This is a genomic window from Candidatus Dormiibacterota bacterium, from assembly GCA_036495095.1.
Taxonomy (GTDB): Bacteria; Chloroflexota; Dormibacteria; order Aeolococcales; family Aeolococcaceae; genus CF-96.
The window spans coordinates 1-41,676 of the sequence record DASXNK010000185.1 but is presented as its reverse complement, the minus strand read 5'-3'; the positions used below and the strand labels follow the sequence as shown (position 1 = coordinate 41,676).

Genomic DNA, 41,676 nt, shown 5'->3' with positions numbered 1-41,676 from the left:
GGAGCTCAACCGCGGGGTCGCGGTGGCGATGGCCGTCGGTCCCGCGGCCGGCCTCGAGATCGTCGACGGGCTGGCCGCCGAGCCGTCCCTCCGGGCGTACCACCTGCTGCCCGCGGTGCGCGGTGACCTGCTCGCCCGGCTCGGCCGGGACGCCGAGGCGGGGGCCGAGTTCGAGCGCGCGGCGTCGCTGACCCAGAACGCCCGAGAGCGGGAGCTGCTCCTGGATCGCGCCACTCGCGCCAAGTCACGCATCGAGCCGAGTCCGTCACACTGATCGTCCGGGCGCCGCCTTCCGGGGTGCCCGCGGCCAGGCGTGGCGAGCGTCCGAGGGGCGAACCGCGGCCGCAGGACCCCTCGACCAGGAGACACGGAATCCCATGACGATCTCGCTCGACGGGAAGGTGGCGGTGGTGACCGGCAGCGGCCGGGGGATCGGCCGGGCCTACGCCAGGGCACTCGCCGACGCCGGCGCGGCGGTGGTGGTGAACGATGTCGACGCCGACGTCGCCCAGGAGGCGGTGACCTCGATCACCGACGCCGGCGGCCGCGCCGTCGCCGAGGTGGTTCCGGTGGGCACCGCCGAGGCCGCCGACCAGCTCGTCGGGCGCGCCGTCGAGGCCTTCGGGCGGCTCGACATCATGTGCACCAACGCCGGGATCCTCCGCGACCGGGTGCTCTGGAAGATGACCGACGACGACTTCGACTCGGTCATCTCCACCCACCTCCGCGGCACCTTCACCTGCGTCCGCGCCGCGGTGAACCGGATGAGGGAGCAGGGCGAGGGCGGCCGCATCCTCGTGGTCTCCTCGATCGCCGGCCAGCGCGGCAACTTCGGCCAGACCAACTACGCCGCCGCCAAGGCGGGCATCGCCGCGTTCGCGCGCACCTGGGCGATGGAGCTGGCCCGGCTGAACATCACCGCGAACGCGATCGTCCCCAACGCGCTCACCCGGATGGTGGCGAGCATCCCCGGCATGGGCGGGATCGTCGAGGCCGCCGAGAACGGCCAGCCGATCCCCGACACCATCCGCAAGGGCTGGGGGATGGGGCTGCCCGAGGACGTCGCCCCACTGGCGGTGTTCCTCGCCAGCGACCAGGCCGCCGGCATCACCGGCCAGTGCATCGGCATGGGCGGCGACAAGCTGGCCCTCTGGTCGCACCCCAAGGAGATCAGCGTCGCCTATTCCGAGGGCCGCTGGACCCCGGAGGCGATCGCCGAGGCCTGGCAGACCGCGGTCGGACTCCAGCCCGAGACCTACGGGATCAGCTTCCTCCAGAAGCAGTAGTCTCGGTCAGCGGGAGGACTCGATCCAGGTGCTGATCGGCGGCCACGTCTCCACCCGCGGCGGGATCGACCGGGCCGTCGACGTTGCCCTGGGCATCGGCGCGGAGGTCATCCAGACCCACCCGTCACAGCCCCAGACCTGGCGCTCGCTGGTCATCGACGAGGCGACGGCGGAGGCCTTCCGCGAGAAGGCCGCCGCCGCCCGCCTCCGCGGCCACTGGTTCCACGCCGTCTACCTCATCAACCTCGCCACCTCCGACGAGGTGCTGCTCCAGCGCTCGGTCGGCTCGCTGGTCCGCTACATGGACCTGGCGGAACGGCTGGGGGCCGACGGGGTGGTCTTCCACCCCGGCTCCCACAAGGGCGCCGGGTTCGAGCGGATGCTGCCCACCCTCGGCGCGGCGCTCCGCGAGGTGCTGGACCGCAGCTCCTCCCCGGCCCGGCTGCTGGTCGAGAACAGCGCCGGCCAGGGCGGCTGCGTCGGCTGCCGCTTCGAGGAGGTGGGCGCCATCCTCGATGTCGCCGGCGACGACCCGCGGCTCGGCGTCTGCCTCGACACCTGCCACGCGTTCGCCCACGGCTACGACCTCGCCCGCCCGGCCGGCGTCGAGGCCGCGCTCGCCGGGTTCGAGGCCGCGGTCGGCTTCGACCGGCTCGCGCTGGTGCACGCCAACGACTCCCGGGTCGAGCTCGGCGGCATGCGTGACCGCCACGCCAACATCGGCGAGGGCTTCATCGGCACCGCCGGCTTCGGGCTGATGATCAACGACCCCCGGCTGGCCTCGGTGCCGTGGGTGCTCGAGGTGCCCGGCGACGGCCACGGCCCCGACCTCGCCAACGTGAACCGGCTCCGCGAGCTGGCCGGGATGGCGCGGGCGGTGGCCCGGGTGCCGGTGGCCCCGTAGGGGTCTAGCCCCGGTCGCCGGCCCGGGCGCGCAGCTGCTGCTCGGCCTCGCGGAGCTCCGGGGTGAGCTCGGGGCCGAAGTCGTCGGCCTCGAAGAACCCGCGGATCTCGAGCTGGAGCTCCCCGTCGCCGTCGCTCGCGGGCCAGCGCCGAGCCCACTCGATCGCCTCCTCCAGCGACTTCACCTGGAGGATGCAGTAGCCGGCGATCAGCTCCTTGGTCTCGGTGAAGGGGCCGTCGGTCACCGTCGGCGTGCCGTTCGAGAAGGAGACGCGCGCGCCCTTGGAGCTGGGCTGCAGCCCGTCGCCGTCGAGGAGAACGCCGGCGTTGCCGAGCTCCTCCATGTACGCCTGCATCGAGGCGAGGACCTCGGTGCTCGGCATGACGCCGGCCTCGGTCCTGCTGTCGGCCCTGCGAATGATCATGAACCGCATCGTGGTGGTCTCCGTGCTGCCGGTTGGACGCCCGGTGGACCGGGCCCTACCTGGACATCGATCGGGCGACGGCATTTTTCGACATCCCCGGTCAGGCCGCCTGGAAGCGTGACCCGACCGCCAGCACCAGCACCAGGTAGCCCGCCCACGGCAGCGCGCTCAGCATCAGCAGCGAGCCCCGGGTGCGACCGTCGTGGAGCAGTCCGAGGGTGTAGAGGCCGGCGAGCAGGGTGAGGATGCCGTTGACCAGCCCGAGCGGACCGGGGGTCCAGTCGGTGAAGGCGAGGCCGAGGGCGCCGGGGAGGCAGGCCTGGAACGCGGTCGCGCCGAGCACGTTCCCGGCGGCGAGACCGTCGTCGCCGCTGCGCACCCAGAGGACGCTGTTGAACATCTCCGGCAGCTCGGTGGCGACCGGCACCACCACCACCGCGAGCAGCAGCGGCGAGATGTGGAAGGCGTGGCCGGTCTGCTCGACGGCGCGGACGAAGAGCTCGGCGCCCGCGATCAGCATCGCCACCGCGATGCCCAGCTGGACGGCGATCGCCGGCCCCGAGGGGCACTCCGACCGCCGCCTGATGTGGAGCGCCTCGGGCTGCTCGGTGGCGGGGTCGCTGCCGGAGAGGGTGGCGCGGACGTGCCGCGCGTAGAGGAGCACCAGCCCCACCGCGAGCGCGATCCGCACCCCGTGGGGCAGGGCGATGGCGATCAGCAGCACCCCGAAGCCGGCGAGGAAGGTGCCGAGGTCGCGGCGCAGCTGGCCCATGTCGGGATGGAGGTGGGGGTCGCGCCGCCGCGCCGCCACCGCCGCGCCGGTGATCGCCACCCCGAGGGTGAGGAGCAGGAAGGGGGCGCCGACGATCGCCCCCACCGCGACCGCGTCGGCGTCGGCGCCGCCGCGGATGATCGCGACCAGGGGGACGGTGGTCTCGGGCAGCGCCGTCCCCAGGGCGGCGAGCAGGCTGCCGGTGGCGCCGGCGGCGAGCCCGAGGCGGAACCCCGCCCACTCCACCGCGTTGGTGAAGAGCTCGGCGGCGACCACGATCAGGAGGAGGCCGCCGACGAACAGGGCGACCGTGGTCACCGGTGGGCGCTCACGAGGTGAATCGGAAGCCCTCGAGCCGGACCCAGGGCACCAGCACCGCGCTGCCGTCCTCGCCGAGCTCGAGCCGGCGCTCGTCGCTGATCCCGAGCACCCGGCTCAGCGCCTCGACGATCGACTGGGTGAAGCGCAGGTCGCGCACCGCCGCGCCGAGCCGGCCGTCCTCGATCAGGAAGGTGCCCTCGCGGGTCATCCCGGTGATCACCGTGCGCAGCGGGTGGACCACCCGCACGTACCAGAACCGGGTGACGTAGAGGCCGCGGCGCACCCCGGCGACGAGCTCGGGCACCCTCGCCGTGCCCGGGTCCATGACCAGGTGGGTGGCCCAGGGCCCGATCGTGTTCGGCTGGGGCAGGGCGTGTCCGGTGGAGGCGACCCCGTCGTGGAGCGCGGTCGGGGTGTCGTAGACCACGTCGCGGCAGACCCCCTGCTCGATGCAGGTCACCCGGCGGGTGCTCACCCCCTCGTGGTCGAAGGGAAAGGGCCGCGCCAGCGGGTCGGCGGCGTCGTCGCGGATGCCGACGCCGGGGCTCATCAGCCGCTCGCCGGCGCGCATGAAGCTGCGGCGCTCCTGGACGGCGAGGGCGCTGAAGCCGATGTGGGAGAGGTGGGCGACCAGCTCCCGGACGGCGTACGGGGCCAGCACCACCTCGTACTCTCCGGGGTCGGCCGGCCGTGCGCCCTGGTTGCGCTCGGCGGTCTCGATGACCTCGTCCGCGGCCGCGGCGGGATCGAGGTCGCCGGCGTCGACGGCGTGGCGGTCGGCGTACCCCGCCCCCTCGTCGCCCCGGACCACCGCGCTGAGGCCGGCGGCGGTGACCCGCCCGTGGCGGCGGACGCCGCGGCTGTTGACCACGGCGCGCTGGGTCGCCCGGGTGCTGTAGGCGCCGAAGGCCTCGAGCCCCCGCGCCGCCGCCGCGGCGATCACCGTCGCCACCCCCTCGGCACGCTGCTCCGGGGTGGCGCCGGCGGTGGCGTCGCTCCAGCCGCAGGGGCCGTCACCGCCGTCGGGCTCGGCCAGGGGCGCGAGGTCGTCCTGGGCGGGGGCCAGCCGCCGCGCCTCCTCGGCGTTGCGCACCAGCCGCTCGATCGCGTCGGCGCCCCCGCCGCGCAGCTCGGCCACCCCGACCCGGCCGGCCGCGACCAGACGGAGGCGGAGGCTGAGGCCGGTCTCGGCGACGTTCTGGTGGACGGTGTTGCGGGCGAAGCGGGTCAGCGCCAGGTCGTCCTCGGTGACCAGCACCTCGGCCTCGCCGTCGGGCACGGCGGCGAGCACCGCGTCGGCGAGCGCCAGGCACTCGTCGGCGGAGTGGCGCAGCATCAGGCGGGACCGACCCGCACGTCGCGGAAGCGGCAGGGGGCGGCGCCGTGGCCGACGTGCATCACCTGGATCGGCTCGCCCTTGCCGCAGTTCACCACCCCCCACATCCGCCACTCGTCGGGGCCGGCGACGGCGTCGCAGGAGCGCCAGAACTCGGGGGTCGTGCCCGAGTAGAGGGGGTTGCGCACCAGCCGCACCCGGCGGCCGTCGCGGATCTCCCAGCCGTTCTGGCAGCCGAACTGGAAGTTGAGGCGGCGGTCGTCGATGCTCCAGGACCGGTTGGTCTCCAGGTACACGCCGTGCTCGGTGGTGGCGATCATCTCCTCGAGTGACGACCCGCCCGGCTCGAGGTTGATGTTCGTCATCCGGATCAGCGGCAGCCGCGACCAGCCGTCGGCGCGCATCGTGCCGCTGCTCTCCCGGTCGAAGAGCGCGGCGGTCTCGCGGGAGGACATGTAGCCGGTGAAGAGCCCGCGGTCGACGAGCACGGTGCGCTCGGCGGGCACCCCCTCGTCGTCCCAGCCGAAGGTGCCGAGGCCGCGCGGGGAGGTGGCGTCGGCGACGATGGTCACCGCCTCCGAGCCGTAGCGGAAGCTGCCGAGCAGCTCGGGCATGAGGAAGGAGGTGCCGGCGAAGGCCGCCTCGTCGCCGAGCACCCGGTCGAGCTCGGTGGGGTGGCCGCAGGACTCGTGCACCTGCAGGGCGGCCTGGGTGCCGTCGAGGATGAGGGTCATCCGCCCCGCCGGGCAGGGGTCGGCGGTGAGCAGCGCCGCCGCCTCGCCGGCGATCCGCTCGGCGTGGTCGGGGAGGGCCATCTCCTCGATCGCCTCCCAGCCGGCGCAGAGCTGGTGGCGGCCGAAGCTGTTGGGGTGGCTGCGGGTCTGCACCTCGTCGTCGCTGGTCGCGGTGGCGTCCATGCCCCCGCCGGACTCGACGATGGTCTGCTCCAGCCGGGCCCCCTCGCTGCTGGCGAAGAGCCGGTGCTCGCGGACGAACTCGAGCGAGCTGTCGCGCACCGTCACCCGCGGCACCCGGGCCATCGCCGCGTCGGCGGCCAGGAGCACCTCGATCTTGCGCTCGAGCGAGACCGCGAAGGGGTCGACGGCCACCGCGGTGCGGTACTCGCCGGTCGCCGGGGGGAGCGGAGCCAGCCGCACCGGGGCGCTGCGCAGCCGGGCGCCCGCGCGGGCGATGCGGACCGCCCGGCGCACCGCGTCCTCGGCGCCGCGGGCATCGACGCGGTCGAGGCCGGCGAAGCCCCAGGCGCCGCCGACGATGACCCGCACCCCCACGCCCTCGTCGTCGTGGAGGGCGACCCGCGCCACCCGGCCGTTCTTGACCTCGACGGTCTGGACGGTGCGCACCACCACCCGGCAATCGGCGTACGAGGCGCCGGCGACCGCCGCCTCGTCGAGGGCCCGCTCGGCGACATCGTCCATCTTCTTCCTCTGGGCGCTGAGGCGCCCACCGGTCTGGGGGACGGGATGCTACACGCGGCGTCCTCGGCTCAGGCGGTCACCGCCCCCCGCTCGGCGAGCACCCGCTGCTCGACCACGTGCGGGTCGGCGGGACGGCCGAGCAGGTAGCCCTGGGCGCCGTCGCAGCGGAGCCGGCGGAGCACGGCGAGCTGCTCCTCGGTCTCCACCCCCTCGGCGACCACCTCCAGGCCGAGCCCGTGGCCCATGGCGACGATCGCCGCGACCAGCGGGGCGCGGTCCTGGGTGTCGACGATCTCCTGGACGAACGACTTGTCGATCTTCAGCTTGTCGCCGGGGAACTGGCGCAGGCTGGCGAGCATCGAGTAGCCGGTGCCGAAGTCGTCGATGGCGATGCGCACCCCCATCGCCCGCAGCCGGTCGAGGGTCTGGCGGGCGGAGCGCTCCTGCTGCACCGCCACCCGCTCGGTGATCTCGAGCTCCAGGTCGGCGGGCCGGAGGTCGTGGCGGGCGAGCACCTCGGCGACCCGGTCGACCAGCTCGGCGTCCTCGAACTCGGTGCCGCTGAGGTTGACGGCGACCTGGAGCCCGCCGGCGCCGGCCTCGCGCCACGCCCGGGTCTGGGCGCAGGCGGTCTCCAGCACCCAGGCGTCGAGGGCCCCGATCATCCCCGCCTCCTCGGCGAGGGGGATGAAGCGGTCCGGGGGCACCATCCCGAGCACCGGGTGGCGCCAGCGCACCAGCGCCTCGACGCCCACGGTCTCGCCGCTGCGCAGGTCGATCTGCGGCTGATAGACGAGGTGGAGGTCGCCGGCGGTGACCGCGCGGCGGAGGTCGTGCTCGAGCGCGACCCGGTCGAGCGCCGCCTCGCGCATCCGCGGGCTGAAGACGACGTGGCGGCCGCGCCCCTGCGCCTTGGCCGCGTACATGGCGAGGTCGGCGTCGCGGAGCATCTCGTCCGCGCTCAGCCGGCTGGCGTCGCTGATGGCGACGCCGATGCTCACCCCGAGGAAGATCTCCCGCTGCTCGACGATGAACGGCTGGCGCAGCGCGTCGACCAGCCGCTCGGCGACCGGGGCGACGTGGTCGGGCCCGCCGGCGTCCTCGAGGAGGATGGCGAACTCGTCGCCGCCCAGCCGGGCGGCGCTGTCCGAGGCGCGCAGGCAGTCGGTGAGCCGCTTCGCCACGGCGACGAGGAGGTGGTCGCCGGCGGCGTGGCCGAGGCTGTCGTTGACGGTCTTGAAGTTGTCGAGGTCGAGGAGGAGGAGCGCGAAGGGCCGCTGGGTACGGCGCTGGCGGGCGAGGGCGTGGTCGATCCGGTCCTGGAGCAGCAGGCGGTTGGGGAGGCGGGTGAGCGGGTCGTGGAGCGCCTGGTCGCGGAGCTGCTCCTCCAGCCGGACCCGCTCGGTGATGTCCTGGGCGAGCACCAGCACCGCGTCGCGGCCCTCGAAGTCGGTGGCGTGGGCGCTCACCTCCACCTCGATGACCTCGCCGCCGCGCAGCCGGTGGCGCTGCTGCAGCCGGCGGACGTCGCGCTCGGTCGAGGGGTCCCAGTGGCGCACGATCCCACGGGTGTCGGTGATGTCCTCGAGCCGGCTGGTGAGGAACTCGTCGCTGGAGTAGCCGTACTGGGCGACCGCGGCGTCGTTGACGGCGATGAACCCGAGCGAGACCGCGTCGACCACCCACATCGGGTGCGGGTTGGAGGCGAAGAGCACCCGGAAGCTGCGCTCGCTGACCCGCAGCGCCTCGTCGGCGGCGGCGCGCTCGCGCTCGTGGGCGGCGGAGCGGCTGGCGAGGATCATCAGGTTGAGCTGCAGGGCGGCCACCGGCGCAAGGGCGAAGGTGAAGCCCCACGGCCCGAAGTGGTCGCGGAGCACCACGAAGGCGACCGCCGCGTAGCCGTACATCAGGTGATACGGGCAGGCGGAGAGCGCGGCGCGCAGGTGCACCCGGAGCGGCTTGCCGGTGGCGAGGGTCAGCACCCCGGCGATGAGCCCGTAGTTGATGGCGTAGTGGGCCGCCCCGGCGCCGATGCCGGCGAGGCCGTCCCGCACCGCCACCGGGCCCCCGATCGGGAGCAGGGCGTGGTAGGTGGCCCACGCCGTCACCCCGCAGAGCAGGCTGTTGGCGAGGTTGAAGATGCTCCGGAACCAGCCGCTGCGGAAGCGCACCGCCACCGCCACCGTCTCCGCCAGCGAGGCCGCCACCACCCCGAAGGGGCCGGTGGTGATGGCCAGGCCGAGGTGGAGGAAGGAGGTGGCGCTGACGCTCATCCGCAGCGAGCCGATCCGGGTGCTCACCAGCGACATGCCGAGGATGGCGGCGCTCACCAGGGCGACCCCGATCAGGTCGGTGGGTCTGGTCATCAGCCGGGCGGTGACGAGCAGCGCCACCACCCCGACGGCCGACACGTAGGCGACCAGGGGCCGGCTGAAGGTCACCCGGGTCGGCGGCGGCTGCGGCCCCATCACCCGCATCAGGGCGCCGACCAGCCACGGGGCACGGTGAGCCCAGGTCGCATCATCCCTCTGACGCTGCACGCCGGGATCGTATGGGGCATCGCGCGCCGCGCCCGTGCGGGTGCCTCCTTGTCACCCCACGGGAGCAGCCAGGACCGCCCCGCCACCGGGCCGTTACAGGGCCGGCTGGGGGGCGCCGGTGCGCTCCGGTCCGGTGATCGTGGCGGCGACCGTCACCAGGCCGAGGCAGCAGGCCGCGTAGAGGGCGCGGTCCCACCCCAGGAGGGGCACCAGGACGGTGGCGAGCAGGGCGCCCAGGATCATCCCCGTGTACTGCGCCGCCACCAGCGCGGCCCCGGCGCGGCCGAGCACCTCCGGGTCGGCGCGCAGCTGGAGCTCGGTCGAGCCCCAGACCTGGTACATCGAGGCCACCCCCGAGCTGGCGGCGAGGGCGAGCCCCGCGGTCCACAGCCCCTGGCAGAGGGTGAAGACGGCGAGCAGCACGATCTCTGCGAGGGCGCCGGCGACCAGGGTGCTCCTCATCACCCGGATCGCGCCGCGGCGCATCACCAGGGCGCTGGTGAGCACCGAGCCGGCGCCGACCGCGGCGTAGAGGGCCCCCACCCGGTCGGCGCCGCCGAGCCGCTCGGCGGCGGCGAGCACCAGCACCGCCGAGGCGGTGGTGACCGCCAGCGCGCCGCCGAGGTAGGCGCCGGCGAGGGCGCGGAGGTGGCCGTCGCCCCAGACCACCCGTGCCCCGGCGAGCGCCCCGCGCAGCGCGCCGCCGGCCGCCCGGCCTCCCGCGGGCAGCGAGGCGAGGAGCAGTGCGGCGACCGCGAAGCTGGCGACGTCGACGTAGATCAGCACCTCCGGCCGCCCGAAGAGCGCGAGCAGCGGCACCGAGAGCGCCGGCGCCACCATCGTCGACGACGACATCGCCGTGCTCAGCAGGGCGTTGGCGCGGGTCAGCTCGTGCTCGACGACCAGCCGGGGCAGCAGGGCGAGCAGGGCGGGGCGGGCGACCGCCCCGAGCAGCTGCGAGACCGCCACCGCCAGGTAGATCGGCCAGACCATGTGCCGGCCCGCCGACACGATGATCGAGGCCATGAGCAGGCCCTGGAGGGCGGCCACCGCGGCGGCCACCCGCTGGGGCGGGAGCCGGTCGGCGAGCTCGCCACCCATCACCGCCCCGGCCAGCCGGGGCACCACCCGGGCGAGCATGTAGAGCGCCGGAGCCGCGCTCGACCCGGTGAGGTCGAGCAGCAGGACGACGATGGCCACGGTGCTGAACCAGTCGCCGTAGAGGGACAGCGTCGCCGCGGTGATGTAGCGGGGAAAGGGACGCGTGGCCGGGTCCTCCTCCGCTGCCGCCCGGATCAGCCGGCCTGGGGGGTGGCCTCCGGAAGCGGGCGATCGAGCAGCTCGATCGGTGCCTCCTCGGGACGGCGCGTGACCGGGAGCACCAGCGCCCCCGCCGCGACCCCAGCGACCGCCCGGGCCAGGCGGGTCGCCACCGCGGCGGCTCCGGCGGCGTCGACGTCGGGGAGGAGGACGACCAGGCTGCCGTCGGGGGCGCGTCCCACCGTGTCGGTGGAGCGGAGCGCACCCCGCACCGCGGCGCCGATCTCGGCGCCGGGTGCCCACACCCGTACCATCGAGAGCGGACGCGGTGCGCCGGCGGCGAGGTCGGCCTCGGCCTCCGCCTCCGCCCACAGCCGCGTCGCCCGGGCGTCGAGGTTGCGCGCCGCCAGCTGCTCGGTGGGGACCCCGCGCCGTCGGAGCCGTCGCTCGCGATCCTCGTCGCGGCAGACGCGCAGCACCAGCGAGGTGAGCGCCTCCAGCCGGAAGGGCTTGATGATCACCCCGCGCAGCCCCAGCCGCGAGCCCTCCTCCACCTGGTCGGCGTCGGGGACGACGGTGGTGCACCAGACCACCACCGGCCTGCGCTTGCGGTGCAGCTCGTGGAGCACGCGCATGGTCGCGAGGGCGTCGATGCCGGGGCTGCGCGGCTCCACCACCATCAGGTCGGGGCAGTTGTCGATGGAGCGCTGCACCGCCGCGGCGGGAGCGCCGAAGCACTCGACGGTGAAGCCGGCGATGCGCAGGAGGGTGGTGGAGATCAGCTGCATGCTCGCCGAGGCGTCGACCACGAAGGCGGTGCGGGGGCCGATCGCCTGGTCGGGCCGGATCCGCCCGGTGCCCTCGGGGACGACCTCGACGGGAACGGGCACGGCGTCCGCCGCGGCCGCGGCCGGAATCGGGTCCTCGTGCGCCAATGCCTCTCCTCGGGTGCGCGGTGCTCTGAACGGGCGTTCGCGCAGTATCCGCTGTCGAGGGTGACTTGCCAAGGCCCGCTGTGGCCGCTGTCCCCGGCGTGCGCCGCACGCCGGGGACGCCAGCAATCGTTAAGGCCGGCTCCATCAGGCCGCTGCGCCGAGCGGCCGGGCGGGAACATCATCGCGACAGCACCGCCATCCGGCGGTCATCGCTGTGCATCGAGAATCAAGGCGGGTCAGGATTCAGACCCAGCTTCCGTGGATCTCGTGGCCGGTCCAAGTCGCCATCAGAATCACCTCCTTCTCTCAGTCTCCGGAGAGCGCTGTCACGCTCGCCGGGGTGTTCCCCGTCCGCCGGGGAGAGGGTTCACGGGTGCTCTGAAACAACGACGCCGGCCCGGCAATACTTGCGGGTCGCGTGACTCTCAGGTCGCCTCGCGGTCCGAGCTCTCCACCGGGTCCGCCCAGCGGGCGTGACGGCGGCGCGCGAAGTCGAGGCGCACCCGCCCGGTGACGATGCCGCGGAGGGCGCCGCGGGTCGAGGGCAGCAGCAGGGCGATCACCAGGTGGCCGACCACCAGCGGGTACATCGCCTTCATCAGCAGCAGGTGCCAGGTGTCCGCGGACTCGCTGAGGCTGGTGGGCAGGTGGCCACCGCCGAACATCAGCGTCCCGGTGAGGGTCAGCCCGACGGTGGCGGCGGCGGTGAGCACGGTGTTGAGCTTCTGCCCCGCGTTGAAGCGACCCTGCGGCGGCAGCGGGCGGCGGCGCAGTCGCGCCGGCAGCCACACCCGCAGCAGCCAGCGGGCGTCGTCGCGGTCGAACCACTCGACGTCGCGCCACAGCCGTCGCAGCGTGCCCGGGCTGCCGGCGGCGACCAGCAGGAAGAGCCCGCAGAGCGCGACCGCGGCGTCGAGGTGGATGCTGCGCATCAGCTCGCGGCGGTCGAGCACCGGGTTGTCGCCGGGACCGAGGTAGAGCCCGAGGCCGCTGAGCAGCAGGATCAGGAAGAGGAGCGCATAGGTCCAGTGCAGGGTGCGCTCCGCTCTGGTGAACCGTTCCACCAGCCGCGGGCGCGGCTCATCCACGCGCAGGCGGCGGGGTGTAGACGTAGGCGTTGTCGTCCCAGCCGCGCTGCTCCCAGAACCCGAGGTCGTGCACCGGCTTCACCTCGATGCGGCGCAGCCACTTCACGTTCTTGTAGCCGTACATGTCGGGATAGATCAGCCGCAGCGGGGCGCCCTGCTCGCGGATCAGCGGGCGCCCGTTCAGCTCCCAGGCGAGCAGCGCGTGGTCGCTGCGCGCCTGCCCGATGGTGAGGCTGTCGGTGTAGACGCCGTCGCCGGCGTAGAAGGTGATGTGCCGGGCGCCGCCGTTGGGGCGGTTGGCGTCGACGAGGTCGCGCACCCGCACCCCGCGCCAGATGCAGTCGCGCACCCGCCAGCCGGTGACACAGCGGAAGGTGGATCGGATCGCGACGTTGGGAAAGGATCTGAGGTCGGCGAGCCGCAGGGTCATCGACCCGTCGAGCCCGGCCCCGTCGACGGTCAGCCGCCAGGAGCGCTCGGTGAAGCTGGGGATGTCGCCCACCGAGTAGTAGCGGAAGCGCTCCGGCGGGACGATGTTGGGGTGGATCCCCTCCAGCGGCTCGCGGTCGTCGGGGGTCATCGACCCCACCGGCACCGCGGTGGCGACATTGCCCGGGGTGGCGTCGTCACCCGCGTAGGCGAAACGGGTGAGGGCGAGCCCGGCGGTGCCGGCGCCGAGCAGCGCGAGGAAGAGCCGGCGGCCCACCGGCCGCCCGCGGAGCACGTCCTCGGGACCGGGGCTCATGCACTGGTTATACGCCCGGAGGTGTGACCGCGGGATGACGGCGCCCGGTCGCTGCGCCCACACTGGTCGCCGACGCCGCTGGGGACGAGGAGACGCGCCATGGTGCAGGGGCTCACCCGCCGTGAGGTGCTGGCCGCGGGGCTCGTGGGAGGTGCCGCCCTCGGGGCCGCCTCACTGCTCGCCCACCCGCTGATCGAGCGGGCGCTCGCAGCCGCGCCCGCCTGCGGCCGCCTGACCGACATCGAGCACATCGTCATCCTGGTCCAGGAGAACCGCTCCTTCGATCACTGCCTGGGCACGCTGCGCGGGGTGCGTGGGTTCGCCGACCCGGCGGTGCCGGCGCTCGGCGACGGCAGCGGGCTGTCGATCCTCGCCCAGCCCGGCTACCCGGGCGGGGTGCACGGCGGCCATCTGTATCCATTCCGGCTGGACAGCTTCCACAACGGCGAGTGCACCAACGACATCAACCACGGCTGGGGGCCGCAGCACGGCTACTGGAACGGCGGCCGGCTCGACGGCTTCGTGCGCGGGCACATCGCCGTCGACGGCGCCGCCGACGGGCCGCTGACGATGGGCTACTACACCCGCGCCGACCTGCCCCTCCACCACGCGCTCGCCGACGCCTTCACCGTGTGCGACCGCTATCACTGCTCGGTTCTCGGACCCACCGACCCCAACCGCCTCTACACGGTGGCGGCGTCGCTCGACCCGGCAGGCGCCCATGGCGGGCCCGTCCTCAGCACCAGCTCGACCCGGGTCGAGCGCTTCGGCACCCTCACCCACACCACCATGCCCGAGCAGCTGCAGGCGCGGGGCATCGGCTGGAAGGTGTACGCGAGCCCCGACGGCAACTTCGGCGACAACGTGCTGCCGTACTTCCGGAACATCCTCACCAACCCGGTGCTCGCGGCGCGGGCGCTGGTGCCCAGCTTCCCCGGCACCTTCGAGCTCGACTGCGCCGCGGGCACGCTCCCGCAGGTGTCCTGGGTGCTGGCGCCGCTGCTGCAGAGCGAGCATCCGCCGGCGCCGGTCGAGCTCGGCGAGCTCGCCATCGCGCAGGTGCTGAACGCGCTGACGGGCAACCCCGCGCTGTGGGCGAGGACGGTACTTCTGGTCACCTATGACGAGAACGGCGGTTTCTTCGACCACGTGCCACCGCCGGTGCCGCCTCCGGGCACCGCCGGGGAGGCCCTCACCGTGAGCCCGCTCCCGGCCGGCGCCGGCGGCATCGCCGGTCCCATCGGCCTCGGCTTCCGGGTGCCGATGCTGGTGGTCTCGCCCTTCAGCCGCGGCGGCTTCGTCTGCTCCGACGTCTTCGACCACACCTCCCTGCTGCGCCTCATCGAGACCCGCTTCGGCGCCGAGGTGCCCAACCTCACCGCCTGGCGGCGCGGCGCGGTCGGCGACCTCACCACCGCCCTCAACCTCGCCGCCGTCGACCGGTCGGTGCCGGCGCTGCCCCGGCCCTCCGTCCTCGACCCGCGGATCACCACCGGCAGCTGCCTCGTCAGCGCGCCCCTGAGCCTGCTCGGCGGCACCATCCCGGGTCTCGGGGGGCTGACCTCGGCGCTGGTGCAGCGGTACCCGGTGACGGTGAACAGCGCGCCCCCCGCCCAGGAGCCCGGGGTGGCCCGCAGGCCGAGCGGGCCGGTGGCCTGCGCCGCGGCCGGCCCGGGCGCATGATGCTGGGGTGCAGAGGTTCGAGCGGCTCTCCACCGAGGCCAAGCGCGCGCTGAAGCTCGCCTACGACGAGGCCGAGCGCGGCGGCGCCCGCCACCTCGGAACCGAGCACCTGCTGCTCGGGGTGCTCGGCGTCGACGCCTCCCTGGGCGCCACCGCCCTCGCCGGGCTGGGGCTCGACGCCGCCGCCGTCCGCGCCGGCGTCGAGGCGGCCCCGTCCCCGCCCCCGCCGCGCTACCAGACCATCGGGGGGGCGGTGCCCACCACCCGGCTGAAGCGGGCGATCGAGATGGCCTTCGAGGAGGCGGTGCGCACCCACCTCACCGTGGTCACCACCGGCACCATGCTGGTCGGCCTCCTGCTCGAGCCCGACGGCCTCGCCGCCCACCTCCTGCGCGACCGCGGGGTGACCGTCGGGGAGGTCCGCGACGCGCTGACCTGGCTGGCCGAGGCGGGGGCCGCCGAGACCGGCGACTGAGTCGCGTCGCCGCCGAGGCGCGCTGAGCCGCGCCCGCCGCCGGCGGGCTGGAGCTAGATGGCGACCTTGCGGGCCAGCTCCTCGACCTGGCTGGTGCCGGAGTAGTGGCAGGCGGCGAGATGGGCGGGGTCGCCCTTGGGCTCGAACACCGGCTCGACCTCGCGGCAGACCTGCTGGGCGATCGGGCAGCGGGTGTGGAAGCGGCACCCCCTGGGCGGGTCGATCGGCGAGGGCACGTCGCCGCGCAGCAGGATGCGCTCGCGCCTGCGGCGCGGGTCGGCCAGCGGGATGGCGCTGAGCAGCGCCTGGGTGTAGGGGTGCTTGGGCGACCGGTAGAGGTCGGCGGCGGGGGCGAGCTCGACCAGCTTGCCCAGGTACATGACCCCGACGCGGTCGCTGACGTGCTGCACCACCTGCAGGTTGTGGGAGATGAACAGGTAGGTGAGCCCGAGCTCCTCCTGCAGGTCCTTGAGCAGGTTCAGCACCTGGGACTGGATGGAGACGTCGAGAGCCGAGACCGGCTCGTCGGCGACCACGAACCGGGGCCGCAGCACCAGCGCGCGGGCGATGCCGATGCGCTGCCGCTGGCCGCCGCTGAACTCGTGCGGATAGCGGTTGATGTAGTACTTGCGCAGCCCCACCCGCTCGAGCATGTCGCTGACCCGCTGCTCGCGCTCGTCGCGGTCGCGGACCCCCATGTTGCGCAGGCCCTCGCCGATGATGTCGCCCACCGGGAGCCGCGGGTTCAGCGACGCGTAGGGGTCCTGGAAGATGATCTGCATCTCGCCGCGCAGCTTCTTCATGCGGTCGTAGGGCAGGGTGGTGAGCTCCTCGCCATCGAAGCGCAGCGAGCCCTCGGTGGGCTCGAGCAGGCGCAGCATCAGCCGGCCGGTGGTGGTCTTGCCGCAGCCCGATTCGCCGACCAGGCCGACGGTCTCGCCGCGCCGGATGTCGAAGCTGAGGCCGTCGACCGCCTGCACGTAGGCCACCGCCTTGCGGAGCAGCCCGCTGCGGATCGGGAACCACTTCCGCAGGTCGCGGACCTGGTAGATGACGCCGGCGCCGGCCGCGCCCGCGCCGCTGGCGGCGCCGGTCTGGTGGGGGGCGATGGTCATGCCGTCAGCCCCTCCTGGGCGGGGAGCACCTCGTCGGCGAGCGGGCTGCCGGGCTCGAGCCGCATCGGCCCCGTGGAGCGCACCTCGTCCTGCCGGCTGGTGTACAGGTAGCAGGCGACGTCGTGGGAGGGCCCGGTCGAGTCCAGCGCCGGGAAGGCGGTGTCGCAGATGTCCATCCTCTGCGGGCAGCGGGGCGCGAAGGTGCAGCCGGGGGGGAGGTTGAGCGGGTGCGGCACCGTCCCGCGGATGACGTCGAGGCGGCGTCCCAGCTTGTCGGGTGACGGGATCGAGCCCAGCAGCCCCTGGGTGTAGGGGTGCTGGGGGGCGGCGAAGAGCTCCTCGACCTGGGCCCGCTCGACGATCTTGCCGGCGTACATCACCGCCACGTTCTGGGCGACCTCGGCGATCACCCCGAGATCGTGGGTGATCATGATCACCGCCATGTTCTGGGTGCGCTTCAGCTCCTTGATGAGCTCGAGGATCTGTGCCTGGATGGTGACGTCGAGGGCGGTGGTGGGCTCGTCGGCGATCAGCAGCTTCGGTTTGCAGGCCAGCGCCATCGCGATCATCACCCGCTGGCGCATCCCCCCGGACAGCTGGTGCGGATACTCGCGCAGCCGCCGCTCGGGAGACGGGATGCCGACGGTTGTGAAGAGCTCGACCACCCGGTCGTGGGCCTCCTCGCGGCCCACCCCGAGGTGACGCTCGAGGCCCTCGGCGATCTGGTCGCCGACCCGGAACACCGGGTTCAGCGAGGTCATCGGCTCCTGGAAGATCATCGCGATGTCGTTGCCGCGGACGTCCTCCATCTCGTGCTCGGAGATCTCGAGGAGGTTGCGGCCGTTGAAGGTCACCCGGCCCGCGACCGCCCGCCCCGGGCGCGACAGCAGCCGCATCACCGTGAGCGCGGTGATGCTCTTGCCGCACCCCGACTCGCCCACCAGCCCCAGGGTCTCGCCCTGGCGCACGCTGAGGTTGATCCCGTCGACGGCGCGCACCACCCCGTCGTTGGTGAGGAAGTGGGTGCGCAGCCCCTCGATGCTGAGCAGCGGCGGCGGCTCCATCAGCGCTCCAGCGACCGAGGGTCGAAGGCGTCGCGCAGGGCGTCGCCGATGTAGTTGAAGCTGAGCACGGTGATGAGGATCATGAACCCCGGCCAGAGCGAGTAGAAGATGCCGCTGGGGTTGCTGAGCTTGTCGCGGCCCTCGTTGAGCAGGCTGCCCCAGGTGGCGGTGGGCGGGTTGATGCCCAGCCCCAGGAAGGAGAGCGCCGACTCGAGCAGGACGGCGGCGCCGATGGTCAGCGAGGCGGAGACCACGATCGGCCCCAGCGCGTTGGGGATGAGGTGGCGGCTGATGATCCGCAGCCGCGGCGTGCCCACCGCCCGCGCCGCCTCGACGAACTCCTTCTCGCGGACGCTGAGCACCACCGAGCGCACGATGCGGGCGGTGGCCGGCCAGCCGATCAGGGCGATGCCGACCACGATCGTGAGCACGCTCTGCCCCCGCCACTTGGCGAACATCACCAGGATGAGGATCGAGGGGATGCTGAGCACGGCGTTGGTGAGCGCGGTCACCGCGCTGTCGATGATGCCGCCGAAGAACCCGCTGAGCGCCCCCAGGACGGTGGCGATGGTGATCGTGAGCAGCATCGCCGTCACCCCCACCAGCAGCGAGATGCGGCCCCCGGTGAGGTTGCGGAGCAGCAGGTCGCGACCGGTGTCGTCGGTGCCGAGGATGTGGTGGATGCTGGTGAAGGGGGCGAGGTTGGTGATGGTCAGATCGACCCTCTCGGCGGGCAGGAAGAAGGGGCCGACGTAGCAGGCGAGGGCGAGCACCACCAGCACGACCGCGCCCACCAGCGCCACCCGGCGGCTGCAGAAGCGCCGCCACACCAGCCGGTAGTAGCCGATCTCCTTGGTGGTCTCGAAGTCGACGGCGGCGGCATCGGCGGCGCCTCCCGGGGTGAGGATGGTGTTGGTGGTGGTCATCCCCGGGTGCGCTCGTAGCTGATCCGCGGGTCGGCCCAGGTGTAGGCGATGTCCGCGAGCAGGTTGAAGACGATCACCATGGTGCTGAGAATCAGCAGGATGCCGAGCAGCGTGGAGTAGTCGTTGCCGTCGGCGGCGATGACGAAGAGCTGGCCCATCCCCGGCCAGCTGAAGACGAACTCGGTGATCACCGCGCCCACGAAGAGGGTGGGGATGTCGAGCCCGAGCAGGGTGATGAACGGCAGCAGCGAGTTGCGGAAGGCGTGGCGGATCACCACCCGCTGGTTGGCCAGCCCCTTGGCCCGGGCGGTGCGCACGTAGTCCTGGTTGAGGGTCTCGAGCATCGAGCTCCGGATGAAGCGCGCGTAGCCGGCGATCGACTGCACCGCGAGCACCATCACCGGCAGGCTGAGGTGCCAGACCAGGTCGAGGAAGCCGGTCTGCTCACCGGTGTGCTGGCCGCTGGCCGGGAAGATGGTGCCGAACCCGTGCTGGTAGGGCAGGTCGGCGAGCAGGTAGATGAGGATCGAGCCGAACCAGTAGTTGGGCAGCGAGATGCCCAGGAACGACAGGCTGGTCACCGCGTTGTCGAGCTTGCTGTACTGCTTGACGGCGCTGATGATGCCGACCGGCACCGCGATCAGCAGGGTGAGGATGTACGAGGTGATCATCAGCTCGGCGGTCGCCGGCATCCGCACCCTGATGGCGTCGAAGACCTGGGAGTGGAGCGGGATCGACTCCCCCAGGTCGGGCGGCTGGGGGGCGTGGGGCGGGAACCCCCACCAGGTCCAGAGCGGCTTGAGGAGGTTCTTGAGGAAGGTCCAGTACTGGACGAAGAAGGGCTGGTCGGCACCGAAGCGGTGGATGATCGCCAGCTTGGCGGCGAGCGGCTGGTTGGGCCGGTTGATCAGCGCCGCGTAGGGCTTCTCGGGAAGCAGCCACAGGAAGCCGTAGACGACGAAGGTGATGACCAGGACCGTGAGGGCGCCGAGCGCCAGGCGCTTGACGATGTACTTCCACATTGCCGGCGAGCCAACCCTCGGAGCCTGAGCACGAACGTCTGTTTCTGGTGGCCCCCGCCCCCGGCTCCCCACGCCGGGCCGGGCCGAGTATAGCAACGGCCTTCCGGAGGCCCCCATGTACTGGGTGAACGAACCGCGGTCCGGATATCTGTCGGCCCGGGGGAACCCGGGGCGCCCACGGCGGGCGCCCCGGGGCCGGAGACGCGGGGTCAGCCCTGGCAGTTCCCCGCGTCGCAGTACCAGTCGTACATGTTGAAGGTCCAGACCACGTCGTTCGGCTGGACCCCGTGGAGCCGGGTGGTCTCGCTGTTCACCACCACCTGCTGGTAGAGCGGGATCTCGGGCAGGTCCTTGGCGAGCTGCGCCTCGATCTGCTTGTAGGCCTTGGCGCGCTGGCTCAGGTCGACGGTGGCGCGGGCCTGGTCGAAGAGCTTGTCGACGGTGGGGTTGTTCTCGCCGGTGTCGTTCTGGCCGACGCCGTTGTTCGCCGTCGACGGGACCTGGTTGAACTCCGGGCAGCTGCCGCCGCAGTCGGCGTGGTAGCCCGGGTACCAGCTGTCCGGCTCGGCCGGCGAGGACATCGTGTTGGTGTACATCGCCAGCTGGAACTGGTGGGTGTAGAGCAGGCCGCCGTCGGCGAAGTTGCCGAAGAGCTTGCCCGACTTGACGTCGCTGAGGTTGGTGTAGATGCCCACCTTCTGCAGGTCGGCCTGGACGGCGATCTGGGCGTTCTGGCGGGCGGTGTTGCCGGAGGTGGTGACGAAGCTGAGATCCATGCACCGGCCCGAGGAGTCGGCGCGGCCGAGGCCGCCGTGGCAGCTCGGGTTCAGCTTGTAGCCGGCGTCCTCGAGGATCTTGATCGCGCCCGCCGGGTCGTAGCCGGTGGTCGGGTCCTCGCTCGGGGTGGTGCGGATGAACTCCGCCCCCAGGTAGATCCAGGAGTCCTGCGGCACCACGGTCTCGCCGGCGGCGATGCTCTTCACGATCAGGTCACGGTTGATCGCCTTGATCATCGCCTGGCGCACCTTGATGTCCGCGGTGAACGGGCTCTTGGTGGCCTGGTCGCCGCACAGTCCCTTGGCGTTGTCGCAGAGGTTGAAGTCGATCTTCTCCGCGCCCGACTCGGGGATGGTCTGGACTCGCAGCTTGCCGTTCTTGGCGGTGTCGTTGAGGTCCTTGAGCAGGGCGAGCCGGTAGTCCATGCCGAACTGGATCTCACCCGCCCGCGCCTGGTCGAGCTGCGCCTTGGTGTCCGAGACGATCTTCATGATGATCTTGTCGAGGTGGGGCTGGTGCTTGGTGTCCCAGTACTTCTTGTTCCGCACCAGGATGATGTCCTTGCCCGGCTCGTACTTCTGGAAGACGTACGGCCCGGTGCCGTCGATCATCTTGTCGAGGGTCTCGGTGCCGGTGTAGGCGTCGGTGTTGCCCGAGCCGAGGGTCAGGTTGACCGTCTGCGGCGTCTTCTCCAGGTCGGCGCCCGCCCCGCCGGCGCCGTTGAAGGCGTTCTGGAGGAGCTTGGACGGCAGGATGCCGTACACGCCGGTGGCCTGGCTCAGGTAGCCGCCGTAGGTGGACCGGTAGCTCACCACCGCCTGCAGCTTGTTGCTGTCGTCGCAGCCGATGGTCTCCTGCCAGCCGGTGGGGTTCTGCACGTTGGTGGGGTTCTTGGTCTGGTACTTCTGCCAGAAGAACGCGAAGGTGTCGCACACGTCCTTCGACGAGAAGGTGGTGCCGTCGTGCCAGAGCACGCCGTCGCGGAGCTTCCAGGTGACGCACATCTTCGGCGTCTGCTCCTTGCCCCCGAAGGTGACGTTCTTGCACCCGGAGGTCTTGACGTCGCCGTTGGCGGTGGTGGGCACCTCGGTGGCCAGGTCGGGCCGCCAGAAGTCGGCGAGGGTCTTGGCGTTCTGGGTCTCGTCCTTCGACCGGTACCAGAGCAGCCCCTCGACGATCGGAGCGTCGACCGCGTACGAGTAGGTCATGGAGTCGACGATGCCCGCCGCCAGGAAGGAGGTGGGCTCCTGGAGCACGCCCACGGTGAGGGTGCCGCCGTTCACCGCCCCGGTCTGGGTGGGCTCCCCGGTGGGCGTGGTGCCGCCCCCGCCGCTTCCGCAGGCGGCGAGCACCGCCAGCGCGCCCACCCCCAGGACGCCGGCGATTCTCTGTCCCATCCGTGTCCGCTTCATGGACTCCTCCTGGCATGCGCCCACACATCTCACTGGGGGCCCGTCTCTCCCCACCCGCCCGGCGCCATTCTGGAGGGGCGGCGGCAGCGGCGACATCACCCGTCAGGATGATTTTGTCGAGCGCCGGGCCCATATACTCGGCGGGCAGCGTCGGGCTCAGCTCGGAAGATGATCGACCGTCCAGTTCGTCCACACCGGCGTCGGGGTGTCGCGCCGCGCCGGTTCCGCGATCGGGTCCTGGTGGCGATGCTGACGGTCGCCCTGGTGCCCCTGGGCATCTTCGCGATGGTGGTGGCCGCCGATCTGGGCTCGGTCAGCCGGAGCACCGTGGAGGAGACCAACCGCAGCATCCTCCAGGACCAGGTCGACGCCCACCAGCGCGAGGTCGGCAACCAGGCCCAGGCGCTGCGGGTGCGGGTCGAGGAGGTGGGGGCCACGCTGCGGTCGCTCCGCGACCTCGCCGGCCAGGCGCCCGGCCCGACCGTGGCCGACGCCCCGGCGATGGGGTTCGTCGAGCACGGCGGAGTCCACTACGTGTCCGACGGCGCCAGCACCGTGCTCGCCGGCCGGCCCCTCGGCGCCGCCGGCTTCGACCCGGCGGTGGCCGCCCGCGACGCGGAGGCGACCCGGGCGCTGATCGGCAAGATGCAGGACCTGGTCCGGACCGTCCCGGGGGTGATCCAGGACGTCTGGGTCGCCGACACCGTCGACACCGTGGTGCGCACCGTGCCCGGCATCCCCGGGGTGCGCGCCGCCCTCGACCGCCGCGCCATCGCCGGCGATGCGCTGCTCGGCGTCGACGGCGGCACCCCCTTCTCGGCGATCGCCGCCGTCGGCGGCGCCCGCACCGAGCCCGCCGGCTGGGCGGGCGACCCGGCCCGCCCCGACGCCACCCGCACCACCGACCCCTCGGTGAACTGGACCGAGACCTACGCCACCGGAACCGCCTCGGAGCCGCCGCCGGGCGCCGGGGTCACCGCCTGGATGGCGGCGGGCATGGGCGGCCGGCTGCGGGTCGGCATCGACGTCAGCGCCGCCCAGCTGACCGCCGGGCTGATCGACCTCCATCCCTCCGGCGAGCCCCACGCCTACCCCCTGCTGCTGAGCAGCGGCAACCGCCTGCTCGCCGGCGGCAACCCTGCCACCCGCGAGTTCGGCGAGGTCGGCGGCGCGCTCCGGATGCCCGCCGACCCCGCGTTCCGCGGCGGGCTCGCCGCGGTCGAGGCCAGCGGCCATCCCCAGGCGCTCCCGGTGCGGGTCGGGGGCGAGGACAAGGAGCTCTTCACCGCCCCGATCGCCGGGGTGGAGTGGGTCCTGGCCACGGTGGTACCGAAGACCGACCTGCTGCCTGAGCAGGCGGGCCTGACCCGGGGCATCGAGACCGGGGTGCGCCGCATCCTCTTCCATGTGGTCCCGGTGGGGCTGCTCCTCTGCGGCCTGGCCTTCGGCCTCGCCCACCTGCTCGCCCGCCGCCTCGTCGACCCGGTGCGTGCCCTCACCGTGGCCGCCGAGCGGCTCGGCGACGGCAACACCGACGAGCCGGTGCCCCCCCAGGGGGAGGACGAGGTGGGCCAGCTGGCGATCTCGCTGGAGCGGATGCGCCGGGACATCAACGCCTCCCGGGACGCGATCATGGCGGCCGCCCGGGAGCTGGAGGGTCGGGTCACCGAGCGCACCGCCGAGCTCCGCGACCGCAACGAGGAGCTGGTCGCGCTCAACGCCCTGGCGGCCTCGCTGACCCGCTCGCTCGACCCCGTCACCATCCTCGGCGACGCCCTCGACACGATGCGCGCCCTGCTCCCGCTGAGCGCCGGCCGGGGCTGGCTCCACCAGGGCGACCGGCTCACCGCCGCGGCGGGGTGGGGATCGCCCGCGCCCGGCCTCGAGGACGAGCTCCGTGCGGTTGCCGAGGAGGCCTCCGACGCCCACCGGCTGGTGGTCCGCCCGGTGGCCGGCGGCCAGCTGGTCGGGCTTCCGCTGGAGACCGGCGACGGCCCCCTCGGCGCCCTCGCCCTGGCCACCGGCCGTCCCCGGCTCGAGACCCGGACCCGCACCCTGCTCCGCGGCGTCGGCGACCTGGTCGGTCTCGCCCTGCGCACCGCCCGGCTGAGCGCGGAGGGCCGCGAGCTCGCCGTGCTCGAGGAGCGCACCCGGCTGGCCCGCGAGATCCACGACACCCTGGCCCAGCAGCTCACCGCGATCGTGCTCCAGCTCGAGGCCGCCGAGGTCTTCCTCGACCGCGACGCCGGCCGCGCCCGGCAGGTGGTGGTGAGCGCCCGCGACCAGGCCCGGGCGGCGCTCGCCGAGGCGCGGCGGTCGGTCTGGGACCTGCGGCCGGCGCCGCTCGACCACACCGGCCTGGCGGCGGCGCTGCGCCACGAGGCACGGCGCTGGCAGGCGCGCAGCGGCATCGCCGCCCGGGTGCGCACCCACGGCCTGCCGGTGCCCCTCGCCCTCGACCCCCAGACCGAGGTGGCCCTCTTCCGGATCGCCCAGGAGGCGCTCGCCAACGTCGCCCGGCACAGCCACGCCGGCCGGGTCGACATCCGGCTGGAGCTGCGCTCCGGGGTGCTGCGGCTGGGCGTCCGCGACGACGGCGACGGCTTCGAGGCCGGGGAGCGGTCCCCGGGCCGGTTCGGCCTGGTGGGCATGGCCGAGCGCGCCCGCCTCGCGGGAGCCACCCTGGAGATCGAGAGCAGCCCCGGCTCGGGCACCCGGGTGACGGTGCGGCTGCCCCTCGCCGACGTCGCCGTGCCCGCCTCGGCATGATCCGGGTCCTGGTCGCCGACGATCACCCCGTGGTCCGCCACGGGCTCTGCACCATGCTCGAGATCGAGGACGACATCGTCGTGGTGGGCCGCGCCGCCGACGGCGAGGAGGCGGTGCGGCTGGCCCGCGAGAGCAGCCCCGACATCGTCCTGCTCGACGTCCAGATGCCCAGGGTCGACGGCATCGAGGCGCTGCGGCGGATCCGCGCCGCCAACCCCGAGGCGAGGGTGATCGTGCTCACCACCTACCGGAACGAGGACTACATCTTCCCGGCGCTCGAGGCGGGGGCTCGCGGCTACCTCCTCAAGGACGCCTCGCGCACCGAGCTGGCGGCAGCGGTGCGCGCCGTCCACCGCGGCGAGTCGCTGCTCGACCCCCAGGTCGCCGAGACCGTGAACAACGCTCCACGTCACGACGCCCTCACCCCCCGCGAGCACGAGGTGCTGCGGCTGATGGCGGACCAGAAGAGCAACGCTCAGATCGCGGAGCGGCTGTTCGTCAGCGAGAACACGGTGAAGACCCACGTGAGCAACATCCTCGCCAAGCTCGGCTGCGGCGACCGGGCAGGTGCGGTGCTCACCGCCTGGAAGCGGCATCTCATCCCGTGACTCCGCGGCGGGTCACCGGTCGACGGAGGCGTGGTCGGAATGACACCATCGGGAGTGCTGCTCCGTTCCACCCAGGGCATCGGTGCTGGGGGAGGGGCGCAAGAGGGGTGGAGTGAGCGCATGGCCACGGTGACCTCGGCGACCCCGGCGAGCCTGTCCTTCGACGAGATGCGGCGGCTCCACGGCGCCACCGTCCACCGCTTCTGCGTGGTCGCGCTCGGCCACCCGGCGGCGGCGGAGGCGGCCACAGGACAGATCCTCGCCACCGCGCAGCAGCGCCATCCGATCGACCGGCCCGCCCCGGCAGGGGTGCTCCGCTGGCTCTTCGGTGTGGCCTGCGAGGTGCTCGGCGAGCTCCCGCCGGCCCGGCGCGGCCGCCGCGCCCCGGGGGCGGTGGTCACCGGCTGGGGCCGGGAGGTCGACGAGGCGCTGGTCCGTGCCGCCGCGCTGGGGAGCCGGGAGCGCCTCGCCACCGGGCTGCGCTGCGCCGCCGGGCTCGGGTACGGAGAGATCGGCGAGATCCTCGGCCTCCGCGCCGACGCGGCCCAGTCGGCCTGCGCCCGGGGGCTGCAGCGCATCCGGCCCGCCGGCGGACGGGTCCGGTGACCGACCCGCTCGACACCGACGAGCGCTGGTTCGCCCACCTCCTCGCCTCGATCCCGGCGCCGGCGTCGCTCGACGAGCCTCCCCCGCCCGCGGTCGGGCCCGCCCCCGCCCCGCCCCGGCGGCGCGGCCGGGCCCGGCCGCTTGCCTTCGCCCTCGCCGTGGCCGTCCTGGTGGGGGTCGTCGGTGCCGGCCTCGGCGTGATCCTTCCCCGCCACCGGGGCAGCAGCCCGGCGATCGTCACCGCGGTGGTCCCGGGGATGCCGCCGGGGCGCTCCGACGCAGCGATGGCATCCGACCCGGTCCACCGGCGGGTGCTGCTGTTCGGCGGTCACGGCCCCGGGGGCCTGCTCGGCGACACCTGGAGCTGGGACGGGCACCGCTGGGCCCACGAGATCCTCCCCGGCAGCCCCGCCCCCCGGGCCTCGGCGGCGATGGCGGCCGACCCCGGAGGGGTGGTGCTCTTCGGCGGCGCCGGCCCGGTGGGGCTGCTCGGCGACACCTGGCGGTGGGACGGCCGGGCCTGGTCGCTGCAGCGGCCGCGCAGCTCGCCGCCACCGAGCGCGGCCGCGCTGATGGCCGAGGACCCGGCGGCACACCGCACCCTGCTGGTGGTGCCGGACGCCTCCCCGGCCGCGGCGGTGTCGACCTGGAGCTGGGACGGGAACGACTGGGCGCGGCGCACCACGACCGCGGCGCCGCCGTCCTGCGCCGCGGTGATGGCCGCCGACCCGGCCACCCGCCGGGTGGTGCTGGTGACCGGCCGCTCCTGCCCCGCGAGCGTCGCCGGGGCCACCTGGAGCTGGGACGGGCGCGACTGGGCCCAGCTCCACCCGGCGGCGTCGCCGCCCGCCCACGACCATCCCGCGCTCGGCGCGGCGGCCGGCCACCTGGTGCTCTTCTCCGCGGAGCCGGACCCCACCCGCAGCTGCGCCGCCCGGATCACCTGGACCTGGGACGGCTCCGCCTGGAGCCCGCGCGTGCCCCCGGTCTCGCCGCCCGCGGCCGGCCCCGCCGCCACCGACCCCACCGACGGCAGCCTGCTGCTGCTCACCCCCGGGGGCGAGACCTGGCGCTGGACCGGCTCCGCCTGGGAGCTGGGCGAGGCGGCGGCGGCACCGAGGGGCGGGCTGGCGCCCACCCCCTGGGTGGAGCGGGCCCCCTCGACGTGCCCGCCGGCGCGCACCGGGGCGGCGATGGTCACCGACGAGGCCCGCCACCAGGTGCTGCTCTTCGGCGGTTCGGCCTCGCCGCTCGGCTCGGTGCCCCCGGTGCTCGGCGACACCTGGGTGTGGGACGGCGCGGTCTGGGCGGAGCGCCATCCCGACCCCGCGCCGCCGGCGCGCAGCGGCGGGGTCGTGGCCTACGACACCGCCCATTCGGTGGTGGTGCTCTTCGGCGGGCAGGGCCTCGACGACAGGGGCGCCGCGGTGCCCTTCGACGCCACCTGGACCTGGAACGGCTCGGCCTGGAAGCGCCAGAAGACCAAGAACCCGCCCGGCCTCCGCAACGCCGCCATGGCCTGGGATCCGAACGGCCGCACCGTGATCCTGGTGACCGGGGCGTCGACCCAGTCGGCCCAGACCTGGAGTTGGGACGGCTCCGCCTGGACCCAGCTCCATCCCCACACCACGCCGCCCTTCGGGGCCCTGGTGACCGCGCCGGACCTCGGCGGCCTGCTCCTGGTCAGCCCCACCGGCGCGGACGGCCAGGCCTCGACCTGGAGCTGGGGCGGCGGCGACTGGCACCACCTCGGGGTCTCCGGCACCCCGGCGCTGAGCGGCCCGGCGATCGCCGACGAGGCGTCGGCGCACCGGGTCGTGCTCTTCGGCGGCGACTGCCCCGCCGGCCGCTGCCCCGGCGACGCCACCTGGAGCTTCGACGGCCACGCCTGGACCCAGCTCCACCCCCGCACCTCCCCACCTCCCCGCAGCGGCGCGGTGATGGCCCCTGACCCTGGCGGCGGGCTGGTGCTCTTCGGAGGCACCGACTTCGTCCAGCTGCTCGGGGACACCTGGACCCTCAGGCTGTGACTCGGGGGGAGGCGAAGCTCCCCCCGGGTAGACTTCCCGGCCGAGATGGAGACGGTACGTGTGGGCTTGCTCGGGCTGGGGATCGTCGGCTCCCAGGTCGCGGAGCGGCTGGAGTGCCAGCGTGAGCTGGTGACCGAGCGCACCGGGGGGCCGGTCGAGCTCGCCCGGGTGCTGGTGCGCGACCCCGCCAAGGAGCGCCGCTACGTGCCCTCGGGGGCGCAGCTCACCACCGATGCGGCGGAGATCCTCGAGGACCCGGGCATCGGCGTGGTCATCGAGCTGATGGGTGGCATGGAGCCGGCCCGCACCTACATCGAGCGGGCCATCGACGCCGGCAAGCCGGTGGTGACGGCGAACAAGGAGGTGATGGCCCATCACGGGCCCGAGCTCCTCGAGCTGGCCAAGCGGCGCGGCGTCGACGTCTACTACGAGGCCGCGGTGGGCGGTGGGATCCCGCTGATCAGCACCTTCAAGATCGACCTCCTCGCCAACCACATCTCGCGGATCCAGGCGGTCATCAACGGCACCACCAACTTCATCATCGACCGGATGGCACGCGACGGCGCCGCCTTCGACGACGCGCTCGCCGAGGCCCAGCGGCTGGGGTTCGCCGAGGCCGACCCCACCTACGACGTCGAGGGCTGGGATGCCGCCTTCAAGCTGACGATCATGTCCTCGATCGCGTTCCACGGCCGCATCGACCCCGCGGCGGTCTACCGGGAGGGCATCCGCGGTCTCGACCCGGTCGACTTCCGCTACGCCGCGGACATGGGCTACACCATCCGCCTGCTCGCCTATGCGGTCGACCATGGCGAGGAGGTGGAACTGCGCGTGCATCCCGCGTGCATCCCCCAGAGCCACCTGCTCGCCGCCGTCCACGACGCCTACAACGCGGTGGTGATCGAGGGTGACCTGGTGGGCACCGTGCTCCTCTACGGGCAGGGTGCGGGCGGACGCCCGACCGCGAGCGCGGTGGTGGGCGACGTCATCGACCTGGTGCTGTCGATGCGCAAGGGCATCGACAACCGGATCTCCGTCGACGTCACCCGCCCCCGCCGGGTGCGCCCCCTCGAGGAGGTGCGCACCGCCGCCTACCTGCGGCTCCACGTCGCCGACCGCTCCGGCGTGCTCGCCGAGGTGGCGACGATCCTCGGCGACCTCGGCATCAGCATCTCCGCGGTGCTGCAGAAGCAGCTGATCGTGGAGCACGCTGCCGCCGAGCTGGTGATCCTGACCCATCCGGCGCGAGAGGGGGACCTGCGCACCGCCCGGGAGCGGCTGGCCGCGCTCGAGACCGTGTACGGCATCCCCGCCTTCCTGCGTGCCCTGACCCCCGAGGAGGCGATGTGACCGAGCTGCAGGCGGCGAGCGCGACGGCGGGGAGCGAGCGCTCCCGGGGAGGCTACGGCGACGACCGCCGCCGCCAGGGGGTGATCCACCGCTACGGCGACCGGCTCCCGCTCACCGAGCACACCCCGCGGATCACCCTCAACGAGGGCAGCACTCCCTGCATCGAGTCCCACACCATCGCCTCGACCCTGGGGCTGGGCTCGCTGCATTTCAAGTTCGAGGGCCTCAACCCCACCGGCTCCTTCAAGGACCGCGGCATGGTGATGGCCGTGGCCAAGGCGATGGAGGCGGGCAGCCAGGCGATCATCTGCGCCTCGACCGGGAACACCAGCGCCTCGGCGGCGGCCTACGCGGCGCGCTTCGGGCTGCGCGCCATCGTGGTGGTGCCCAGCGGCAAGATCGCCCAGGGCAAGCTGCTCCAGGCCCAGATCTACGGCGCCAAGGTCCTCGCCATCAAGGGCAACTTCGACCGGGCGCTGCGGGCGGTGCGCGAGCTCTGCGACCGCTATCCGGTGACCCTGGTCAACAGCGTCAATCCCTACCGCATCGAGGGGCAGAAGACCGCCGCCTTCGAGATCGTCGACCAGCTCGGCGACGCCCCCGAGGTGCTCGCGATCCCGGTCGGCAACGCCGGCAACATCACCGCCTACTGGCGTGGCTTCCGCGAGTACCACGCCGACGGCCTCTGCAGCCGGCTGCCGCGGATGATCGGCGGCCAGGCCGAGGGCTCCGCACCGATCGTGCTCGGCCGGGTGGTCGAGCGGCCCCGGACGGTGGCCTCGGCGATCCGCATCGGCAACCCCGCCAGCTGGGAGCAGGCGGTGCGAGCCCGCGACGAGTCCGAGGGGCTGATCGACTCGGTGACCGACGGGGAGATCATCACCGCGCAGCGCTGGCTGGCCTCCTCGGAGGGGATCTTCGCCGAGCCCGCCTCGGCGGCGTCGCTCGCGGTGCTCGCCAAGGCGGTGCGCGCAGGCCAGGTGGCCCCCGGGGCGCGGGCCGTCTGCGTGCTCACCGGCAACGGCCTCAAGGACCCGGACGCGGCCCGCCGCGACCTCGCCGCACCGATCCCGGTCGACGAGGACGTCGAGAACATCGCCCGGCTGCTGAAGCTGTAGAGGACCCCGATCCCGTGCGCGTTCGCATCGCCGTGCCCGCAACCGCGGCCAACCTCGGCCCCGGGTTCGACGTGCTCGCCCTCGCCCTCGAGCTCCAGAACGAGGTGGAGGCGGAGCGCACCGGCGAGACCGGGATCTCGGTCGACCCCGGGCCCGGCGCCCCCGAGGAGCTCCACGACCCCGCCCGCAACCTGGTGGTGCGCGCCTACACCGCCGCCTGCGCCGAGCTCGGCGCCCCCGCCGACGGGGTGCACATCCGCTGCGTCAACCGCATCCCCTTCCGCCGCGGGCTCGGGTCGAGCGCGGCGGCGGCGCTGGGGGGCACGCTCGTGGCCACCGCTCTGAACGGCGCGCCCTGGGACGAGCAGTCGATCATCGAGTTCGTCTCCGGGCTGGAGGGCCACCCCGACAACGCCGCCGCGGCCCTGCTCGGCGGCCTGGTCGTGGTCACCCCGGGGGCGCCGTCGGTGACGATGGACGTGCCCGAGGAGCTCTGCGCGGTGGTCTTCATCCCCGACCTCGAGCTCGAGACCGCGCTCGCCCGCCGGGTGGTGGCGGGGGCGTTCACCCGCGCCGACGCGGTCCACAACGCGTCGCGGTGCGCCCTCTTCATCCGCGCGATGGCGACCCGCGACTGGCCCACCCTGCGCTGGGCGATGGAGGACCGCTGGCACCAGCCGCCGCGCTCGGCGCTCTACCCGGCGATGCCCGAGCTGATCGCCGGGGCCCTCGAGGGGGGCGCCTGCGGGGCCGCCCTGAGCGGGGCTGGCCCGGCGGTGATCGCCCTGGTCGCGGGCGCGCCGGAGGCGGTGCAGGAGGGCTTCATGCGCGCCGCGGGCCGCTGCGGCCTGCGCGGGCGCAGCATCGTGAGCCGGGTGCGCAACTTCGGGGCCCGGGTGGACGTCTCCGCATGAGCAACGTCGTCCAGAAGTACGGGGGCAGCAGCGTCGCCACCCCCGAGCGGATCCGGGCGGTCGCCGAGCGGGTGCGCCGCTCCCACCAGCGCGGCGAGGGAGTGGTGGTGGTGGTCAGCGCCATGGGCAAGACCACCGACCAGCTGGTCGCCCTCGCCCACGCGCTCAACGACGAGCCGCCCTCGCGGGAGATGGACCAGCTGCTCGCCACCGGCGAGACCGTGACCGCGCCGCTGCTGGCGATGACCCTGATCGGCATGGGCGTCGACGCGATCTCCCTGACCGGGCCCCAGGCGGGCATCCGGGCGAGCGCCGCGCACCGCAAGGCGCGGATCCTCGACATCGTCCCCGAGCGCATCGTCGACGAGCTCGGCCGCGGCCGGGTGGTGGTGGTGGCCGGCTTCCAGGGGGTGAACGAGGTGCTCGACATCGCCACCCTCGGGCGCGGCGGCTCCGACACGACCGCGGTGGCGCTGGCCGCCGCGCTCCGCGCCGACCACTGCGAGATCTACACCGACGTGCGCGGGGTCTACACCGCCGACCCCCGGCTGGTCCCCGAGGCCCGGCCGATCACGGAGATCTCGTACGAGGAGATGCTCGAGTTCGCGGCGGTGGGCGCCAAGGTCATGCACCCGCGAGCGGTGGAGATCGGCGAGGCGTACGAGACACCGATCTGGGTACGATCCTCGTTCGACGAGAGCCCCGGCACGGTCATCTGCAGGCATCCCCAGTTGGAAGATCGCCAGAAGGTCCGCGGGATCGCCCACGAGACCGACGTCGCCAAGATCACGCTGCTGCGCGTCCCCGACCGGCCGGGGGTGGCGGCCGCGATCTTCGGCCCGCTCGCCGACCAGCACGTCAGCGTCGACGTCATCGTCCAGAACGTCGGCCACGACGGCAGCACCGACCTCTCCTTCACCATCGCCGAGTCCGAGCTGCGCGACGCGGCGAAGGTGGTGGCCGACGTCGCCGCGGCGGTGGGCGCCGAGGGTTTCGACACCGCCAGCGACGTCGCCAAGGTGTCGATCGTCGGCACCGGGATGCTGAACTACCCGGGCATCGCCGCCACCATGTTCCGCACCCTCGCCGACAGCGGCATCAACATCAAGATGATCAGCACCAGCGAGATCCGGATCACCTGCCTGGTCGCCCGCGAGCAGGTCGGCGACGCGGTGCGCGCCCTCCACCGCGCCTACCAGCTCGACGAGCTGTGACATGCCTGGGCCATCGCCGGAGCGTGCCGAGCGGGGTTCCGACGGCCGGCTCCGCTACTCGCCCGAGGTGGGCGACCTGATCGCGCTCCGCTCCGCTCACGTCTGCGGCTCCGAGCGCATGGTGGTGACCCAGGTGGGGCTCGACGTGCGCCTCGCCTGCGCCGGCTGCGGCGGCCGGGTGGTGCTCAGCCGCGAGCGGCTGCGCGGCCGGGTGCGCGAGCTGCTCGGCGGCGTCGGCGAGCAGGAGGGCTGAGCCGGTGGCGCTGAGCGTCGGCATCGTCGGCCTCCCCAACGCGGGCAAGTCCACCCTCTTCAACGCCCTCACCCAGGCGGGCGCGGCGGTGGGGAACTATCCGTTCACCACCATCGAGCCGAACACCGGGGTGGTCCCGGTTCCCGACCCCCGTCTCGAGGCGCTGGCGGCGATCTTCTCGCCCCCGAAGATCATCCCCGCCACGGTCACGTTCACCGACATCGCCGGGCTGGTGCGCGGCGCCAGCCGGGGCGAGGGCCTCGGCAACCAGTTCCTCGGCCACATCCGCGAGACCGACGCCATCGCCCTGGTGGTGCGCGCCTTCGACGACCCCGACGTGACCCACGTCGAGGGCTCGGTCGACCCCGGGCGCGACGTCGACCTGCTCGAGCTCGAGCTGGTGCTCGCCGACCTCGACACCGTGACCCGCCGCCTCGACCGCACCGAGCGCACCGCCCGGCTGGCGAAGGAGAAGGAGCTGGACGTGATCGCCACGCTGCAGCGCGCCCGCGAGCACCTCGACACCGGACGCCCGCTGCGCACCGCCGGCTTCACCGCCGAGGAGCGCGACCACCTCCGCGAGCTCTTCCCGCTCACGCTGAAGCCGCTGCTGGTGGTTGTCAACGTCGACGAGGACAGCGCCGTCAGCACCGAGGGCGCCGCCGCCATCGAGGCGCGCGCCCGCGAGAGCGGTGGCGAGGCGATGCGGCTGTCCGCCCGGATCGAGTCCGAGATCGTCGAGCTCGACCCCGCCGACCAGGCCGAGTTCCTCGCCACCCTCGGCCTCGCCGAGCCCGGGCTCAACCGCCTCGCCCGCTCCGCCTACGGCCTGCTCCACCTCATCTCCTTCTTCACCGCGGGCGAGAAGGAGGTGCGGGCCTGGACCCTGCGCACCGGCGAGACCGCCCTCGACGCCGCCGGGACGATCCACACCGACTTCGCCCGCGGCTTCATCCGCGCCGAGGTGGTGGGCGCTCCCACCCTGATCGAGGCGGGCTCGTATGCCGCGGTCAGCAAGCTCGGCCGGCTCCGGCTGGAGGGCAGGGACTACGTGATGCAGGACGGCGACGTGGTGCACTTCCGCTTCAACGTCTGAGCCGGTGCGGGCCCGGGGGCGTCGACGCCCCCGGGCCGCGGGTGTCGCTCGCCTACGGGGTGTTGAAGAAGACCGTCGTCGTGGCGGTGGACGTCACCGTCGACGTCACGGTCGCCGTGGATATGGCCGTGACCGTCTGGGTGACGTTCGAGGTCACCGTCGCCGTGACGGTCTGGGTGACGGGGACGGAGACGGTGACGGTCGTGGTCTTGGTGACCGTGCACTCCTCCTGGTCGTCCTTGTCGTCGTTCTTCCTGTCGCCGTCCTTGCTGTCGTCGTCCTTGCACTTGTCGCTGGTGTCGCCCTTCGTGCTCTTGTCGAGAGCGGTGGCGACAGGGGTGCTCTTGGTGGTCTTCGCGACGGCGACGGTGTCGCCGCCGCCGACGGCGACGAAGCCGGCGAAGCCGAGGCCGACCACCGCGGTGGTCAGTCCGAGGGTCAGCAGCGGACGCCGCTCCCGAGGGCGCAGTCGAGTCATGGCGGTCTTCTCCCCTTCCTGGCGCGCCGATGGGCCGCCTGACGGGTCAACGTCAGAACCCGAGAAGGCTTGCCCCCATCCCACCCACCCTCCCCCTGCAGAGTGAGGCCGCGGTCCCCCTCGCCTCGTCCGGCCGCGATCCGTACACTGGGCGCGCTACGGGATCAGGAGGATGCGGTATGGGCGTGCAGGATCTGGAGGCCGTCGCCCGGGCGATGGTGGCCCCTCACAAGGGCATTCTCGCGGCGGACGAGAGCACCGGGACGATCGGCAAGCGGTTCGCAGCCCTGGGCATCGAGAGCACCGAGGCCAACCGGCGGGCCTACCGCGACATGCTCTTCGGCACCCCCGACCTCGGCGAGCACATCAGCGGGGTCATCCTCTACGACGAGACCATCCGCCAGCAGGCCCTCGACGGCACCCCCTTCCCCGAGCTGCTGATGAAGTACGGGATCATCCCCGGGATCAAGGTCGACACCGGCGCCAAGGACCTGGCGCTGCATCCCGGCGAGAAGGTCACCGAGGGGCTCGACGGGCTCCGTGAGCGGATCGCCGAGTACCACCGCCTGGGGGCGCGGTTTGCCAAGTGGCGGGCGGTGATCACCATCGGCGAGGGCATCCCCAGCCGGGCCTGCCTGGTCGCCAACGGGCACGCCCTCGCTCGCTACGCCGCCCTCTGCCAGGAGGGCGGGCTGGTGCCGATCGTCGAGCCCGAGGTGCTGATGGACGGCGACCACTCCATCGAGCGCTGCGAGCAGGTCACCCAGGACACCCTGCACACCGTCTTCGACGAGCTCTACGGCCAGGACGTCGCCCTCGAGGGCATCGTGCTGAAGCCGAGCATGGTGGTCGCCGGCAAGGGCGCGCCCCGCCAGGCGAGCGTCGAGGAGGTGGCCGAGCGCACCCTCGCGGTGCTGCGCCGCTGCGTCCCCCCGGCGGTCCCGGGCATCGCCTTCCTCTCCGGCGGGCAGAGTGCGGAGCTGGCCACCCGGCACCTGCAGGCGATGAACGCCTCCGGCCCGCTCCCGTGGGCCCTCTCCTTCTCCTACGGACGTGCCCTGCAGGACCCCGCCCTCAAGGCGTGGGCGGGCAACCCGGCGAACGTCGCCGCCGGCCGCGAGCAGCTGTCCCGGCGCGCCCGGAACAACGGCGCGGCGCGCGACGCGGGCTACACCCCGGAGATGGAGGCCGCCTGACCTCCTCCTCCTGACCGGGAGGTCGGCCGGGGCCGCCCCGTGGCGGCGACCAGCCTCGACCTGCGTGCTGTGATCGCAGGATTTGAGGCGTTCGTGTCGTTCCCTCGCTGGAAACAGCCGCGGGAGTAGCCGGCCGATTCCTTCTCACAGGGCACCGCCGCCCCGTCAGTCATGCATTCCCGCGCAATGAGGAGAACACATGTTTGCGCGGAAGTGGTTGATCCTGGGGGCGGGTCTGCTCGCCACCCTCTTCGGTGGACTGACGATCGCGTCCTCGCAGGCGGCGTCGCAGATCACCGTCAACCTGACCCTCTCCTCGGCGTTTGTGCCCGCCAACGGCACCAGCACGATCACCGTCACCGCCAATGTCCGCGCCGGGAACACCAGCCAGTCCTTCCGTCAGATCCGCTGGGGCATCACCGGCTCCGGCCACTTCGCCAGCCCGCCCCCCACCGACACCGGGCTCTTCGACAGCGCCCAGGCGACCTTCGTCGCGGGCAGCACACCGGGGCGGCCGCAGATCACGGTCATCGACACCCAGTCGTCGGTGGTCGGCACCGCGACCATCAACCAGTACGGCACCGCCACCGGCCTCGCCATCAGCCTCAGCCAGCCGCAGGTGGTCGCCGACGGGAAGAGCAGCGTGGTCGCCACCATGACCACCACCGACTCCGCAGGGGTCGGCGTCCCCGTCGACTCCATCGGCCTGGCCGCCAGGAGCAGCGGGGCGGGCAGGGTCACGATCGGCGCGGTCGCCAACAACCAGGACGGCACCTACTCGGCCACCGTCACCGCGGGCACCGTCGCCGACATGGAGACGCTCACCGCCACCGACAGCACGCCGGCCACGGCGCTGACCGCGACGACCACCCTCGCCGAGATCCCCGGGCCGCCCAGCCACATCGCCTGGGTGACGGCCCCCACCGCGATCACCGCCGACGGCGCCTCCACCACCACCGGCAAGGTGAGCGTCACCGACGCCTTCGGCAACGCACGTGGCGCCGATACCGTGGTCTTCCACACCGACGGCCACGTCGCCATCGACCCGGCGACCCCGGCGACGGACGGCACCTACACCACCACGTTCCACGCCTCCACCGTCTCCGGCGTCGAGCACATCACCGCCACCGACGCGGGTGCCACCTCTGCCGCCGTGGCGCTCACCGTGAACCCCGGGCCGGCCGCGGGCATCGCGTTCAGCGTCGCCGCCTCGACGATCTCGACGACCGCCAACCCGCCGGCCTCGACGGTCGCGAAGGCGACGATCACCGACGCCCACGGCAACCCGGTCCCGAATGAGCACGTCGCCATCACCGGCCAGGGCCCTGCGCACCTGGGCGCGGTGAGCGACAACCACGACGGCACCTACACCGTGACCGTCACCGCCAGCTCCACCCCCGGCATCACCGTGCTGACCGCGGCCGACCCGAGCGTGGCCTACCCCGCGGGCGGCGCCCAGACCGGTCCGGTCACCAGGACCGCGTCGGTCACCAGCCTGGGTCCGCCGGCGGCGGTCCATCTCGGCCTGGCGCCCAGCCACATCCACATGGGCGTCAACAACTCCAGCATCGCCACCGCCAACGTGCAGGACAGCGCCGGCGACAACCTGCCCGGGGTCACCGTGACCTTCGGCAACGACACCGGTGATGTGAACTTCAGCAACAGCGGCACCGGCACCACCGACGCCACCGGCAGCGCCCACGTCCAGGTCAACGGCGCCGCCTACGCCGGTCCGCAGAAGGTCTTCGCGTCCGCTGGCAACATCACCACGATGGCCGTGCTCACCGAGTACGACCACCCCACCGCAATGCACGTGACCGTGTCGCCCTCGACGATCACCGCGGACGGCAACGTCGGCACCGCCGCGACCGCGGTGGTCACGGTCACCGACGCGGGCGGCAACGGCGTCCCCGGGCAGACCTTCACGATGACGCGCACCGGCAACGGGACGCTGTTCCCCGCGGTCGACGAGGGTGACGGCACCTACCGCGCCGTCGTCGTCTCCTCCAAGACCGCCCAGACCGAGACCGTGAACGTCAACGACGCCTCGGCGGCGCTGACCGCGACCACGACCTTCATCGAGGTCGCCGGCCCCGCGGCCACCGTGACCGTGTCCCCGAACCCGGCGAGCATGACCGCGGACGGCGCGGCCACCCAGGTCCTCACCGCCACCGTGCGGGATGTCAACGGCAACCCGGTCGGCGGCGAGCACGTCGGCTTCACGACCAGCGGGCACGCGAGCTTCGGCAGCGTCACCGCCGGCGCCGCCCCGGGCACCTACGTGGCGACGGCGCACGCGTCGACGATCGCCGGCACCGAGACGGTCACCGCGACCGACAGCACCCCTGCGCAGCCGATCAGCGGGACCGCCTCGCTGAAGCTGGTCCCCGGCGCCCCCACCCACCTCGCCGTCACCCCCGGCGCGGCCAGCCTGGTCGCCGACGGGCACTCCACCACCACCGTCGGCGTCCGCATCGAGGACGCCCACGCCAACGGCGTCTACGGTGAGCACCTCACCGTGGGCGACGCCCTCGCCCAGGGCGCCACCGGCGCCGCCGACCTCGGCTCGGCGGTGGTCGACAACGGCGACGGCACCTGCACCGTCACCCTCACCGCCTCGACGACCGCCGACACCGAGACGATCACCGTCGCCGACGGCAGCCTCAGCGGCTCGGTGCTGGTCACCGAGAACCCCGGCCCCGCCGCGAAGGTCACGGTGAGCACCCCCACCGCGAGCATCCCCGCCGACCAGACCACCGGCGTCGGCTTCACCGCCACGGTGACCGACGCCAACGGCAACGCCGTGAAGGGCGACAGCATCCACTTCACCGGCGACGGCGGCGTCACCTTCCCCGGCACCACCACGGCGGTGGGCGACGGCACCTACACCGCCACCGCCACCCCGGGCACCACCGCCGGCACCAAGACCATCACCGCCACCGACGCGTCGGTGACGACCGCGGTGGTCGCCGGCCAGGCCACCCTCACCGAGACCCCGGGCGCGCCGGCCACCCTGACCCTCGCCCAGAGCGCGGGCCGGATGATCGCCGACGGCACCTCCACCACGACCCTGACCGCGACCGTCGCCGACCGGAACCACAACGGCGTGCCCGGCCGCACCCTCGGCGTCACCGCCGCGGTGAACGGCGGCGGCACCGCCGGCATCCGGAGCGCGGTCACCGACAACCACGACGGCACCTACACGGTGACCCTCACCAGCGGCACCAGGGCGGACATCGAGACCGTCACCGTCACCGACGGCGGGCCCGGCGCCGGCACCACCGCCACCCCGAGCACCACCGCGAGCGCGACCATCACCCAGGTCGCGGGGCCCGCGGCGAGCGTCGCCGTGGCGCTCACCGCCAACTCGACGGTCACCGCCAACGGCAGCGATCAGCGCACCGTCACCGTCACCGTGACCGACGCCAACGGCAACCCGGTGTCGGGCGAGCCGGTCGGCCTCTTCGCGAGCGGCGCCGCCAGCTTCGCGAGCACCAGCCTCACCACCGCCGCCGACGGCACCGCCAGCACCCTGGTCACCGCCTCGAGGACGGCGGGCAGGGAGACGATCACCGCCACCGACGGCAGCACCCACGTCCAGGGCGTGGCCACGCTCACCGAGAACGCCGGCCCCGCCGCCTCGATCTCGGTCACGGTTCCCAGCTCCAACCTCACCGACGACGGGAGGAGCACCGTCGCGGTCAGCGCCGTGGTCAGGGACGCCAACGGCAACCCCGTCCCCGGCGCGCAGGTGACCTTCTCGGTCGCCGGCAACCTGGTCACCCTCAGCCCCGCCGGCGCGGTCGCGGACGCCTCCGGCACCGCCGCCACCACCGCCCGGGCCCGGACCACCACCGGCACCGAGACCGTCACCGCCACCGCCGGCGCGGTGAGCGGCGGCGTCACCCTCACCCTCTCCGACCAGGACAGGGTGGCGGGCTTCGTCAAGGCCGCCTACCAGACCCTGCTCGGCCGTACCGTCGACGCCAACGGCCTCGCCTACTGGTCGAACGCCATCCGCGGCGGGATGTCGCGGCCCCAGTTCGCCGCCACCATCACCTCCAGCAACGAGTACCGCAGCAACCTGGTCAGCCGGATGTACCGGCCCTACCTGCACCGCGGCTCCGACAGCGCCGGCGTCAACTACTGGACCGGTCAGATCGCCAACGGGGCGACCATCGAGCAGGTGCGGCTCTCCTTCATCGGCTCCCCGGAGTACTTCCAGGTCCACGGCGGCACCAGCAGGGGGGCGGTCGACGCCCTCTACCAGGACGTGCTCGGGCGCTCGGTCGACGCCGGCGGTGAGCAGTACTGGGTCCAGCAGCTCGACAGCCACCAGCTGAGCTTCAGCCAGCTGGCGGCGAGCATCCTCTACAGCGAGGAGGGTCGCGAGCACCTGGTGAACGGGATCTACCAGGACGTCCTCGGCCGCACCGCCCCGACCGGCGACCTCGCCTACTGGGCGGGTCAGCTCCGCAACGGCGCCCGCGACGAGACCATCGTCAACCTCTTCGTCGGCTCGCCGGAGTACTACGGCAACATCCACTGATCACTCTCCTTCCCTGACAGCAGGGGCGGCACCGGGTGGTGTCGCGGACAATGTCCGCGATGCCCGAGGTGCCGCCCCTGAACCTTGTCCTGGACTCCCCCCGCCCGGGGCACGAGAACATGCGCCTCGACGCCGAGCGGCTTGCCGCGGTGGCCGCCGGCGGCGCCGGGGCGATCCGCCTCTACGGGTTCTCACCCCCCTGCCTCAGCATCGGACGCCTGCAGGACCCCGCCGACGTCGACACCGGCGCCTGCGCCCGGGACGGCGTCGAGGTGGTGCGGCGCCCCACCGGCGGGGTCGCCGTGCTCCACGACGAGGAGGTCACCTACGCGGTGGTCTGCGCCTCCGACCACCCCGTCTTCGGCGGCGACGTGCTCACCTCCTGCGCGCGGATCCACGCCGCCGTGACCCTGGGCCTGGCCGGGTTGGGGGTGGCCGTCCACCCCCACGGCGCCGCCGCCGACGAGCGCGCCGCCGCCCGGGAGCGGGCCGCGGTCGCCGACTGCTTCGCCCGTCCCGCCTCCCACGAGCTGCTGAGCGGGGACGGGCGGAAGCTGGTGGGCAGCGCCCAGGCGCGGCGGGGAGGGGCGCTGCTCCAGCACGGCAGCGTCCTGCTGGAGCCGCCCCGGGCCGCCGCCTATCTCCGCCGGCCCCCGTCCGGCGAGCGCCGGGGCGCCGGGGTGCGCGAGCTGCTGGGCCGGCGGGTCAGCCGCGAGGAGCTCGCCGATGCTCTGGCCGAGGGCTTCCGCCAGACCCTCGCCCGCGCCGGTGCGGGGGTGGTCACGGGCTGACCACACCGCCCGCCACACCGCCACCGCCCTGCTACCCTGTCGACTTCGCGATGACCAAGAGAACCCGCACCAGCCGCCAGCAGCCGCCGGCGCGCCGCCGCCCGCAGCCCCGCCCCGGCACCCCCGGGGGTGCGATGCCGGGATCGCCGAGCGGAGGCGTCGGAGGGACGCCCGCCGGTGACGACACGACCCCGAACGGGGGCGCCACGGTCCAGGGAGGCAGCGCCGCCCCCGCCGTCCCCAGGCCGGCCGCGACGCCCGCCGGCGCCCGCCGGGTCGGCCGCCTCGACCCCGCCTCCGCGGCGGGCCGCAGGACCACCAAGGCCCAGCAGAAGCAGCAGTCGTCGTTCGCCCCGCTCGACCCCGAGGACCCGGCGATCCCCTTCGACCGTGTCCCCTACGTGCCCGCCGACCTCCGGCGGGTCGCGATCATGGCCGGGTTCATGGTGCTGCTGATCATCGTGGCCGCCGTGGTGGTGACCCACACCGTCGGCTAGCGGCGACTGAGCCGTCAGGCGGGGCAGGTAGACTGCAGCGGCCACCGCCCACACCGGTGGCGAATCCCCATGCGAGTCATCCTCTACACCGGCAAGGGCGGGGTCGGAAAGACCACCGTCGCCGCCGCCACCGCGGTTGCCTGCGCGCGTCTCGGACACCGCACGCTGGTGATCAGCACCGACGCCGCCCACAGCCTCGGCGACAGCCTCGACGTCCAGCTCGGCGACCGTCCCACCGAGATCGAGCCCAACCTCTGGGCGCAGGAGGTCAACGCCCTCCACGAGCTCGAGGACAACTGGGAGAAGGTGCACCGCTACCTCAGCACCCTCTTCGCGTCCCAGGGCGTGGACGAGATCGTCGCCGAGGAGCTGGCCTCGCCGCCGGGGATGGAGGAGGTGGCAAGCCTGATGTGGATCAAGCACCACCAGCGCAGCGGCGACTACGACGTCCTGGTGGTCGACTGCGCGCCCACCGGCGAGACCCTGCAGCTGCTCGCATTCCCCGACGTGGCCCGCTGGTACCTGAATCGCATCTTCCCGATCGAGCGACGGGTGATGAAGGTGGCGCGCCCGATGGTGCAGCCCTTCATCAGCATCCCGCTGCCCGGTGACGAGATCTTCGGCAGCATCAAGGACCTGCTCCTCGACCTCGAGGGGATGAAGAGCGTGCTCGGCGACCAGAT

General features: G+C 73.4%; 35 protein-coding genes. 20 read left to right on the top strand and 15 right to left on the bottom strand.

Translation table 11 applies throughout. The annotated features are described in order from the left end of the window. The 3 genes from VGL20_18285 to VGL20_18275 all read left to right on the top strand — a co-directional run. The coding region (locus VGL20_18285) for an RNA polymerase subunit sigma-24 (GenBank protein HEY2705635.1) at positions 1–274 on the top strand (274 nt) is incomplete at its 5' end. A gap of 103 nt (positions 275–377) precedes the next feature. Continuing rightward, positions 378–1,286 carry an SDR family NAD(P)-dependent oxidoreductase gene (locus VGL20_18280; GenBank protein ID HEY2705634.1) on the top strand — a complete coding sequence of 303 codons (909 nt, stop codon included), beginning with the start codon at positions 378–380 and terminating at the stop codon, positions 1,284–1,286. 28 nt (positions 1,287–1,314) lie between these two features. After that, positions 1,315–2,190, top strand: coding sequence for a deoxyribonuclease IV (locus tag VGL20_18275; GenBank protein HEY2705633.1), 876 nt, complete (start codon positions 1,315–1,317; stop codon positions 2,188–2,190). A 4-nt stretch (positions 2,191–2,194) separates the two neighbouring features. On the opposite strand, the gene VGL20_18270 is transcribed toward VGL20_18275, so the two are convergent. The 9 genes from VGL20_18270 to VGL20_18230 all read right to left on the bottom strand — a co-directional run bounded on the left by VGL20_18270 (position 2,195) and on the right by VGL20_18230 (position 13,050). Continuing rightward, positions 2,195–2,623: a YciI family protein gene (locus tag VGL20_18270; GenBank protein HEY2705632.1), complete on the bottom strand. Its 429-nt coding sequence runs from the start codon at positions 2,621–2,623 to the stop codon at positions 2,195–2,197. A gap of 91 nt (positions 2,624–2,714) precedes the next feature. Continuing rightward, positions 2,715–3,704 (bottom strand): sodium:calcium antiporter, encoded by a 990-nt coding sequence (locus VGL20_18265; protein HEY2705631.1) that lies wholly within the window; start codon positions 3,702–3,704, stop codon positions 2,715–2,717. A gap of 10 nt (positions 3,705–3,714) precedes the next feature. Next, a complete protein-coding gene (locus VGL20_18260; protein ID HEY2705630.1) occupies positions 3,715–5,043 on the bottom strand; it encodes a metallopeptidase TldD-related protein in 1,329 nt (442 codons plus the stop codon). Beyond that, a complete protein-coding gene (locus VGL20_18255) occupies positions 5,043–6,482 on the bottom strand; it encodes a TldD/PmbA family protein (protein HEY2705629.1) in 1,440 nt (479 codons plus the stop codon). The genes VGL20_18260 and VGL20_18255 overlap by 1 nt, the downstream gene beginning before the upstream one ends. 68 nt (positions 6,483–6,550) lie before the next feature. Then, on the bottom strand, positions 6,551–9,022 hold the full coding sequence (locus VGL20_18250; GenBank protein HEY2705628.1) for an EAL domain-containing protein: 2,472 nt from the start codon (positions 9,020–9,022) through the stop codon (positions 6,551–6,553). 93 nt (positions 9,023–9,115) lie between these two features. Next, entirely contained in the window at positions 9,116–10,222 is a 1,107-nt protein-coding gene (locus tag VGL20_18245; GenBank protein ID HEY2705627.1) for a hypothetical protein, read from the bottom strand. 95 nt (positions 10,223–10,317) lie between these two features. After that, positions 10,318–11,217, bottom strand: a complete 900-nt coding sequence (locus VGL20_18240; GenBank protein ID HEY2705626.1) for a response regulator — start codon at positions 11,215–11,217, stop codon at positions 10,318–10,320. Between the two features lie 425 nt (positions 11,218–11,642). Continuing rightward, positions 11,643–12,305, bottom strand: coding sequence for a cytochrome b/b6 domain-containing protein (locus VGL20_18235; protein HEY2705625.1), 663 nt, complete (start codon positions 12,303–12,305; stop codon positions 11,643–11,645). Then, on the bottom strand, positions 12,298–13,050 hold the full coding sequence (locus tag VGL20_18230) for a molybdopterin-dependent oxidoreductase (protein ID HEY2705624.1): 753 nt from the start codon (positions 13,048–13,050) through the stop codon (positions 12,298–12,300). The genes VGL20_18235 and VGL20_18230 overlap by 8 nt, the downstream gene beginning before the upstream one ends. A gap of 99 nt (positions 13,051–13,149) precedes the next feature. On the opposite strand from VGL20_18230, the gene VGL20_18225 reads away from it, so the two are divergent. Next, positions 13,150–14,733 (top strand): alkaline phosphatase family protein, encoded by a 1,584-nt coding sequence (locus VGL20_18225; protein HEY2705623.1) that lies wholly within the window; start codon positions 13,150–13,152, stop codon positions 14,731–14,733. 7 nt (positions 14,734–14,740) lie between these two features. Next, positions 14,741–15,208, top strand: coding sequence for a Clp protease N-terminal domain-containing protein (locus tag VGL20_18220; protein HEY2705622.1), 468 nt, complete (start codon positions 14,741–14,743; stop codon positions 15,206–15,208). A 53-nt stretch (positions 15,209–15,261) separates the two neighbouring features. Here VGL20_18220 and VGL20_18215 read toward each other — a convergent pair whose 3' ends face one another. The 5 genes from VGL20_18215 to VGL20_18195 form a co-directional block, all read right to left on the bottom strand. After that, a complete protein-coding gene (locus tag VGL20_18215; protein ID HEY2705621.1) occupies positions 15,262–16,323 on the bottom strand; it encodes a dipeptide ABC transporter ATP-binding protein in 1,062 nt (353 codons plus the stop codon). Beyond that, positions 16,320–17,387: an ABC transporter ATP-binding protein gene (locus VGL20_18210; protein ID HEY2705620.1), complete on the bottom strand. Its 1,068-nt coding sequence runs from the start codon at positions 17,385–17,387 to the stop codon at positions 16,320–16,322. The genes VGL20_18215 and VGL20_18210 overlap by 4 nt, the downstream gene beginning before the upstream one ends. After that, positions 17,387–18,313, bottom strand: coding sequence for an ABC transporter permease (locus tag VGL20_18205; GenBank protein HEY2705619.1), 927 nt, complete (start codon positions 18,311–18,313; stop codon positions 17,387–17,389). The genes VGL20_18210 and VGL20_18205 overlap by 1 nt, the downstream gene beginning before the upstream one ends. Further along, positions 18,310–19,335: an ABC transporter permease gene (locus VGL20_18200; GenBank protein HEY2705618.1), complete on the bottom strand. Its 1,026-nt coding sequence runs from the start codon at positions 19,333–19,335 to the stop codon at positions 18,310–18,312. Before VGL20_18200 ends, VGL20_18205 begins: the two co-directional genes overlap by 4 nt. Positions 19,336–19,544: 209 nt before the next feature. Then, complete coding sequence (locus VGL20_18195; protein ID HEY2705617.1) at positions 19,545–21,509, bottom strand: peptide ABC transporter substrate-binding protein; 1,965 nt, start codon at positions 21,507–21,509, stop codon at positions 19,545–19,547. Between the two features lie 261 nt (positions 21,510–21,770). Here VGL20_18195 and VGL20_18190 point away from each other — a divergent pair, with 261 nt between their 5' ends. From VGL20_18190 to ychF, 10 genes are all read left to right on the top strand, one after another. Next, a complete protein-coding gene (locus VGL20_18190) occupies positions 21,771–24,293 on the top strand; it encodes a histidine kinase (GenBank protein HEY2705616.1) in 2,523 nt (840 codons plus the stop codon). Further along, positions 24,290–24,901 (top strand): response regulator transcription factor, encoded by a 612-nt coding sequence (locus tag VGL20_18185; protein HEY2705615.1) that lies wholly within the window; start codon positions 24,290–24,292, stop codon positions 24,899–24,901. The genes VGL20_18190 and VGL20_18185 overlap by 4 nt, the downstream gene beginning before the upstream one ends. 120 nt (positions 24,902–25,021) lie before the next feature. Continuing rightward, entirely contained in the window at positions 25,022–25,507 is a 486-nt protein-coding gene (locus tag VGL20_18180; GenBank protein ID HEY2705614.1) for a hypothetical protein, read from the top strand. After that, positions 25,504–27,537 (top strand): hypothetical protein, encoded by a 2,034-nt coding sequence (locus VGL20_18175; protein HEY2705613.1) that lies wholly within the window; start codon positions 25,504–25,506, stop codon positions 27,535–27,537. Before VGL20_18180 ends, VGL20_18175 begins: the two co-directional genes overlap by 4 nt. Before the next feature lie 45 nt (positions 27,538–27,582). Next, the gene (locus VGL20_18170; GenBank protein ID HEY2705612.1) at positions 27,583–28,887 is read left to right on the top strand and encodes a homoserine dehydrogenase; all 1,305 of its coding nucleotides are present in this window, start codon (positions 27,583–27,585) and stop codon (positions 28,885–28,887) included. 80 nt (positions 28,888–28,967) lie between these two features. Then, positions 28,968–30,005 (top strand): threonine synthase, encoded by a 1,038-nt coding sequence (gene thrC / locus VGL20_18165; protein ID HEY2705611.1) that lies wholly within the window; start codon positions 28,968–28,970, stop codon positions 30,003–30,005. A 14-nt stretch (positions 30,006–30,019) separates the two neighbouring features. Further along, positions 30,020–30,919 (top strand): homoserine kinase, encoded by a 900-nt coding sequence (thrB, locus tag VGL20_18160; GenBank protein ID HEY2705610.1) that lies wholly within the window; start codon positions 30,020–30,022, stop codon positions 30,917–30,919. Then, positions 30,916–32,133 (top strand): aspartate kinase, encoded by a 1,218-nt coding sequence (locus VGL20_18155; protein HEY2705609.1) that lies wholly within the window; start codon positions 30,916–30,918, stop codon positions 32,131–32,133. The genes thrB and VGL20_18155 overlap by 4 nt, the downstream gene beginning before the upstream one ends. Before the next feature lies 1 nt (position 32,134). After that, the gene (locus VGL20_18150; GenBank protein ID HEY2705608.1) at positions 32,135–32,386 is read left to right on the top strand and encodes a DUF951 family protein; all 252 of its coding nucleotides are present in this window, start codon (positions 32,135–32,137) and stop codon (positions 32,384–32,386) included. A 4-nt stretch (positions 32,387–32,390) separates the two neighbouring features. Continuing rightward, positions 32,391–33,482 (top strand): redox-regulated ATPase YchF, encoded by a 1,092-nt coding sequence (ychF, locus tag VGL20_18145; protein ID HEY2705607.1) that lies wholly within the window; start codon positions 32,391–32,393, stop codon positions 33,480–33,482. 52 nt (positions 33,483–33,534) lie between these two features. Here ychF and VGL20_18140 read toward each other — a convergent pair whose 3' ends face one another. Next, entirely contained in the window at positions 33,535–33,960 is a 426-nt protein-coding gene (locus VGL20_18140; GenBank protein ID HEY2705606.1) for a hypothetical protein, read from the bottom strand. Between the two features lie 179 nt (positions 33,961–34,139). Between VGL20_18140 and VGL20_18135 the strand changes: the two genes are divergently transcribed. The 5 genes from VGL20_18135 to VGL20_18115 all read left to right on the top strand — a co-directional run. Continuing rightward, positions 34,140–35,156 carry a class I fructose-bisphosphate aldolase gene (locus VGL20_18135; protein ID HEY2705605.1) on the top strand — a complete coding sequence of 339 codons (1,017 nt, stop codon included), beginning with the start codon at positions 34,140–34,142 and terminating at the stop codon, positions 35,154–35,156. Between the two features lie 199 nt (positions 35,157–35,355). Further along, positions 35,356–39,705, top strand: coding sequence for an invasin domain 3-containing protein (locus tag VGL20_18130; GenBank protein ID HEY2705604.1), 4,350 nt, complete (start codon positions 35,356–35,358; stop codon positions 39,703–39,705). A 59-nt stretch (positions 39,706–39,764) separates the two neighbouring features. Next, the gene (locus tag VGL20_18125) at positions 39,765–40,496 is read left to right on the top strand and encodes an octanoyltransferase (GenBank protein HEY2705603.1); all 732 of its coding nucleotides are present in this window, start codon (positions 39,765–39,767) and stop codon (positions 40,494–40,496) included. A gap of 50 nt (positions 40,497–40,546) precedes the next feature. After that, positions 40,547–40,993: a hypothetical protein gene (locus VGL20_18120; GenBank protein ID HEY2705602.1), complete on the top strand. Its 447-nt coding sequence runs from the start codon at positions 40,547–40,549 to the stop codon at positions 40,991–40,993. A gap of 69 nt (positions 40,994–41,062) precedes the next feature. Next, a partial coding sequence (locus VGL20_18115) for a TRC40/GET3/ArsA family transport-energizing ATPase (GenBank protein HEY2705601.1) occupies positions 41,063–41,676 on the top strand: 614 nt, incomplete at its 3' end.

Bases quoted from the DNA above. Each gene is read 5' to 3' on its own strand.
- VGL20_18280 (HEY2705634.1), top strand. From the start codon at position 378: ATGACGATCTCGCTCGACGGGAAGGTGGCGGTGGTGACCGGCAGCGGC.
- VGL20_18270 (HEY2705632.1), bottom strand. From the start codon at position 2,623: ATGCGGTTCATGATCATTCGCAGGGCCGACAGCAGGACCGAGGCCGGC.
- VGL20_18260 (HEY2705630.1), bottom strand. From the start codon at position 5,043: ATGCTGCGCCACTCCGCCGACGAGTGCCTGGCGCTCGCCGACGCGGTG.
- VGL20_18255 (HEY2705629.1), bottom strand. From the start codon at position 6,482: ATGGACGATGTCGCCGAGCGGGCCCTCGACGAGGCGGCGGTCGCCGGC.
- VGL20_18230 (HEY2705624.1), bottom strand. From the start codon at position 13,050: ATGAGCCCCGGTCCCGAGGACGTGCTCCGCGGGCGGCCGGTGGGCCGC.
- VGL20_18225 (HEY2705623.1), top strand. From the start codon at position 13,150: ATGGTGCAGGGGCTCACCCGCCGTGAGGTGCTGGCCGCGGGGCTCGTG.
- VGL20_18215 (HEY2705621.1), bottom strand. From the start codon at position 16,323: ATGACCATCGCCCCCCACCAGACCGGCGCCGCCAGCGGCGCGGGCGCG.
- VGL20_18210 (HEY2705620.1), bottom strand. From the start codon at position 17,387: ATGGAGCCGCCGCCGCTGCTCAGCATCGAGGGGCTGCGCACCCACTTC.
- VGL20_18205 (HEY2705619.1), bottom strand. From the start codon at position 18,313: ATGACCACCACCAACACCATCCTCACCCCGGGAGGCGCCGCCGATGCC.
- VGL20_18200 (HEY2705618.1), bottom strand. From the start codon at position 19,335: ATGTGGAAGTACATCGTCAAGCGCCTGGCGCTCGGCGCCCTCACGGTC.
- VGL20_18195 (HEY2705617.1), bottom strand. From the start codon at position 21,509: ATGGGACAGAGAATCGCCGGCGTCCTGGGGGTGGGCGCGCTGGCGGTG.
- VGL20_18190 (HEY2705616.1), top strand. From the start codon at position 21,771: ATGCTGACGGTCGCCCTGGTGCCCCTGGGCATCTTCGCGATGGTGGTG.
- VGL20_18185 (HEY2705615.1), top strand. From the start codon at position 24,290: ATGATCCGGGTCCTGGTCGCCGACGATCACCCCGTGGTCCGCCACGGG.
- VGL20_18180 (HEY2705614.1), top strand. From the start codon at position 25,022: ATGGCCACGGTGACCTCGGCGACCCCGGCGAGCCTGTCCTTCGACGAG.
- VGL20_18170 (HEY2705612.1), top strand. From the start codon at position 27,583: ATGGAGACGGTACGTGTGGGCTTGCTCGGGCTGGGGATCGTCGGCTCC.
- VGL20_18155 (HEY2705609.1), top strand. From the start codon at position 30,916: ATGAGCAACGTCGTCCAGAAGTACGGGGGCAGCAGCGTCGCCACCCCC.
- VGL20_18150 (HEY2705608.1), top strand. From the start codon at position 32,135: ATGCCTGGGCCATCGCCGGAGCGTGCCGAGCGGGGTTCCGACGGCCGG.
- VGL20_18140 (HEY2705606.1), bottom strand. From the start codon at position 33,960: ATGACTCGACTGCGCCCTCGGGAGCGGCGTCCGCTGCTGACCCTCGGA.
- VGL20_18135 (HEY2705605.1), top strand. From the start codon at position 34,140: ATGGGCGTGCAGGATCTGGAGGCCGTCGCCCGGGCGATGGTGGCCCCT.
- VGL20_18130 (HEY2705604.1), top strand. From the start codon at position 35,356: ATGTTTGCGCGGAAGTGGTTGATCCTGGGGGCGGGTCTGCTCGCCACC.
- VGL20_18125 (HEY2705603.1), top strand. From the start codon at position 39,765: ATGCCCGAGGTGCCGCCCCTGAACCTTGTCCTGGACTCCCCCCGCCCG.
- VGL20_18120 (HEY2705602.1), top strand. From the start codon at position 40,547: ATGACCAAGAGAACCCGCACCAGCCGCCAGCAGCCGCCGGCGCGCCGC.